Source organism: Nostoc sp. ChiVER01 (assembly GCF_034531155.1).
GTDB lineage: Bacteria > Cyanobacteriota > Cyanobacteriia > Cyanobacteriales > Nostocaceae > Nostoc.
Genome location: NZ_JAVRBS010000043.1, coordinates 1 through 57,671 on the forward strand (window position 1 = coordinate 1; position 57,671 = coordinate 57,671).

General features: G+C 40.5%; 62 protein-coding genes. 31 read left to right on the forward strand and 31 right to left on the reverse strand.

What is annotated here, in order from left to right:
- From RMY00_RS33355 to RMY00_RS33375, 5 genes are all read left to right on the forward strand, one after another.
- Positions 1–457, forward strand: a 457-nt coding sequence (locus tag RMY00_RS33355) for a hypothetical protein (protein ID WP_322651646.1), incomplete at its 5' end; no start/stop codon positions are given.
- A 106-nt stretch (positions 458–563) separates the two neighbouring features.
- Positions 564–1,958 (forward strand): hypothetical protein, encoded by a 1,395-nt coding sequence (locus tag RMY00_RS33360; protein ID WP_322651647.1) that lies wholly within the window; start codon positions 564–566, stop codon positions 1,956–1,958.
- Between the two features lie 240 nt (positions 1,959–2,198).
- A complete protein-coding gene (locus tag RMY00_RS33365) occupies positions 2,199–2,408 on the forward strand; it encodes a hypothetical protein (protein ID WP_322651648.1) in 210 nt (69 codons plus the stop codon).
- A 170-nt stretch (positions 2,409–2,578) separates the two neighbouring features.
- Complete coding sequence (locus RMY00_RS33370) at positions 2,579–2,932, forward strand: hypothetical protein (protein ID WP_322651649.1); 354 nt, start codon at positions 2,579–2,581, stop codon at positions 2,930–2,932.
- A 282-nt stretch (positions 2,933–3,214) separates the two neighbouring features.
- Positions 3,215–3,859: a hypothetical protein gene (locus tag RMY00_RS33375; protein WP_322651650.1), complete on the forward strand. Its 645-nt coding sequence runs from the start codon at positions 3,215–3,217 to the stop codon at positions 3,857–3,859.
- Positions 3,860–4,061: 202 nt separating this feature from the next.
- On the opposite strand, the gene RMY00_RS33380 is transcribed toward RMY00_RS33375, so the two are convergent.
- The gene (locus RMY00_RS33380; protein ID WP_322648959.1) at positions 4,062–4,406 is read right to left on the reverse strand and encodes a hypothetical protein; all 345 of its coding nucleotides are present in this window, start codon (positions 4,404–4,406) and stop codon (positions 4,062–4,064) included.
- A gap of 658 nt (positions 4,407–5,064) precedes the next feature.
- On the opposite strand from RMY00_RS33380, the gene RMY00_RS33385 reads away from it, so the two are divergent.
- The 6 genes from RMY00_RS33385 (at position 5,065) to RMY00_RS33410 (ending at position 9,272) form a co-directional block, all read left to right on the forward strand.
- Complete coding sequence (locus tag RMY00_RS33385) at positions 5,065–5,580, forward strand: AbfB domain-containing protein (protein WP_322651651.1); 516 nt, start codon at positions 5,065–5,067, stop codon at positions 5,578–5,580.
- Positions 5,581–6,005: 425 nt separating this feature from the next.
- A complete protein-coding gene (locus tag RMY00_RS33390; RefSeq protein ID WP_322651652.1) occupies positions 6,006–6,182 on the forward strand; it encodes a hypothetical protein in 177 nt (58 codons plus the stop codon).
- A 154-nt stretch (positions 6,183–6,336) separates the two neighbouring features.
- A complete protein-coding gene (locus RMY00_RS33395) occupies positions 6,337–6,969 on the forward strand; it encodes a DNA-directed RNA polymerase subunit alpha C-terminal domain-containing protein (protein WP_322651653.1) in 633 nt (210 codons plus the stop codon).
- Between the two features lie 33 nt (positions 6,970–7,002).
- Positions 7,003–7,182: a hypothetical protein gene (locus RMY00_RS33400; RefSeq protein WP_322651654.1), complete on the forward strand. Its 180-nt coding sequence runs from the start codon at positions 7,003–7,005 to the stop codon at positions 7,180–7,182.
- A 591-nt stretch (positions 7,183–7,773) separates the two neighbouring features.
- The gene (locus tag RMY00_RS33405; RefSeq protein WP_322651655.1) at positions 7,774–7,998 is read left to right on the forward strand and encodes a tyrosine-type recombinase/integrase; all 225 of its coding nucleotides are present in this window, start codon (positions 7,774–7,776) and stop codon (positions 7,996–7,998) included.
- Positions 7,999–8,159: 161 nt separating this feature from the next.
- Positions 8,160–9,272, forward strand: a complete 1,113-nt coding sequence (locus RMY00_RS33410; RefSeq protein ID WP_322651656.1) for a WG repeat-containing protein — start codon at positions 8,160–8,162, stop codon at positions 9,270–9,272.
- 449 nt (positions 9,273–9,721) lie between these two features.
- Here RMY00_RS33410 and RMY00_RS33415 read toward each other — a convergent pair whose 3' ends face one another.
- From RMY00_RS33415 to RMY00_RS33445, 7 genes are all read right to left on the reverse strand, one after another.
- Positions 9,722–10,042 (reverse strand): hypothetical protein, encoded by a 321-nt coding sequence (locus RMY00_RS33415; RefSeq protein ID WP_322651657.1) that lies wholly within the window; start codon positions 10,040–10,042, stop codon positions 9,722–9,724.
- A 942-nt stretch (positions 10,043–10,984) separates the two neighbouring features.
- Positions 10,985–12,187, reverse strand: a complete 1,203-nt coding sequence (locus RMY00_RS33420) for a choice-of-anchor tandem repeat NxxGxxAF-containing protein (RefSeq protein WP_322651658.1) — start codon at positions 12,185–12,187, stop codon at positions 10,985–10,987.
- A gap of 1,148 nt (positions 12,188–13,335) precedes the next feature.
- Positions 13,336–13,983, reverse strand: a complete 648-nt coding sequence (locus RMY00_RS33425; protein WP_322651659.1) for a hypothetical protein — start codon at positions 13,981–13,983, stop codon at positions 13,336–13,338.
- Between the two features lie 372 nt (positions 13,984–14,355).
- Positions 14,356–14,577 (reverse strand): hypothetical protein, encoded by a 222-nt coding sequence (locus RMY00_RS33430; protein WP_322651660.1) that lies wholly within the window; start codon positions 14,575–14,577, stop codon positions 14,356–14,358.
- A 30-nt stretch (positions 14,578–14,607) separates the two neighbouring features.
- Positions 14,608–14,886 carry a hypothetical protein gene (locus RMY00_RS33435; RefSeq protein WP_322651661.1) on the reverse strand — a complete coding sequence of 93 codons (279 nt, stop codon included), beginning with the start codon at positions 14,884–14,886 and terminating at the stop codon, positions 14,608–14,610.
- An 18-nt stretch (positions 14,887–14,904) separates the two neighbouring features.
- The gene (locus RMY00_RS33440) at positions 14,905–15,375 is read right to left on the reverse strand and encodes a hypothetical protein (protein ID WP_322651662.1); all 471 of its coding nucleotides are present in this window, start codon (positions 15,373–15,375) and stop codon (positions 14,905–14,907) included.
- A 2-nt stretch (positions 15,376–15,377) separates the two neighbouring features.
- A complete protein-coding gene (locus RMY00_RS33445) occupies positions 15,378–15,950 on the reverse strand; it encodes a ParA family protein (RefSeq protein ID WP_322651709.1) in 573 nt (190 codons plus the stop codon).
- A gap of 131 nt (positions 15,951–16,081) precedes the next feature.
- Between RMY00_RS33445 and RMY00_RS33450 the strand changes: the two genes are divergently transcribed.
- The 3 genes from RMY00_RS33450 (at position 16,082) to RMY00_RS33460 (ending at position 17,651) form a co-directional block, all read left to right on the forward strand.
- Complete coding sequence (locus RMY00_RS33450) at positions 16,082–16,240, forward strand: hypothetical protein (RefSeq protein WP_322651663.1); 159 nt, start codon at positions 16,082–16,084, stop codon at positions 16,238–16,240.
- Between the two features lie 212 nt (positions 16,241–16,452).
- Positions 16,453–17,382, forward strand: coding sequence for a tyrosine-type recombinase/integrase (locus RMY00_RS33455; RefSeq protein WP_322651664.1), 930 nt, complete (start codon positions 16,453–16,455; stop codon positions 17,380–17,382).
- A gap of 74 nt (positions 17,383–17,456) precedes the next feature.
- Positions 17,457–17,651: a hypothetical protein gene (locus RMY00_RS33460; protein ID WP_322651665.1), complete on the forward strand. Its 195-nt coding sequence runs from the start codon at positions 17,457–17,459 to the stop codon at positions 17,649–17,651.
- 138 nt (positions 17,652–17,789) lie between these two features.
- Here RMY00_RS33460 and RMY00_RS33465 read toward each other — a convergent pair whose 3' ends face one another.
- The 7 genes from RMY00_RS33465 to RMY00_RS33495 form a co-directional block, all read right to left on the reverse strand.
- Positions 17,790–18,305: a hypothetical protein gene (locus tag RMY00_RS33465; protein ID WP_322651666.1), complete on the reverse strand. Its 516-nt coding sequence runs from the start codon at positions 18,303–18,305 to the stop codon at positions 17,790–17,792.
- Positions 18,306–18,815: 510 nt separating this feature from the next.
- Positions 18,816–19,082 (reverse strand): hypothetical protein, encoded by a 267-nt coding sequence (locus tag RMY00_RS33470; protein WP_322651667.1) that lies wholly within the window; start codon positions 19,080–19,082, stop codon positions 18,816–18,818.
- A gap of 287 nt (positions 19,083–19,369) precedes the next feature.
- Positions 19,370–19,735, reverse strand: a complete 366-nt coding sequence (locus tag RMY00_RS33475) for a hypothetical protein (RefSeq protein WP_322651668.1) — start codon at positions 19,733–19,735, stop codon at positions 19,370–19,372.
- Positions 19,736–19,994: 259 nt separating this feature from the next.
- Entirely contained in the window at positions 19,995–20,117 is a 123-nt protein-coding gene (locus RMY00_RS33480) for a hypothetical protein (protein ID WP_322651669.1), read from the reverse strand.
- Positions 20,118–20,166: 49 nt separating this feature from the next.
- A complete protein-coding gene (locus RMY00_RS33485; protein WP_322651670.1) occupies positions 20,167–20,532 on the reverse strand; it encodes a clan AA aspartic protease in 366 nt (121 codons plus the stop codon).
- Positions 20,529–20,801 (reverse strand): hypothetical protein, encoded by a 273-nt coding sequence (locus tag RMY00_RS33490; RefSeq protein ID WP_322651671.1) that lies wholly within the window; start codon positions 20,799–20,801, stop codon positions 20,529–20,531. Before RMY00_RS33490 ends, RMY00_RS33485 begins: the two co-directional genes overlap by 4 nt.
- 455 nt (positions 20,802–21,256) lie before the next feature.
- Complete coding sequence (locus RMY00_RS33495) at positions 21,257–22,129, reverse strand: hypothetical protein (protein WP_322651672.1); 873 nt, start codon at positions 22,127–22,129, stop codon at positions 21,257–21,259.
- Between the two features lie 212 nt (positions 22,130–22,341).
- Here RMY00_RS33495 and RMY00_RS33500 point away from each other — a divergent pair, with 212 nt between their 5' ends.
- From RMY00_RS33500 to RMY00_RS33540, 9 genes are all read left to right on the forward strand, one after another.
- Entirely contained in the window at positions 22,342–23,688 is a 1,347-nt protein-coding gene (locus tag RMY00_RS33500; protein WP_322651673.1) for a class I SAM-dependent DNA methyltransferase, read from the forward strand.
- A complete protein-coding gene (locus RMY00_RS33505) occupies positions 23,679–24,677 on the forward strand; it encodes a hypothetical protein (protein WP_322651674.1) in 999 nt (332 codons plus the stop codon). The genes RMY00_RS33500 and RMY00_RS33505 overlap by 10 nt, the downstream gene beginning before the upstream one ends.
- Positions 24,677–25,972, forward strand: coding sequence for a restriction endonuclease subunit S (locus tag RMY00_RS33510; RefSeq protein ID WP_322651675.1), 1,296 nt, complete (start codon positions 24,677–24,679; stop codon positions 25,970–25,972). The genes RMY00_RS33505 and RMY00_RS33510 overlap by 1 nt, the downstream gene beginning before the upstream one ends.
- Positions 25,973–26,068: 96 nt before the next feature.
- Positions 26,069–26,485 carry a XisH family protein gene (locus RMY00_RS33515; RefSeq protein WP_322651676.1) on the forward strand — a complete coding sequence of 139 codons (417 nt, stop codon included), beginning with the start codon at positions 26,069–26,071 and terminating at the stop codon, positions 26,483–26,485.
- Positions 26,473–26,850 (forward strand): XisI protein, encoded by a 378-nt coding sequence (locus tag RMY00_RS33520; protein WP_322651677.1) that lies wholly within the window; start codon positions 26,473–26,475, stop codon positions 26,848–26,850. Before RMY00_RS33515 ends, RMY00_RS33520 begins: the two co-directional genes overlap by 13 nt.
- Before the next feature lie 70 nt (positions 26,851–26,920).
- Entirely contained in the window at positions 26,921–29,893 is a 2,973-nt protein-coding gene (locus tag RMY00_RS33525; RefSeq protein WP_322651678.1) for a type I restriction endonuclease subunit R, read from the forward strand.
- Positions 29,894–30,085: 192 nt separating this feature from the next.
- Positions 30,086–30,721, forward strand: coding sequence for an AAA family ATPase (locus tag RMY00_RS33530; RefSeq protein WP_322651679.1), 636 nt, complete (start codon positions 30,086–30,088; stop codon positions 30,719–30,721).
- Positions 30,718–31,014: a hypothetical protein gene (locus tag RMY00_RS33535; protein WP_322651680.1), complete on the forward strand. Its 297-nt coding sequence runs from the start codon at positions 30,718–30,720 to the stop codon at positions 31,012–31,014. Before RMY00_RS33530 ends, RMY00_RS33535 begins: the two co-directional genes overlap by 4 nt.
- Before the next feature lie 33 nt (positions 31,015–31,047).
- Positions 31,048–31,473: a hypothetical protein gene (locus RMY00_RS33540; protein ID WP_322651681.1), complete on the forward strand. Its 426-nt coding sequence runs from the start codon at positions 31,048–31,050 to the stop codon at positions 31,471–31,473.
- Between the two features lie 100 nt (positions 31,474–31,573).
- Here the strand turns inward: RMY00_RS33540 and RMY00_RS33545 are convergent, their stop codons facing one another.
- Together RMY00_RS33545 and RMY00_RS33550 are read right to left on the reverse strand one after the other, a co-directional pair.
- A complete protein-coding gene (locus tag RMY00_RS33545) occupies positions 31,574–32,047 on the reverse strand; it encodes a hypothetical protein (protein ID WP_322651682.1) in 474 nt (157 codons plus the stop codon).
- A gap of 132 nt (positions 32,048–32,179) precedes the next feature.
- Positions 32,180–33,613, reverse strand: a complete 1,434-nt coding sequence (locus RMY00_RS33550) for a cytochrome P450 (RefSeq protein ID WP_322651683.1) — start codon at positions 33,611–33,613, stop codon at positions 32,180–32,182.
- A 173-nt stretch (positions 33,614–33,786) separates the two neighbouring features.
- Between RMY00_RS33550 and RMY00_RS33555 the strand changes: the two genes are divergently transcribed.
- Positions 33,787–33,915: a hypothetical protein gene (locus tag RMY00_RS33555; protein WP_322651684.1), complete on the forward strand. Its 129-nt coding sequence runs from the start codon at positions 33,787–33,789 to the stop codon at positions 33,913–33,915.
- A gap of 80 nt (positions 33,916–33,995) precedes the next feature.
- Here the strand turns inward: RMY00_RS33555 and RMY00_RS33560 are convergent, their stop codons facing one another.
- The 6 genes from RMY00_RS33560 to RMY00_RS33585 all read right to left on the reverse strand — a co-directional run bounded on the left by RMY00_RS33560 (position 33,996) and on the right by RMY00_RS33585 (position 39,091).
- On the reverse strand, positions 33,996–34,238 hold the full coding sequence (locus RMY00_RS33560) for a hypothetical protein (protein ID WP_322651685.1): 243 nt from the start codon (positions 34,236–34,238) through the stop codon (positions 33,996–33,998).
- Between the two features lie 129 nt (positions 34,239–34,367).
- Positions 34,368–34,613 (reverse strand): winged helix-turn-helix transcriptional regulator, encoded by a 246-nt coding sequence (locus RMY00_RS33565; protein WP_322651686.1) that lies wholly within the window; start codon positions 34,611–34,613, stop codon positions 34,368–34,370.
- Between the two features lie 175 nt (positions 34,614–34,788).
- Entirely contained in the window at positions 34,789–36,783 is a 1,995-nt protein-coding gene (locus RMY00_RS33570) for an NACHT domain-containing protein (RefSeq protein ID WP_322651687.1), read from the reverse strand.
- Between the two features lie 9 nt (positions 36,784–36,792).
- Entirely contained in the window at positions 36,793–37,269 is a 477-nt protein-coding gene (locus RMY00_RS33575) for a hypothetical protein (RefSeq protein ID WP_322651688.1), read from the reverse strand.
- Positions 37,270–37,821: 552 nt separating this feature from the next.
- Positions 37,822–38,091 carry a hypothetical protein gene (locus RMY00_RS33580; RefSeq protein WP_322651689.1) on the reverse strand — a complete coding sequence of 90 codons (270 nt, stop codon included), beginning with the start codon at positions 38,089–38,091 and terminating at the stop codon, positions 37,822–37,824.
- Positions 38,092–38,599: 508 nt separating this feature from the next.
- Positions 38,600–39,091, reverse strand: a complete 492-nt coding sequence (locus RMY00_RS33585) for a hypothetical protein (protein WP_322651690.1) — start codon at positions 39,089–39,091, stop codon at positions 38,600–38,602.
- A gap of 88 nt (positions 39,092–39,179) precedes the next feature.
- Here RMY00_RS33585 and RMY00_RS33590 point away from each other — a divergent pair, with 88 nt between their 5' ends.
- The 4 genes from RMY00_RS33590 (at position 39,180) to RMY00_RS33605 (ending at position 46,376) form a co-directional block, all read left to right on the forward strand.
- On the forward strand, positions 39,180–39,914 hold the full coding sequence (locus RMY00_RS33590; RefSeq protein ID WP_322651691.1) for a hypothetical protein: 735 nt from the start codon (positions 39,180–39,182) through the stop codon (positions 39,912–39,914).
- Positions 39,915–39,958: 44 nt separating this feature from the next.
- Positions 39,959–40,705 carry a hypothetical protein gene (locus RMY00_RS33595; RefSeq protein ID WP_322651692.1) on the forward strand — a complete coding sequence of 249 codons (747 nt, stop codon included), beginning with the start codon at positions 39,959–39,961 and terminating at the stop codon, positions 40,703–40,705.
- Between the two features lie 644 nt (positions 40,706–41,349).
- Entirely contained in the window at positions 41,350–45,321 is a 3,972-nt protein-coding gene (locus tag RMY00_RS33600) for a DUF3466 family protein (protein ID WP_322651693.1), read from the forward strand.
- A gap of 224 nt (positions 45,322–45,545) precedes the next feature.
- Positions 45,546–46,376, forward strand: coding sequence for a hypothetical protein (locus RMY00_RS33605; RefSeq protein ID WP_322651694.1), 831 nt, complete (start codon positions 45,546–45,548; stop codon positions 46,374–46,376).
- A 56-nt stretch (positions 46,377–46,432) separates the two neighbouring features.
- On the opposite strand, the gene RMY00_RS33610 is transcribed toward RMY00_RS33605, so the two are convergent.
- From RMY00_RS33610 to RMY00_RS33645, 8 genes are all read right to left on the reverse strand, one after another.
- Positions 46,433–46,831, reverse strand: a complete 399-nt coding sequence (locus RMY00_RS33610) for a hypothetical protein (RefSeq protein WP_322651695.1) — start codon at positions 46,829–46,831, stop codon at positions 46,433–46,435.
- Between the two features lie 192 nt (positions 46,832–47,023).
- Positions 47,024–48,796: a tetratricopeptide repeat protein gene (locus RMY00_RS33615; protein WP_322651696.1), complete on the reverse strand. Its 1,773-nt coding sequence runs from the start codon at positions 48,794–48,796 to the stop codon at positions 47,024–47,026.
- Between the two features lie 90 nt (positions 48,797–48,886).
- Complete coding sequence (locus tag RMY00_RS33620) at positions 48,887–50,170, reverse strand: hypothetical protein (RefSeq protein ID WP_322651697.1); 1,284 nt, start codon at positions 50,168–50,170, stop codon at positions 48,887–48,889.
- Positions 50,171–50,287: 117 nt separating this feature from the next.
- Positions 50,288–51,721: a hypothetical protein gene (locus RMY00_RS33625; protein WP_322651698.1), complete on the reverse strand. Its 1,434-nt coding sequence runs from the start codon at positions 51,719–51,721 to the stop codon at positions 50,288–50,290.
- A 228-nt stretch (positions 51,722–51,949) separates the two neighbouring features.
- Complete coding sequence (locus RMY00_RS33630) at positions 51,950–52,528, reverse strand: hypothetical protein (protein WP_322651699.1); 579 nt, start codon at positions 52,526–52,528, stop codon at positions 51,950–51,952.
- A 68-nt stretch (positions 52,529–52,596) separates the two neighbouring features.
- Entirely contained in the window at positions 52,597–53,277 is a 681-nt protein-coding gene (locus tag RMY00_RS33635) for a hypothetical protein (RefSeq protein ID WP_322651700.1), read from the reverse strand.
- Between the two features lie 183 nt (positions 53,278–53,460).
- Complete coding sequence (locus RMY00_RS33640) at positions 53,461–54,210, reverse strand: hypothetical protein (RefSeq protein WP_322651701.1); 750 nt, start codon at positions 54,208–54,210, stop codon at positions 53,461–53,463.
- A 10-nt stretch (positions 54,211–54,220) separates the two neighbouring features.
- Complete coding sequence (locus tag RMY00_RS33645; RefSeq protein ID WP_322651702.1) at positions 54,221–54,727, reverse strand: hypothetical protein; 507 nt, start codon at positions 54,725–54,727, stop codon at positions 54,221–54,223.
- A gap of 167 nt (positions 54,728–54,894) precedes the next feature.
- On the opposite strand from RMY00_RS33645, the gene RMY00_RS33650 reads away from it, so the two are divergent.
- The 3 genes from RMY00_RS33650 (at position 54,895) to RMY00_RS33660 (ending at position 57,040) form a co-directional block, all read left to right on the forward strand.
- Positions 54,895–55,059 carry a ribbon-helix-helix domain-containing protein gene (locus tag RMY00_RS33650; protein ID WP_322651703.1) on the forward strand — a complete coding sequence of 55 codons (165 nt, stop codon included), beginning with the start codon at positions 54,895–54,897 and terminating at the stop codon, positions 55,057–55,059.
- A gap of 583 nt (positions 55,060–55,642) precedes the next feature.
- Positions 55,643–56,713, forward strand: a complete 1,071-nt coding sequence (locus tag RMY00_RS33655; protein ID WP_322651704.1) for a hypothetical protein — start codon at positions 55,643–55,645, stop codon at positions 56,711–56,713.
- Between the two features lie 3 nt (positions 56,714–56,716).
- Positions 56,717–57,040 (forward strand): hypothetical protein, encoded by a 324-nt coding sequence (locus RMY00_RS33660; RefSeq protein WP_322651705.1) that lies wholly within the window; start codon positions 56,717–56,719, stop codon positions 57,038–57,040.
- Positions 57,041–57,671 lie beyond the last annotated feature (631 nt).

The following is a 57,671-nucleotide window of genomic DNA, read 5'->3' on the forward strand; positions in this document are numbered from 1 at the left end:
AGTCAATTCTACTGCGATCGCTATTTCATCAATACCAACTAAGCTTTCCTCTAATCCTGCCTCCACTCCCGCTTCCACGATCGCTCCATCAGTTAACCCATCCCCTAATTCATCTATATCTCTCTTACTTGCCATCGCTACTGATAATCAAATACTCTACATTGATCGTGGTATCCCCCAAAACTGGAATCCTCCCTACCACCTTCGCAATGCTTATGCTAATGCTGATTATCGCCTCGAATTCCTCACTGCCTCCGATTCCTCCATCCTCTCACCTGTTGAAAACGCATTAGTTAAAACTTTTAAACCTCCTTTTAACTTTAAAACCAAAACTAATCTAGACGCGCATATAGATGTAGATGAACCGTTCCAGTCCACTGCTCCTCATTCTGCTTCTATTCCTTTACATCTCTTTGATCGCATCCGTATATTTTATTTTCTGGAAGTCCCTTGGTGACAAATAATTTTTCGTTATAGTCAAATAATTCGTCGCTCTACAGCATAATAGCTTCCATTAACTCTACCAACTGACCATACTAATCTGAATTTAGAGGATTTTAATTATGCCTAGATTTACGGTTCCACCCAATTTCACAGGCACTGCTAGTAACGACACAATAGTAGGGGAAGATTTAAATAAATTTCCAGGAATTGGGATTGATATTTTAACTGGAGGTTTCATTTTTACAGGCTCAGGAAAGAACACCATTAAAGGCAACGGCACTGGCGGTAAAGGGGCTGATGGTGCTATCGGTAAGAATGGCAGCGAAGGCGGTGCTGGAATCGGCATCAGCAATAATGGCAATCTGAATGCTGGGTCGGGCGACGACGCTATCATTAGCAACGGTATTGGGGGTCTTGGAGGCAACGGCACGGGTGAGCCTACTGTTTATTCTGGCACTAATGGCGGCGGTGGCGGTGCAGGGACTGGCATCAGTAACAGTGGCAAACTGAATACTGGGTTGGGAAACGATACTATCATCAGCAATGGCACTGGCGGCAACGGCGGCAACGGCGGCGGTTACTTTCCCTTTGGCGGCGGCGGTGGATTTGGGACTGGCATCAGCAACACTGGCAAACTGAATACTGGGTTGGGCAATGACACGATCACTAGCACTGGTCAGGGCAGCACTGGTGGTGGCAGTCGCTATGGCAGCAGCGGTGGATATGGGACTGGCATCAGCAACACTGGGCAACTGGATACCGGAGACGGAAAAGACACGATCGCAGGCATCGGTATTGCCGGCATTCCCGCTGATGGGGTTGTACCCGGCACTGGCGGTGTAGGGACTGGCATCATTAACAGTAAGAAACTGGATACCGGAGACGGAGAAGACACGATCATAGGCACTGGCACAGGTACTGGCGGCCCCAGCAGTAATGGAACTGGCGATGGAATTGGCATCCAGAACATGAAAGGTGCCATCATCACCACAGGGCAGGGTAACGACACTATTACTGGTTCTGGCAAAGGTTTAGCCTCCAACCTCATCGTCATAGGCATCTCCAACGATGGAGTAATTGATGCTGGGAATGGTTGTGACATCCTTACCGGACAGGCTACAGCAACAATTGGTGGTGTTGCTTATGGCATTTATGGAAAAGGAATGATTAAAACTGGTGATGGCAATGACAAAATCAGAGCCACCAGTACCATCAATAAAGTTCAGCAAAAAGTTACTATTGGTGGCGGTATCGGTATTGATCTAGGCACTGGAAATGACTACTTCAAAGGGTTTGGTACTGGAACTGTGGATGGTGGAAAAGGTTTTGATACCTTAGACCTCAGTGCTTTCAATCGCTCTGAACTCACTTTTTCTGGTGTAATTTCAGGCAATGCCCTAAACCCAGCTAACATCAGCTTCAATAACAATAAAAATGTTATTACACTCTCCACAACAGGTTTTGAGAATTTTATCTTTGCAGATGGCTCTTTGGACTACAGCACTTTGATCTAAACTAAGGGCTATACTTCAAACTCCTGGAATTGCTTTGCAATATACATTTTGGCAGTTTTTGACCCCTATTTCTTCAAGCTTTGTGAGAAATCCGGGTTCACAACCTTAACTTGTGACCAATGAATACCATCTGATCTACCAGTTGTAAATTCCTTGATTGGAATTGTCCAAACCCGAAGTGTAGTTAGATCATACCGGAGCAAAGCAATTTACTTTACTTTAAATCAAGAGTGAAGGCTCATGAACAACCAACCAAATCAAAAAAGTTACACATCACAAGAAACGCTATGTCCGATCTGCGATTCACAGAATTTTACTTGGGGTCGTACTGTTGGAGAATCAGCAAATCTCTGGGTATATTTTCGTGCTGATCAGGCTGGATGGGGAGGAGGTGAAAAGCTACGGGCACGTAAATGCCTTAATTGTAATAATGTTCAGTTATTTACATAGGATTAACTGGTAAGTAGCTACCAGTATCCATTAGTGAACAAATACTTGGCATTACTTACCACCGCCAGCAGTTGCCAACTTGCTATAATTTTGGCGAACGAGCCAATCAGTTGCACCTACATGAACTGCTGTGGGCAAGGTTATCGTATACGGGGAGATATAGCATAACGATGAAAAAGACCTCTGAACTTCCCTTAACCTTCAGAGATATAATTCCCCACATTCACATTGGCCAATGCTATTACAATGCCCTGCTCGTGGCTGACATTTACCCTGAAATTGAATATGTGGAAGGCTGGGTATTTAACGGCGAGGAGTGGATACAACACGCCTGGAATCAGCTCAATAGTGAAGAGTTTGATTTAACTTACCAAATCCATCTACCCCATTTATTGTACTGTGATCGCCGCATTGAATTAGCTGGAAAGCTCGAAGATTTAGAATCGAATGGCTATTCATTTGAAACAGGGTTTGCACCTTTGATTCAGCAGCGCTATCGAGTGGTTGCACAAAATCTCTTGTGAATTTTTTCCCAGTACTGAGAATGGTAATTTTACCCACTGCGAATATATTTCATCTCATATCTCCTAGAATCGGTTTGCATTAGTTCCGCTACAAATTCCTATATCTATTGAATGCTTTCTCGTCACACCTGGGACGACAGACGTGAACATCTCTGAAGGCTTTGTAAACTTTGAAATTCTGAATGATTTTTTATCTAAATTAAAATTTTATACATAGCTATAATATAAGCCTCCAACAAGAGCTAATCACTATCAACAAAATATCTACAGGAAGTAAAATCGATGAAAATCACAAATACTTTGAAAGGAAAAAGCAAGGAAATTTGCAGCTTGTTAGTGTATGTGATAGCTGCTACTCTGATCACGTCGCCGTTGGCGTTCGCCGCCTCCCCCTTCCAGGCGGGTCAGGGGACAGTTAACACGAAATTCAAGAGTACTGCCGATTATGCCAGTGGATGCACAAATCATAATAATACGCCTACGTCGTGTCTCAATGCGAATTCTTACGATGACTTGAACGGCGTGTCGCAGGGTTACATTAATGTTTCTATCTACTCTTCTGATTATAGTTATAGTTCTATCTCTTGCTCTGGAACCGCATACGCGGGCATTGTTTCCATTAATCCGATCAACGGGAACACGACTGTCAAAGCCACGCTCAATCCTTCAGATCCTTCATGTTCTAACGAAAACTGGAACGCCGGGCCAGTCACGGTGGATCTTTCCGGCACGTATACAAATGACGGCAACCGCTACTCGAGTAGTGGCAAAGTAACGCAATACTTCAGCGGGGGGACAACATACAAGTCCGACTCTAAAGAGGACTCCTTTCAAGAGACATTTACTGGCTCCATTACAGGCTTTACCACTCCTTTTACAGGTGAAGTCTCTGCGTACCGCAATACCAGACGTGAGCAGGTGAAGTAAACTGCTTGTGGGTACTCCTCTGGGCAAAAAGAAACCCATCGAACTGATTCATCCACAAATGCGATCGCACTATCAAAGACAAAACAAAGGGCGATCGCACTCCTAACCTAAAAGCTCTGCTAAATCACTTCTATAGAACCCATTTGATATCTATACAGGAGGGCAATCGAATTTGGCTGAACTACGAGCTAAGTTACAAATTTTATAGATTGATCGTCAGGATTTTTTTCTTGCTTTTTTTGTCGCTCAACACGACTGTATTGTAGGGTAATGTATCCGTTAAGAGCGGAATTGGCAGCCTAAAACTGGGGCTTTTATGATCGAGTTCGCCTAAATCAATGCTTTTCTTTATATTGCCATCTGTTGCAAGATTTGCGGTAAGTTCGCCTTTATAATCTTCAATTAAAAAGTCTCTAAAGAAAACGACTGCCCCACCCTCAGGATCTATACCAAGGATGACCGTACCGCTGAAAGTTGCGCCTTTTCGTTCTTCATCAACCGTTGCCACTGGGATTTCCGAGGGGTCTTGACCGGACATATCTGCCATAAACTTTTTTCTCTTGCGAATTCTCAACAATTGAAAATGATTTTACAAGAGCGCTATGGGCGATCGCAAAACTCTCAGGACGTATTTCTGCATCGGTCTTGCAAATGTATAGCTAAGTTACTTCTGGTTATACGCCTAATTGGAAGATTGAGTAGGGATGAGTAGGGGCTCAAAGCGATCACGAAGCGTTGCTGCAAAGCAGATCGCATCGCAGAAACCTGATAGAGGGGAGACGTTGAGAAGTTTCCGGATAACTTGATCCGACCTTGCCTCGGCAGTAGAGTAGGGCGGTAAATATGCAGGGTAAATCACACCAGTTACACCCATTCTTGAGTTGATAGAAGATACCTTCTCGTGAGTGCGATGACGTTACAGCCTGATAAATCTCTCAAAGCTTGGTTAGTCACAGCCAAGCGATCGCTTCTGCGGCTTGGTGCTAAATGCTTTACTGTACGAGCTTTTGCCTCGATGCCGTCATAAATATTGAGGTAGCTACGCAAAATACCTGTAGCAGCTACCTTGTCACAGTGTTATAAATTGTGACGAATAAGAAGTGTGTGGGGATATGTTTCTACTAAGTGCATAAGTCAGAAAATGCATCGTACTAAATAATATGGATGAATAAACCATTGCAAAAAGCATCCAAAGGATTGTAACCATGAAAAAAGCTTTTTCTGCACTAGCAATGATCCTATCAGCGCTCCCTATATCTATTTATGCGTCAATCACTCCTGCAATTGCACAGCGAATTTCTATAAAATCATACAATTACCCTAACCAATACATTCGTCATAAAAATGGAATTGGCGAGATAAGCGACATTTCAAGTGTTCTAGACAGAGCAGACGCAACATTTATACAAAAGCCTGGATTAGCATCTGCTAACTGTGCTTCATTTGAATCATCAAATTTTCCAGGTTTGTTCTTAAGGCATTCATTTGGTCAAATTGTATTAAATATTAATGACAGCAGTGACTTGTTTAGAAATGATGCGACATTTTGCTTTAAACCAGGACTAGCAAATTCAAGCAATTCACTTTCCTTTGAATCATATAATTTTCCCACTTACTATATACGACACAAATACGGCAAGCTATATATTGACCGCTTCGACAGTGATCCTTTATTTCTAAAAGACGCCACTTTTAACATAGTGGCTCCGTTGAATCCATAGCTGTGACCAATACACCCCTACCGGGTGGCTAAGAGGTTTTTTTAATAACGAATTAGGAGAAATTATTGAGAAGACCAAAGTCCCAAACGGTAGGGTAAAAACTGTTAGATACTATTATCCTGAATTTAGTGTAATAACCATAACAGGAAGTTTTGAATAAATATTTATGACACCAGAAAACAAAGAGGTATTAAAAGTTTAATTGTATTAAAACGATAATGTAAACCCATCAATCCAGTTCTTACCACAATCATTACAGAGCAACGCCACTGCTTGTAAGTAGTCCTCTGGTTTTAGGGAATAGGCAATGAAGAGAGGGGCGATGCCTTCGGCGGCAAGCTACGCACTTCCAAAGATGCCACAGTTTTTACCACTGAAATGAAGAGGAATATGGGGGAAAGGGCGATCGCTATCTCATGTAATAAGTGTTATGGGTATTAGTAGTATCGATACCCCATGACCATTACACCGTTGCTAATTCCTTGGCTCGTATTGCCTCAGTCAGTTGGTTTTTTGTCACAGTGATGTCACCTGTGGCTAATAATGGTGTAGAGATAGCAATTGATAAAAACCTAGAAATTGATGCTAATAGTCTTCGTTAGTGAAAATGATTTAAGTTCTGGGCAGTTATTGGATGAATATTACTCTTTCGTAGGAGAGAGATTTATCTATTTCGTGAGCAGGATGAATAAGTCAGGTAATGTAGATATTAATTTAAAAAATTAAGTTTCAATTTTCGCGTTAGAAGATTTTTATATGGATGACTACGATCAGGAGCCTATTGTAAGCTTCCGTGTGCCACATTCTGTTGTCGAAAAGTTAATTACAGAAGGCAGATTGAAGCCTAACCATATAAAGTCAGAGTTATCCAACCTAATCAAAAATGACTGGTTAGCCTCTGTTGATGCTGGTATAGAACTGAATGTGAGTGTAAATACTGTTTATGAGCAATTAGCAAAAATAGATAGAGTTCTAGAAATACTTGAGGACAATAAGCCGAATGGCGTTGTTGATGCCAATGTAGACAGTGTTGATAAAATTAGCTTCCCTGAAAGCTCCGACACAATCTCGCCGGATAATCAGCTTGTAGAAGTTGCTAACAGTAATGTACATCCCGTAGAGGAAATAAATGGGGATAATACACCTGTAAGTGTTGTTGATGAAAATAGTATTGAGTCATTGAATCTGAAAAGAAATACTTATACGGCACTTCTCGATGCACAAGTTAATACAATAGAAGATTTAAAGAAATATAGTGTCACAGGCTTGCGAACGCTGAAAAATCTGGGAAATAAATCTGTATCTCAGATAGTTGAAGCATTGCTCTTCCGAGGGATTGAATTACCAGAGTTACCAGACCCAGAACCGGAACACACACCTTCTCTCTGAGCAGTGATTCTGAAAGCTACACGCTAGGACTTGATGAGCCGTTTTCAATATCGCAGTGTCAAAAACGTTGTTGGTTGTGGGCGGGAATCTCGGGAAATGGATTTATCTCGACATCACACCAAAAACTTTTACTGTAAAGCATTCGACCCCAGATTAGCCCAAAAGTGCGATCCCACTATCAGAGACAAAACAAAGGGCGATCGCACTGACTAACCTAAAAGCTCTGCTAAATCACTTCTATAAGCTAAATAATAGGGCTTGCGGTTGTAAAAAGTTGTAACGGATTTGGGAGGGTTGTAACGAGTTGGGAAGGGTTAACTAGGCATAGTTGGGGGCTGTTTATTTAATTCCTTTATAAGACTATCTGCGAGATTTACAGCATCTTCTGCTATATCATTTGACCTTCCGTTTGGGTTGCTTAATAATCCAGCGACTATCTGGGATGCGAAATACTCTCTTTTTGTTAACCCACCTTGATTTATTGAGGTTTCTGAGTGTAAGGGAAAAGCGAAATCATTGCCTTGTGTAGTTGCGAGAATCATTTTTTTTTCAAAATACTGCTTACTTCATTGTTCCTTATTTCGGATTGGTATAGAGATAAATCACTTCTTACGCTTTCTGTAGATGGTGCTAATGGTGTAGCAAGGCTGATCGCACCTTGTTCGCCGTATGCCTGTTTAGTGCTTGTAGAATCCGTGAATGCTGTACGCTACAAACTCAAGACATTTACACACCCAAGGGTAACGTTAGACCGCAGTTTGTCATCAGAAAGTCAAACACTAAAGCGCAACCAGAGCTATACCAGTGATTGAAAATTTACGGCGGCTATTGGTTGAATACTACCCACTGGCAGGAAATGATTATCTGTTTCCCGGTCGCAGTGATGGACACATCAGCGAAGACTCAGCCGCTAGGATTTTGAGAGGAGCTTGTCAGCAAGTAGATATTTTTGGGGTGAATAGTCATAGCTTTAGAAGGACTGCTTTAACTCAGATGAGTAATGCTGGTATACCACTGAAAGTTATTTAGGAAATCTCAGGGCATCGGAACTTGTGTCACCAGTTAGGGAAGATACCGATAAATATGAACTTCAAAACAAGCTGCTGCTTTCAAGCAAAACCAAGGGTAAGAAGTAGAATTAAGTCATTACCTTTGCTTTACAATACACGCAGAAATTTAAAAACAAAGAAATGAACGTGAAAAAAGGCAAAATCGCAACTTTGTTTGCGATCACTTATCTCATCTTCATATCTGGATGTGGTGTCAGTGGATATATTCCTGAGATTTCTGATGAGACTGTGAAGTTTTCCATTATTAAAACCAATGATGGTGTCGGCTTTATTAATGAAGCAGGTCAAGTAGTTATTAAACAACAGTTTCTAGAAGCAAAGCCTTTTTCTGATGGCTTGGCAGCTGTAAGGGTTGGAGAACGTTGGGGTTTTATCAATCATAAAGGTGAGTTTGTAATTGTTCCTAAATATACTAATGTTCGTCCGTTTTCAGAAAAACTAGCATTAGTTTATTTAGAAGGAAACTCATTTTTCTTTATTGATCAACGAGGGAATGTGGTAATTGAATCCAAACCTAATTGGAGCTTTGATGGGGATTTTAAGGAAGGGTTAGCTCCTATAGTAGTTAAAGGCAAATCGGGTTTTATTAATACTAAAGGAGAGATCGCAATTGAGCCTAAGTTTGATAGTGTTAGAAGTTTTTCTAATGGCTTGGCATTTGTAAAAGTTGGAGAAGGTCTTCAAGCATTGGTAGGGTATATCGATCACTCAGGAAAATTAAAAATTCCCTTTGAATCCTCATATTGGGCTGGAACTGACTTTGTGATGAACAGAGCTATAGTTATTAAATATAACTCGAACACTAGCGAGGAAATTATATTAATCGATCAAACCAACAAGGTGCTAACAAATCAACTCAAATTGACTTGTGGTACTGATTTTAACAGTCTTGACAAGGGTGTTGCAGAAGGATTAATACCAGTACGCTTAAAGTTAGCTAATCAAACAAAAAGTTTATCACAATGTAGCTATATTGATATGGAAGGAAAGATTGCTATTCCCTCTGATCCTAAGATCCAAGAAGCAAAACTCTTTTCTGAGGGGTTAGCATCTGTAAAAGTTAAAGGCAAATGGGGCTACATCAATAGAAGTGGTTTGATAGTTATTCAACCAAAATTTAACAGCGTGTCACCTTTCAGAAATGGACTAGCTTATGTAAAGGTTAATGCAGCTAGTGAAGGTTTTATTAATCATTCTGGACAGTTTGTCTGGCAACCTGTAACTTTTAAATGAGAGCGATCGCTCTTAAGCTAATGTCTGAGTTTTGTCCGAAACAGTTGTAGAGCGACGAATTATTTGACCGCAGCGACAAATTATAAGTCAAGTTCTTCATGCCTGTAAGCTTTACTGTTAGGGCAGGGTGGCCGCATCATATCAACAAAAGAATTATATTCTCAACAAGCTCAAAATTAGTCGCATTAATCGCTACTTATTGACACAAAATTAGCGATCGCTTTAAGCCTTGGAAACTAAACCAAACGAGAAATGCTGATTTTGTTGTTGGTTCTTAACCTTGGTTGTGATCAAGAGTAATTTAGATGCGTTTGCCCTGACTCTTAGGGCATCTAATTTTTAGGATTTCTAATATGAAGTTGTGAAATCGCCTGGATTAGCGATGCAGAAGGATTTAGATTGGTGACAAATAATTTTTCGTTATGGTCAAATAATTCGTCGTTCTACAATTATCTTGATAGTATTGACACTGATGTTGTTGTTGTTGTTGTTTCCCCATCAGATACAGATACAGTTACTGGGACTACGACTTGCTCCCGGCGGGATAGACCGTTAATGAAGTCTTCCGCAACAGACCCTACAGCACCTCCAACTAATCCTCCTGCAATAATACCAGCTAGTCCTGCTTTAGAGCCGATATAACTACCAGCAACAGCGCCAACAATACTTCCAAATAAATTACCTCCAACTACAAGTTGAGATTCTGACTCAGAGAGTTCTTGGAATCCGAGTTCTTTAAAATTAGATAAATCAGACAATATGTTACTCATATCTATGCTCCTTAATTTTTGAGAAGCGATTTACAATTGCTGTAGTTTGCAATTGTTAAAGCAGTGTCAGCAATGCTTTTAAACTTATTAATACTGTACTAAGTGCTGTTAATTGCTGTACTATAACATTATTTAATACATTTACAATCATTAACGATGCAATGAAGCACTTTTCAAGACATCGGGGTTAAGCTGTCTCAGAGTATGGCTTGGGAGCGTACTACACAGGCTTGCTTGCTACGGTTTTCTAAACTCCAATTGGGCGAAGTGGTCTTGCACTAATTTATTGTAGAGCGACGAATTATTTGACCGCAGCGACTTTCTTATAAGTTAAGTTCTTCATGCCTGTAAGCTTTACTGTCAGGACATCCAATTTTTAGGATTTCTGACATGAAGTTGTAGAAATCGCTTGGATTAGCGATGCAGAAGGATTTAGATTGGTGACAAATAATTTTTCGTTATTAGTCAAATAATTCATCGCTCTACAAATTCCCAACGTTGGGAATTTTAGCGCTCTTACATTTCCATAGTTGGTTATGGCTTCTGCAATAATGCAAAATTTTGCACCCCATCCCGATCGGGAACTTTAGCCATTGCATTATAAAGGCGATCGCCGCGCTCCTGGTTGTCCCCAAGTGCTGGATAATGTCTGACAATACTTTAAACATAGTGCAAGTTTTTTACACTATTAAAACAGCAACGCATCATGAGCAATGAGTCATTTTTCCAGTCGACTGGAAATTTTCACCAGGAGGCAAGCAATTATATAGCTTCTCATGCAGGGTTTTTTAGCCGAGTCAGGAGGGTGACTTCCTGGCTTAGGCATCCAGCTATTCAGCCTCTAAGTTCAGCAAGCTTTTACTTGAAATCACAGTAAAGTTAAATTGCTCCGAATCAAAGCAACGGACGAGTGCTTTTATTTTTTGGAGAGCCAAAAGCTGTTTATTTTGTTGTTATTTTTTGTTTGAGATTCCTTTTAAGGGCTAGACCTGTACCTAGAGTGCCTAGAGCTAGTAAACCTAATTTAGAAGTCGATTCAGGAATTGATGTCGAGACTGGATCGGCACGTAAAACAACATTTCTCGAATTATTATTACTATCCCTAATCGTAGCAAAGAATGAAATTTGTCCGAAATTATTGAGACCTCCATCAAAAAAAAGATTGGTTACAGTACCATCCAAAACAGAGTCACCTATGCCAATTACTTTATCTGCAATCGGGTCTGAACCTGTAAAAATACCATCAACAGAAGCATTTGCCGCCCCATTTCGTAATGTTCCATTGAAAGCTACTTGATTATTGTCATTAATTGTGGGTCTAGTAAATCTACTAAAAGAGCCACTGGTGTTAGCAACAGTAGTCGTTGTTTCACCATTGCCTATAAAAACTCCTTCTTCCCCACTGTCTAGAGAGGCTTTAAATGCAACAGCATTTTTGTTATTAATGGAAATATCGGAAAATCCACCAGAGAAAAGACTAGTATCATCAGCAATAGTAGTAATTAACCCATTTTGAATTGTGAACAGACCTTGCGTTCCATCTTTTAACGAAGCTGTAAAAGCCACTACATTATTGTCGTTAATTGCCGGATCTTGGTTGAAAAACCTAAATTGCCCACTAGTGTCTACAACAGTGGTTAAAGAACCACCGCTACCAGTAACAATTACAGTGCTATCGAAGCTCCTAAAAAGCCTGAAAACTAATATATTATTGTTATTAAATGCATTGGGTGATAAATTTAGAGTAAACAAACCATCGCTTGATGTAGCAACAGTTCTAACTGTCTCACCGTTACTTATAAAAAGACCTTCTTGAGCTTCAATAGCAGCATTTCCGAAGCCTACCGTACCACTGTTGTTAATTGCTACACCGTTAAAAGAGTTTCGTGGATCGGGGGCGACAACCGGGCTAATTGCTCCACTGTTACCAGTGAAGATACCTGTACCTGAAGGTGTGTTGGCAGCAAAAGCTACTGTACCATTATCATTTATAGGGCCACCTCCAACATCAAAAAAGTTTTTGTTGTCAACTTCGGCGATTTTTGTAAAAGTAAATGTGCCTGCATATACCGATTTCACTTCTATCGCTATTAGACTGACAAAGATACTAGCTATAGCAGTAAAAAACTTTGGGTAAGTATTCATGACAATCTCACGTTATTAGATAAAGTTTTTGACTGAATAATCATCTCATTTTACGTCAATCCATAAGATTATTTTTTGGAGTATCGCTTATGTCAACAACAGCCATCAGCAGATAACTCCAAGCTCGGCGATCGCTTTCCCGTTGCTAACTAAATAATTACTCTTGAGGGGGGGATAAAAACAGACTAAATTCCTGCTTAAAATCAAGAGAATTCTTCTCTTCACGATATACCGTGATATTAAATCCGATCCTCGTAAGAGCGATCGCTTTTCCGGAATGTGGGAAAAATCGTGCCTCCACTACTCTCGATAATTAGGGTTTTTTAATTGGGGTGATCGCCCTTCCCTGATCGGTAAACAACGATGTCACAATTGATCTCAATCATCTACCTTGATAACCAATTGCTGCGGTTTAAGGGGAGCGCTTTTTTGTACCCCCTCAGCTTGTAGTGCTAAAATCCGCCTCAAGTTATCACTACAAGGAGTAACCTCCAAGCCTTGTACAGACTGGTGTATAGAGATATAGATATTTGCCAAACTTATCAATGGGTGTGAGATTGGGATTTTTAGGGGTGTGAATGATAAGCCCTGCTTAATTGAGGTGTGTGGTTCACGAAGTAGCAGGTGTTTGGGAGAATGGTTATTGTCGGATTTCCAGTCTAAAAATCAGCCAAGGAAATTGAACGAGGAGCGATCGCAGAAGCAACCAGCACCAATATTTAACAAACCTCCATCAAGCTATTGCCTATTGTAGCTTCTGAGGCTTTTGAGGGTTTATAAATCCTTTCTAAATTCCCAAAATGGGAAAAATAATTAGCATAGGTTTGGAGTTTAGGTTTTTGATGTGCTTTCTATTGTAGTGAGAAAATTTTGCTTATTTTCTCACTACATTTGTCCCAAATCTCCTCACAAAAGGCAATCACCACACCCTAGAAATTCAACACTACTGGATATAAATCCTGAACAAAACATTTTTCCAAAATTGGGAATATTCACCAAAAATCCCTCAACCAATCTGGAAGAGGGATTATCTATAGCGACCTGCAATACTACTGAATCTCAGGACTTCAGTGGGTAAGTCCTACTTAAATTCAGCAACGCTGCTAATAGTTGAAGTTTTTAGTGATAGTCTGTTTTTGAGCTAAAATTTACTGCTTAATAAATTTCCAAGTTCCGCTACCACTATCTCTATCTGCGCCAGCAGCCGTTGAGACACACAACAAATTTTCATTACAACCTCTGCCTCTGGTATCTAAATAACCTCCTTGACCATTACCATAACCATTCACAAGTTGAACAGGCTGACCTTCACGTAAGTCATCTGAAGATTTGTGTTTAGAAATTATCTTCCAGGTTCCGCTACCACTATCTCTGTTGGGGTTGTTGGCTGTAGAGACACACAGAAGATTGTCAGAACAGTTTCTTCCCCGCGTGTCTAAGTAACCACCAGCACCTTGATCATATTGATTTTGCAAGTAAACGTCATCAAGCGACTCAACAACTCCTGTTTTGCCAGTTTTTGATAGAATCTTCCAAGACCCACTACCGTTATCTCTGTTGGGGTTGTTGGCTGTAGAAACACACAGCAGATTGTCAGAACAATTTCTTCCCCGCGTGTCTAAATAACCTCCTTGCCAATTGTCGTAACCATTAACGAGCTTGTATGTTTGTCCATACCTGAGTTTTTGGTTTGCTGAATGTGCCTGACTCGAATTAACGTTGGTAACACTGAATATACCTGTTGTTAACAATAAGATAGTACCCATTGTTGCTTTGACAAGAGTAGATTTTTTCATAATAAATTGCTCCTTGTTTTCACTAATAATTGTTTCAAGATTTTCTGAAAGGTCTGCTTGTTTTGGCTTTGACAAGAGTCGGTTTTTCTTGAACACTTTCACTCTATTAGTAAAATTTCTAGGAGTCGATGAGGATAAGTTAGGGAAAGTTAAGGAGTTGATTTTTGCATTTCGCCAAAGTATAGCCGAAATGGAGTAGCAACTTGCCGCACAGTGCATACCACTTAGTATCATCCGCACTGCCTACTATATGAGCAATTGGGACTTCTCTCTACAATCAGCTAAACAAGATGGCGTAATCCATACCTTGGTTTTATCCCTGATAAATGCACCCGGCTTGCTTTTGCCTCTGTCAGGGTCACTAATAATCTTTTAGTCTAGGTTTATTATCCACAATCCATGATCCCACTTCCAACCCCAAGAATTCATATTATGACGTTCAAGTTCTGACATATTGGTATAAGTTTTCAAAGACTTATCCTCTACATAAATGATACCCGGCTCGTTCATATCTGAGCCAATACCAACATTGGCTAATTCATCGTACTTAACAATTAGGTTTAATCCGTTTGATAAGCGTTGAATTGTTGACATAATTGACTATTGTTTATCTAACTCAACCATTTATTCGATTTTCAAATAATAGGAAAGTTCTAGCGGTTTGAACTCCCTTAAAAAGCCAGCTAATGCAAATGGGCATTTACAATTTAGTTCTTTTTCTATCAACTCAGGATTCAGGTGGTATTCTTGACACACAATCTCAAAAATTTCTTCAGTGGTTAATTCTAGATTTTGATCTAATTCCCAAACTCGCCCTTCTATTAAGTGGATGTCATCTCCTTCTGGGGAAAAAATTTCTGTTTGATAAGCGATTATTAGGTCAGTTATTTTAGAGACTGTCATTTTTAAATCTCCTCTTTTTTACTGGGACGATACGTTATCCTTTTTGGAAGAGTTGCTTAACATTGTAATTAACCTTTTAATTTGCCCAACTCGCTTACGTTGGTCATAACGGTGCTTGGCTTCTGTAGTAATTTTTTCAACAAGCGTGTTATCGGCACTAGCAATAGCCCATGCTGCTTCTAGAAATAGCTCAACTGTAATTCCCCTTTCTTTACAAAATCGTGTTAATTCTTGGTCGAGGTCTTTTTCTAAGACGATCGCTGAATGCCTTCGAGTTTCGGGATATTTTTCAAGTTCGGCTTGGAGTGAGGCGATTGTGTCTGCTGGTGCAGGAGTTGGGTTGGTTGGTTCGGTAACTGTGCTGGGTTCTTGTGGTGAGTTTTTTTTCTCTGTTTGGGATTGTACTTTAGAAACGAGTGCATCCTGGCGTGGTTCAACTATCGGGCGATTACGTCTATTGCGTAGTTGGTTGAGTACGTTATCTGACATTTTTATTTAGCCCCAAGTGAAGTACGAATTTTCTCAACTAAAATTTCAAATGGATATTCCAAATCGTTATATCCCAACTGCGAGAGGGTTGTACGTTTGTTGATAGCTTGTTTATAGCGTTCTGACTCGCGGATTGAAGGTAAAACCAACTCAGCGCCCACTTCGTCGCGCATACCATCTACAGCCGCCCGACTTTCTTGCGCTTGCGTTTTACCAAACCAGCGATCGCGGAACGGTAAAACACCTAATACTTGGGCATCCGTTGCACCGACATCTTGCAAGCCGTTCAATAAGTCGAGCGTCCGCACGAGTGAACCGTAACCTTTAACTGATGCCTCTGCGGGAATAATCAAATAATCTGCTGCGCCGATCACTGTTAAACAAATTTGCGATCGCTGAGGTGGGGCATCAATTATGCACACTTTGAATATTTTGCTGATGCCTTCCAATCGCCGCTTGAGTAAGGTTGCACCTACTCCACTGTTAGATAAATAATCCTGCACGGTATCGAGTTGGTCATCGGACGGGATTAAAAATAAATTATCGCGCCCAAATGTGTGTATATCTGGAAACAGTTAAGCGCACTTATTAATCAACGGCAGAATAAGCATTACAGGACTCGTGCCAGCCCCTGTCATCAGTTCGCACTGTTTACCAGAAATAAAGGTTTGGGGTGGTTAGGTGATCTTATAGGCAAAAACTATCTGTGTGCGATCGCCATTTTCTAGACTTGCTCAAAAGCCGAGTGATTCGGGCAGATCACCGCATACAAGCAATTCTTGGCATTCCCGTTTTGGGAATCTGGAAGTTTCCTTGTACATTCCACTTCGGTCTGCTCGGCGATCGCAGTCTGAGGTGGATTTAGGCTAAGGCTTGGGAGGGATGCTTAGGACACCCAAGATCAGCAATAAAAATACTTAAATATGGGTTCTGGTTGTAGAAAAAGCAGTTTTGGGGGAATTGATATCAGGGATTAGTAAAGAATTTAGTAGAAAGGATTCTGGTTGTCACCAAAGGAGTATATGTGTATGAAGGAGACAAAATTAGCGTTTTGTCTTTTTGATATCGCCGAGAATTATGACACCAGTAGTCGTAGTCAAATCCAGAGGTAAACAACTAGCTCATTTAGCACCGGTTGATGCCCAGCAGCGCTTAGTTCAACTGTGGCTACACGATAAACCGCAAAGTACCCAAAAATGTTATCTGCGCTATGCGGTGCAGTTCACAGGATTTTTGGCAGGGGTAGGAAAGGCGATCGCTCACACAACTTTGGAAGATTTAGTGGAGTTTTCTGAGTATTTGCATAACCGGGGATTGGCAGCGCCTACTATCAAAACCTATATGGCTGCGGTCAAAAGTTTACTGTCGTTTGCTTACAAAACTGGTTACATCAAGGTAAACCCCGGTGCTGCTATCAAGTTAAAGAAGCTTGACCAGCGATTGCATGAAAAGGTGCTGACTTTAACTGACATCGCTCTCATGATTCGCCTCACCGAACGAGCCAAGTATCGTTATAAAGCTCAACAACTTAGGGATTTATTGATATTAAAGCTTTTATATGTGGCTGGGTTGCGGGTGTCGGAGTTAGTCGGTTTGAGATGGAAGGACTTTACACCACGCGATCTCACGGGGCAGATTACCGTTGTGGGTAAAGGTAACAAGTCCCGTCACATTTTACTGCCGGAATATCTGTGGCAGGAATTAATAAATTACAGAGGAGACGCGCCCAAGGATGCTTATGTTTTCAAGAGTCGTAACGGGAAGAACAAGCCGCTTCATCGTCAAAATGTTGATCCTATTATTAAAGATGCAGCAGAACGGGCGGGGCTGATGGAGAAAGTTAGCTGTCACTGGTTTAGGCATAGCCATGCGACGCACAATGCTGAGATGCGTACTCCAGTTCCGTTAATCCAGCAAACAATGGGACACGCCGATATTTCCACAACGGCAGGTTATATTCATATACGCCCCGGTGACAGTAGTGCTTTACATTTGCCACGGGTTTAAATACAGATTATTATTCTGTTATTTATGAAGAGAATTGAAACAGACTACTAAATGTAAAACCACCATTTTTTACAATGCTTAACGACTTAAGTTTTCAGGCAGCTAACAATAACAAGCTGTTTGTGGAGCTATTGCTTAATTTTTACCTCGACGCTGATACTGCCGAGCGGCAGAAGATTGAGCAGATATTGCTGGAGAACAAGAATCAAAATTCAGGGTATCTCGTAGTAGAAAGCCTGCGAAAGATAGCAGCTTCTAAGGGACTGTAAGATATTCGGGCGCTCTGCCAATTGTGTCTGCGCGATTGTCCAAGGGATAGTGCTAAAGGCAATGGCAACCACCTACATATTAGCGATCGCTAATTACTATCGGGGCTTAAATGAACCCTATTGCGGAAACAGTTGAAATTATTTCACTGGATGGTAAAGTCCGTCTTTTACATTCCATTCCCACCCCACGCTCATGGGGTCACGGTTACGCGACCAACTGATAAATTCTTTGACGCTCTTGTTTTCCCTTTCTGCAATGAGACTTTGATGGGTTACAGCAAGCCTTTGGGCTAAACTTTCATTATTTCTGGGAAGGAGTTCAACTTGGGGTTGTTGGTACGGGTGCGCTTGTTTTCGAGGTCTGGTGTTGCTGTATCTACCATCCGCCATTGCCTTCTCTATGAGTTCCAACTTCTTGGTAATTGTTTCTAGTTTAGTGTCGAGATGGGATTCCAGATTTTCTAGCTTCTGATCCAATCTGCCGGAATTATTGATATCAATCTTGCTATCAAATTTAGATATTAATTCCTCTAAGCCTTGCAGCAAGGAAATTGTATGCCCCTCTCTGTGCAGTTTAGATAGTTGGCGTACTGCTCCAATTAAGGCAGTAGGGACGCGAATCATTTCGCTCGGTGGGGTTTTGTCGTCAGCCATTTGATATCAGTTTTGATAGCAATCAACTGATGATAGATGAAAAGCGATCCGTTTTTTCAAAGCCCAGATGCTATGGAGCGATCGCAGCCCAGACATGGCATCAAACCTCACGCTGCCCAATCCCTACACAACAATTCTGCCTGTTGCATTTAAACCCAAAGCATCATAAAAATCTAATTCATCCTCAGTTGAGTGTAAATATTAACTAAGGATGAACTAGCTTTACAGAATTATTTTTAAATAATTGTAGTTTGACTAAATGGGAATGCAATTTAGCATTTAAATTCCTAAACGTTTGCATTCGCTATCCATTAGTTGGTCGTACATTGCCAGTTTTGAGTGAATCGATTCGTACAATTTGCCTAAATGTTCGGGATCGCACTTGCACTTGTTGACCATTTGCTTAAACCATTTAAAACCCTCTTTGTCACTACGTCCAGCTTTGAAATCTACAAGAACACCCCAAAGGCATTCACTTCCTGTAATGGGTAGAAAGTTACTCGAACCTCCCTATTTTCTTCTTTCCGGCGAATTATCGAAACCGTCTTTGTTGATACTCACCAAGGATTCAGATTCTGTCAGATAGCGATCGCTCTGTAAAAAAGCGGTAATAGCTCTAGCTAGCAGTTCCAGATCAAGTTTTTCCTGAGCCTGACTGATGTTTGTCCCTTTGCTTGCTATAACAATACGGGAGCTAGCAGGCGGCATAGCATTAACTTTACCTCCCAGTATGGCAATGACACTAAAAAATGCGATCGCTTTTTGTGTATGTTTCATGGGTAATTATTCACAACTAAAACCCTCGTTCTCGCGCTCATAGCAGCGCTGCACGTTGCAGTAACTTCCGACTTCAACTTACAACTTCACTTACTAGTTGGTGGAAGTCGGAAGTTAGAAGTTGCGATTGCTGAACCCACCCCTTGAACCGCCCAACCATTCAACTAACGGGAAGCATAGCGATTTTGGCAACGGTTCAGAACCGTTGTTCTGAACCAAATCGGAATGCAGGTTTTTACAAACATCCTAGCTCAATGCCCAATAGCCTCTACTTCTAAAACATCCTCTTAGGGTCTACAACTAGTGGATTGAACACCATTGGGTGCAATTGAAACATTTACTTTATATCCTGCTGGACATGTTTCAATTGAGTTACCTTTTCTAAGTTGGATTTCCTGTGAAAGCTGGCAACTTTGAAACTGTGCTTTCTCATCAAAAGAGATAGATTGTTGAGCTTGGCACTCAAAATTAGATGACCCGGAACTGGGGCTGGAAACCTGCACGGTCGTATCTTGTCCAAGAATACAACTTGCCAACGAACCATTTGGATAATTACTAATTGTCCCACCAACACATGTAACTGACGCAATTGCAGGCAGAGAAACAGCAAAATTGATTGAAAATAAACCAAAAGTTGAAGTTAAAATTACCAAAACTTTAGACGAAAATTTCATAAAAGAAATACTGATTAGTAGAATAAAATTTGTTACTTCATTTCTACTTGAGTCGTGCTAAAGACTGATACAGCAAAGGCACTGATCTTGCTTTAAAGTTTCTGTGAGCTTGGGCTGCAATCATCGGCTGTCTTTGTTCCCACGTCAGCCAACAAAAAAAGCGTTCAAAGCCGCTCTGAAAGGTAGTTTTCAGCCTTTTTACCTCGAAAAATGCCCAAAAAACATTTTCGCTGCATGGTCACGCCAGTTTACAAACCACCAAATATCCTTTGCCCATGCCAAGAGAGAGCGATCGCAGTTGGTACTTGCCGGAGTAAGTTTGTATATAGGCTTTGTCTATATTAATTTCTATATAGGACAATTGAACTTCTTCTAATAATTCAGAACCTTAGCAAACAACAACTAATCGATTAGAGTTTCTTTAAGGAAACTAAACCATTGTCTTGAAAATCTATTTCTAGATGATATCCGGCCATCAGAGAAGTCCCAAGCAAAGGTTTATAACCAGCAGCTAAAACTGGAATCAATCTTTCTATACCGTCCCATACAATTGTTGCCAAATGTATAGATAATAAAGCTTGACTACCGTCGGCTAACCTTGCTTCGGTACTAGAATATAAGGGAAGATTCATCGCACTGACTGCCTGTGATGGTAAAGTAAGATGGTCATTAAATCCAGTATCAATGACAAAATCCAAGTTAAAATCTGGCTGCTCAGGTAAACGAAAAACCACTGGAACTATTGCTCTACCATCGATTACTTTTCCATAAATCATTCAGCAGTACGCTCCACTGCGCCACCAAAACTTACAGCGACATCATAACCAATCCGTATAGTAAACAATCTAGCGTTAGGGTTTTTCTGTTTTAACTTTAACGCTGTTTCTACACCAGTTGCATCTATCCCATATTCACCAGTTTCTGCATCAATCACAATCATCTTGCCGATATTGTCACCAGACTCGACATTTTGACGAATACCGTTTTCGTAAAACTGTTTAGCTCTTAGGGCTACTTCTTCTACACTCCAGAAAATTGATTGCATCACAACTTCACCAAATAATTGCTTCTGAAATCATTGTAGTTTCAGAACTATATAAAGGCGTTTATTATTCTTAACAGGTAGCCAAAAATCTATGGTCATGCCGCAAACCTGAATTTTAATCCTTTTTACTAAAATAAGTTAAGTAATTAAGTAAATCATTAACTCTAAACTCACTACCAGTAGCTAATCGCACTGGTAGGAAAAAAGCCGAAATTCTCCCAGTCCTTCTAGAGCAAGCGTTTTAGCAAATTGAGTTAGAGGAATAAGTTACTCAATTACTTAACTCAATTACTTATTAGTAGAGATTTGGGAATTAGAATTTAGAAACGGGAGAGAACTGCGAGCTTGCTCTTACATACACCAAAGGGGTTGCCGCAAGCATTGCTCCAATTATGTACCAGAGCGATCGCAGAAATGTTTAACGCCACAAGAGATATATAAGATGATTAAGTAATCTAATACTCAAACTCATAAAGGGACATTGATTCTGGCAAATAGCGAGTGACAATTGATTCTCGGCGAGTGACATCATCAAATAATCCGGGTTGAAAGAATTCTACTTGACTTTCAATTATTCTGACATCATCAAATAATCCGGGTTGAAAGAATTCCTCTTGATTTTCAATTCTTAAGGCTTCAGATGTACGATTAATCAACGATATTGTTTGCTCACCACTTAACGGGGATAGTTGATTCTCAAGTTCTAAATGCTCTTCAAAAGACAATGCAGAGCCTGGAACTGGGTCGCTGCACCACATTATTTTTCGGCTGTTTGGATTTTGAAAAACAATGTGATGTGATTCATTTGTGAGCCAACCTTTTGGTGCTGTTGTCACATCCACAAGCCGTAATAAATTTAGATTTGGATCTTCCCACAATATATCCTGGTCAAAAATCATGGGACAGGCATAGTAAACTTTTGCACCTTTTATCTGACTCAATCGACATAAAGTTTCATGTTGAGATTTATTAGTCGATTTATTCGGCTTTAGTGACAAGGCTGAACGATAGTATGGTGTTGTAAACCCGTGAGGAAGATTTTGACTCCTTCGAGTTATTACTTCTACAACTTTGAATTGTAAAAACTCTCCAAAATAGAATTTAGATAATTTTGAGCTACCGTCTGAGATAGCAGAACGGAGTTGCATAAATAAATCCTGCTGGGACAAATCAGATTTTGTCCAACCTTGGTCAAAACCAACCCATACCTCTTTTTGAGGAGAAGGTTTTAAGAGTCTGATACATTTTGCACCAAATCGTTTTTCATACTCTTTAACAATCGCCCGATGAAAGTGCATTTCAAGCAGACTCTCTGGCAACCAATCCATTGCGTGTATCTATACCTTATTTAAGTATTGTGTTTATCTCACTCTTAAGTCAGTATTCCCATTCCTCCCAAATTAGTTACAACTGGCACCGAGCAACCAGCACGAGATTAGCGATCTAGCTCAACGACAGGGGAAAGATGCTTTAGCCAAAAGGGGTAGAAAGTAATACCATGAATGATGGTCACAAGCTATACGCCCCGGTTACTTTTTAGATGGATTTATCACTGCAAAACAAAAACGTTTCTTTTATTTGGTCAATCGCTGATGATTGTCTGCGGGATGTATATGTGCGGGGTAAGTACCGGGATGTGATTCTGCCGATGTTTGTCCTGCGGCGGCTGGATTGTTTGTTAGAAGAGACGAAAGATGCAGTGCTGGAAGAAGTGCGGTTTCAGCGCGAGGAAGCGGGTTTTACGGTGCTTGACTCCATCGGCTTGCGAGAAGCATCAGGCTATGTGTTTTACAATACTTCCGATTGGACATTAAAGAAATTGGTCAAGACTGCTTCTAATAATCGCCAAATTTTAGAAGCGAATTTCAAAGCTTACCTAGATGGCTTTAGCGATAACGTTAAAGAAATTATCGAGAAATTTGAGCTACGCAACCAAATCCGGCGCTTGGTGCAGGCGGATGTGTTGTTGGATGTGCTGGAGAAATTTACCTCACCTTATATCAACCTCAGTCCCCACGATACCCTAGACCCGGATGGGCGAAAACTACCAGGACTGAGTAACCTGGGAATGGGTTATGTATTTGAAGAATTAATCCGCAAGTTTAACGAAGAAAATAACGAAGAAGCCGGTGAACATTTCACCCCCCGCGAAGTTATTAAATTGATGACTCACCTCTTGTTTATCCCAGTCAAGGATAAACTACCACCAGTAATTACGGTGTATGACGGGGCTTGCGGTTCGGGAGGAATGCTGACGGAATCCCAGGATTTTATTACCGTTTCAGAAGGGGAAATTAAATCGCAGGCGGCGGTTTATCTCTATGGTAAGGAAGTGAACGGCGAAACCTACGCGATTTGCAAGTCGGACATGATGATTAAGGGCAACGACCCAGAGAACATCAAGTTTGGTTCGACACTAGCAACGGATGAATTTAGCAGTCTGCGGTTTGACTTTATGTTGTCAAATCCGCCCTATGGGAAGTCGTATAAGTCAGACCAAAAATACATTCTCGATGGGAAGGATGTTTTAGACGGTCGCTTCGAGGTGTTACTAAAAAATTTTAAAGGTGAATTAGAAGTAGTTCCGGCGATTCCCCGTTCTTCCGATGGGCAATTACTGTTTTTGATGGATATGGTCAGCAAAATGAAGCGGCTAGATGAGAGTCCTTTGGGCAGCCGCATTGCTTCAGTTCACAATGGTTCTTCGCTGTTTACTGGGGATGCAGGAAGCGGGGAAAGTAATATTCGCCGCTACATTATTGAAAATGACTGGTTGGAAGCAATTATCCAGTTGCCGAATAATTTGTTCTACAACACGGGGATTACACATATATTTGGGTTCTGTCTAACAACAAAGTACCTCAGCGAAAGGGCAAGGTGCAATTGATTGATGCGTCAGAACTTTATCAAAAATTACGCAAGAATTTGGGAGCGAAGAATTGCGAGTTTGCAACTGAGCATATTGAAAAAATCACCCAGCTTTATTTAGAAATGCCCAATCAAGGTATTTCTAAAGTGTTTGATAACAAAGACTTTGGTTTTTACAAAATTACAGTGGAACGCCCTTTACGACTGGCGGCGCAATTTACACCGGAACGGGTGGCTACGTTGCGTTATGTGCCTGCGCTGCGTGAGGTGATGGCATGGGCTTATGAGCAATGGGGTGATGAGACTTATACAAAATTAGAGGTGCATAAAAAGGCGATTGAGGACTATATTGAGAGTGAACAAATTACCCTATCCCCCAAAGCCAGGAAAGATTTATTATCGCCCAAGACTTGGGAAGCACAACGCAATCTCATGATTGTGGGAGAGCGTTTAATGGAAGCGGTGGAGGATGAATTATCACTTGATTTTAATGTATTTGTAACTGCTGTTGATACAGCATTGAAGTTGTTGGACATTAAGTTGAGCAACAGTGAGAAAAATCAGATTTTAAATGCTGTCAGTTGGCGGGATGAGAACGCCGAAAGGGTGGTGAAGAAGGTACACAAGTTAAAAGGTAATCAACTGAGTGATTTTTTGACGGAGTTGAGAACCACTGAGGATAATTTACCTGACTATGGTTATTGGACTGGGAAGAAAGCGGGGGAATGGGTAGAGTACGAGTCGGATAGTGAGTTGCGGGATACAGAAAATGTGCCGTTAAAAGAACAAATACATGATTACTTTGTACGGGAAGTGCGTCCTCATGTGGCTGATGCGTGGATAGCTTTAGATAAAACGCAGATTGGCTATGAGATTAGTTTTAATAAGTATTTTTATCAGCACAAGCCGTTGAGAACACTGGAGGAAGTAACAGCAGAGATTTTGCAATTGGAACGTGAGACAGAAGGGTTGTTAAAACGGTTAGTAAGTTTTGGGGAGGTGGAGTAATGGCTTTCCCGAAGTATGAGACTTATAAATATAGTGGGGTTGAGTGGTTGGGCGAAATTCCAAGTCATTGGGATTTACAAAATATCCGTGCGGTGACTGAATTAAAATGTGAAAGGAATCGACCTGATTTGCCAGTCCTCTCGGTTTACCGAGAATATGGTGTTTTGCTCAAAGATTCTCGTGATGATAACCACAATGCAACTGGATTAGATATTTCTAGCTACAAAGTTGTTGAAATCGGCGACCTTGTTATCAACAAAATGAAGGCATGGCAAGGCTCAATGGGGATTAGTGATTATCAAGGAATCGTGAGTCCTGCCTACATTATATGCCGAGTAAAATCAGAAAAAATTGAACCTAAGTTTTTGCATTATTTAGTGCGTTCAAAGCCCTACATAGGTGTTTATAATGCTTTGTCCTATGGTGTCCGAGTAGGACAATGGGATATGCACTATGAGGATTTAAAAAAAATTGGTATTCCACTTCCTACTTCTGAAGAACAGCAACGAATAGTTGCTTTTCTAGAGCGCACTACTGCCGAAATTGATGAAGCGATCGCCAAAAAACAGCGTCTCATCAAACTACTGCAAGAGCAAAAAGCCATTCTCATCAATCAAGCTGTCACCAAAGGGCTAAACCCTAAAGCATCCATGCGGGATAGTGGAGTTGAGTGGTTTGGGGAGATTCCTGAGCATTGGGCTACAGCAAAAATTAAACATATTGCAAAATTTTATAGTGGTGGTACACCAAGTAAAGAAAAATCTGAATTTTGGGATGGTGATATTCCTTGGGTTTCTCCCAAAGATATGAAATTTCGTTATATAAAAGATACAGAAGATAAAATTACACAAAAAGCACTTAAAAAAACTACAATTAAACTTTTAGATACTAATGCTGTCCTTATTGTAGTTAGAGGCATGATACTTGCTCGAAAGATCCCTGTAGCTTTAACTTGTTTTTCTGTCACAATTAATCAGGATATGAAGGCATTAGTGCTTAATGTGCATTGTCTACCAGAATATCTAGTTTTTTTAATAGAAGGTGTCAATAAAAACTTGTCAACCTTGCTAGAAGAATCAGGACATGGCACTAAAACATTACCAACGGAGAAGTTGGGTGCTTTCGTTGTCCCAATCCCCCCAAAAGATGAACAAGTAAACATCATAAATTTTATTAAAGAGAATGATGCTCAGACCGACTCATCTATTGCAACTATCAATAAGCAAATTTTGCTATTAGAAGAATTTAGATGCAACATAATAGCGTCAGCCGTCACTGGAAAAATGAAAATGTAAAGCTACTAAGTTACATTAGCCCTAGCGTGACGTACTATCTTATTTATATATGTTGTAAGACCCAAAACCCGAACCTCACGTCTAAGAAATCACCCCATGCCAGCCAAAGACCTCTATCACGATGCTGTAAAAAATGCTCTGATTAAAGATGGGTGGCTGATAATCGCTGACCCTTACATAATTAAATATGAAGACGCTGAACTATACGCTGACTTAGCCGCAGAAAAACCTATTGCCGCAGAACGCCAGGGGCAGAAAATTGTTGTTGAAATTAAAAGCTTTGTGGGTAAATCTCAGATGTACGACTTCCACAACGCCCTTGGACAGTACATCGTCTATCGCAACCTCATCCAAGTTAGCGAACCTGAATATAATTTGTACTTAGCAATTGACGACATTGTTTATTTCAACTTTTTTCAACGTCCATCAGTCCAACTCATTACCCGCCAAAACAACCTGCAATTAATTGCCGTAGATACTCAACAGGAGCAAATCGTGCAATGGATACATTAATCCGCTATCGCCATGCTATCCAAGAAACCATTAAAAAATACTATGAGATGGCCAATTCTCAAACCGCTAACACCACAGAAACTACAATTAGCAATGGCGTTTTGCCCAGTGTAGCTGATCGGCTGATTTTAGACGAACAGCACGACCAATACCTGTGGTTACGGTGCGGTTGGGATGCTAAAAAACGAGTGCAGCACATTATTCTATACCTTCAGATTCAAAACGGTAAAATTTGGGTGGAAGAAGACAGCACCGACTTGGGGATTGTTGATGACTTGTTGGCAGCAGGTATCCCCAAAGCCGATATTATTTTAGGCTTCCATCACCCTAGTAAACGCCCACTCACTGAATTTGCGATCACTTAGACACATAGCACACTCGGCTACAAAGAATTATCATAGGAAAAATACTCGTATAAAATATAACGGATTTCCTATGGTTAGCAAAACCAACGAGCAAGCACTGGAAAACTGTATCAAAACTGCACTCGTTGAACGCGCTGGCTACGAAGAAGGAAACCCCGCAGATTTTGATCGAGAGTTTGCTATCGACCGGGAGAAATTCTGGCGCTTTTTAGAAACTACCCAGCCCGAAGAACTGGCCAAACTCAAAGACCGTCCCAACTGGCAACGCCTAATTCTGGAACGTTGCGATCGCAAAATCAAAAAAGATGGCATCCTCTCTGTTCTTAAAAAAGGATTATCCATTGATGATGCTCACCTGACCTTGCTTTACAGCCTCCCCTACAACGAGACAAATCCGGCTGTTTTAGAGAACTTTGAAAAAAATATCTTTTCGATTACCTGCCAGGTACATTACTCTGAAAGCGATGCAGGGTTATCCATTAATATTGTGCTGTTTCTTAACGGTTTAGCGATCGCCACGATGGAATTAAAAAACCCCTGGACGGGTCAAAGTGTTTACCACGCCAAAAAACAATACCGCGAAGACCGCAATCCCCAAGAACCACTGCTGCAATTTAGTCGTTGTCTAGTCCACTTTGCTGTTGATACCGATGAAGTGTGGATGACCACAAAATTAGACCATGAGAAAACTTACTTTCTACCTTTCAACAAAGGTTTTAATTTTGGCAAGGGCAACCCACCCAACCCAAATGGTCACAAATCTGCATACTTATGGGAATCTATTCTCACCCGCCAAAGTTTTACCAACATTATTGAACACTTCGCCATTCTCATCCCCGGTGATACCAAAACACCCCTTGCTCAAAAAAACCTTTATTTCCCCCGTTATCACCAACTTGATGTCGTTCGTCAACTCCTCACGGATGCCCGAACACGGGGCACAGGACAGACTTATTTAATTCAGCATTCCGCAGGTTCGGGTAAATCTAATTCCATCACCTGGACGGCATATCAGTTAATCGAACTCTACGCTAAAGGTGCAGATAGTCCCCTGTTTGATTCGGTTGTGGTTGTCACAGATAGACGCATTCTTGACAGACAACTCAAAGATAATATTAAAGATTTCTCTCAAGTAAAAAACATCGTTGCCCATGCCACCAATGCCCAAGAATTAAAAATTGCTCTAGAGAACGGTAAAAAAATTATTATTACTACAATTCAAAAATTCCCCTTTATTGTTGACGGCATTGAGGATTTGAGCAGTAGTACTTTTGCTGTAATTATCGATGAGGCTCACTCATCACAAAGCGGGAAGGCTGCTGATAACTTGAATATGACTCTCGCTAAAGAAGAGGATGAGGAAGAACCCGAAGATTTACAAGACAAAATTCTCAAAGCAATGTCAGGGCGCAAAGTTGGTAAAAATGCTTCCTACTTTGCTTTTACTGCCACACCCAAAAACGCAACTTTAGAAAAATTCGGTCGGCGCATGGCAGACGGTAAGTTCGTGCCATTTCATCTCTACTCGATGAAACAAGCAATCGAAGAAGGCTTTATTCTTGACGTACTAGCCAATTACACTACTTACAAAAGCTATTACGAAATTCAAAAATCCATTTTAGATAATCCCATCTTTGACACTGCCAAAGCCCAGAAAAAGCTCCGGGCTTATGTGGAAGGACATAAACAAACCATTGGTACTAAAGCCGATATTATGGTTACTCATTTTATCGAACAGGTATGGGTACCCAAAAAGCTCAAGGGCAAGGCCAAAGCGATGGTCGTTACCCGCAACATTGAAACTACCATTCGCTACTTCTTCGCCATCCGCGAACTGTTAAGACAGGCGAACGCACCTTTTAAAGCAATCATTGCCTTCTCTGGTAAAAAAACAGTAGACGGCATTGAATATACCGAAGACATCATCAACGGCTTCCCCAGCAAAGATATTTCCGACGAATTTAAAAAAGACGATTACAAAATCTTGGTTGTTGCAAATAAATTTCTTATTGGGTTTGACGAACCCCTGCTACACAGTATGTATGTTGATAAAAAATTGCAGTCGGTGCTGGCAGTGCAAACCCTATCTTGCCTCAATCGTTGCAACGATAAAATGGGTAAACAAGATACCTTCGTTCTCGATTTTTACAACACCGTCAGCGACATCAAAATCGCTTTTGACCCATTTTATACTGCCACATCCCTGAGCGAACCCACCGATGTTAATGTCCTCCACGATCTCAAAGAAGTTTTAGATGATGTGGGTGTTTACGAATGGTATGAAGTCGAACAATTCAACGAATTATTTTTCAACAAAGCCGAAGCAGAACAACTCAGTCCTCTCATCGACACCGCCGCATCTCGTTTCAACGCAGAATTAAGACTCGAAGACGAAGCAAAAATCGACTTTAAAATCAAAGCAAAACAGTTCGTTAAAATCTACAGCCAAGTAGCCTGTATCATTCCTTATAACAACATCCAGTGGGAAATGCTGCACTGGTTCCTGAAATTCCTTATTCCCAAACTTGCAGTTAAAAACCCCGACCAAGACCAACTCGATGAACTCCTGGAAAGTGTAGACCTCTCTACCTATGGTATTGAGCGAGTTAAATTAAATCACACCATTGAACTTGATGCTTCGGAATCTGAAATTGACCCGCAAAATTCCAATTTACGCGGCTACCATGACGATGCACCACAAAGAGACCCCCTTGATGAAATCATATCCGCCTTTAATAATCGATTTTTTACAGGCTGGGATGCTACTCCGCAAGAACAACGGGTGAAATTCATTAATATAGCTAGACACGTAATTGACAACCCCTATTACCAAAATCAAGTCGTCAACAACCCAGACGAACAAAATCGCCGTCTTGCTTTAGAAGAATTAATTAAACAAGCGATCAACAGAGAACGCAAACGTGAACTCGACTTGTACAAACGTTACGCATCTGACCCAGAATTTAAACGGGCCTTTGATGCCAGCATCATGCAGTTACTTGCTCAAGGTAATCTAGATGGATTCCAGCAGCTTTTAGGATAGAGAGCTTGTCAATAAGGTTGAGAGTAACTTTCCCAAAATTGGGAATGCCACAAACCTGAATTTTTATCTTTTTTACTCAAACTAGTTAAGTAATTAAGTAATTAAGTAGAAAACCAACTGCATTCCGATCACAGTGACATCCTTCCATTACTGGGATTATACTTATCTCAATTAAGTAATTGAGTTAAGGAAATGCCCATTATTTCGTTTTGCAATCAGAAGGGCGGTTGCGGAAAAACAGTGGGGGCAGTCCATCTAGCCGCTTGGCTGCATCGCAAACGCAAGAAAATACACTTTGTCGATGCAGATCCACAAAGCAGTGGGTCAACTTGGATGTCCCTGTTGTCTAACCAAATACCCACATCAAAAATTACTGACGCTAACGAGCTGATCGAGAGATTGCCAGAGTTTGCTGAACAATTCCAGCTTGTAGTTGTCGATGGTGCGCCAAACACGACCGAATCAACACGAGCGATTTTGTGTTTATCGGATGTTTCGGTAACACCCATTCAACCAACTGGATTGGATCTGCATTCTGCTTCAGAGGCAATAAGGCTGATCAAGTCCGCGCAAAAAATAACTGGGGGGCGGCCAATAGCAGCAGTATTCCTCTCCCGCGCATCAAAAGGAACAAGGCTAAAAGAAGAGGCATTATCATTGCTCAGTCAAATTCCCGACGTGAAGTTACTCAAAACTGTGATCCACAATAAGCAAGCCATTGCCGATTGCTTTACTCAACAATGCACCATTTTTGAAATGAAAAAAGCAGAAGATTCGGCTCAAGAGTTTGAGCAATTGTGCAAAGAGATATTGGGATTACTGAAATGAATACTAGACGAAAAAGGCTAGACGATGATACCGCTAAGTTCATTTTTCCTGAAGACGAACCGAATAAAAAAACGACTGGCGCGGCTAAAAAACAAAAGTTGCAATCTAACGATTTATTAGAGAAATTAACTCAACAATCTACACCAAGAGAAAAACCTATTCGCGTCAGTCTGGATCTATCTCCAGAAATGCACTCTAAACTTACTAACCTGGCTAACCGAACAGGTAGGAAAAAAGCTGAAATTCTCCGGGTTCTTCTAGAGCAAGCGTTTGAGGGGATTGATCTAGAGTAATGAGTTACTCAATTACTTAACTTAATTACTTATTTGTGGAGACTTGGTATTGGATTATTTTTACTGTTAGAGTTATATAATGCGATGTTGTTTTTAGTGACTTGTGTAATCGATGAAGGCGTGTATGACAGTTCGTTTATTGTCGTAGAGGCAGAATCTGATCTAGAGATTGCCGAACACATGCTGTCCAACACATCAAAATGGAAATGGTTTCTAGACCGAGCATATCCGCATGATTGGCAGCATCGTCAACAAAAATTTGCAGGTTCTTTAATGGACTGTATCCGAGAAAATCCTGCGATGAGTCCACAAGAATTACTGGATTTGATTAACATCACTTCTGTGGACGGTGACTCAACATCGCAATTGCGAATTTATCCAATCACCGTGCGATCGCTGCGAGAGGTAGAAACTGATCCTTGGAAACGGGAAGACCTAAAAAGAAGTACTGGCTATTGAATTAGTGAGCTAACGGGTGGCACGAGCCATCCTTTTTTTTACTTATGAGAATTTGGCTTACCAAGTATTGAATATTTTACTAGCCAATCGTTATTAGGTTTCAATCCCAGTGATTGAAAATGATTTGTCCTATTTGATTCGGTGTCCAGTATCGATAATCTTTTAACTCTTCTGCACTCAAATCTGCAACATGTTCTTCTGTTGGATCAGTTTCTAAATACTCTTTAGTCAGCACCTCATACTTCAAGGACTCAAATGCAGGCACCTCATACTCCAAGGACTCAAATGCAGCTTGCAATAGTGGCACATCAAAAAAAACAAATGGTATATCTTCTGTGCTGCTGAAAGCGAGCATATAATAATTTAGCAGGATGGTGACATTCATACTGTTACAGTTATGATATTCCCGCAATTGCATACGGCACAAGCGATAATTTCTGTACTGTCCACCCTCTCTCACTTCTAAAACTTTTGCATGTATGGTACGTGCAACTTCATAGCAGTCAGCACGAAACTGTTTCAAATCCCGAAATCCAATACCTCTACTAATGCCTCTGGGTAATTTTTTTATCATTGTTAAAATTAGATGCCCTGATAGTAAAGCTTACAGGCATAAAGAACTTAACTTATAAGAAAGTCGCTGCGGTCAAATAATTCGTTGCTCTACACTATCAGTCAGAAGAAAAAGCCGTATTTTGCGAGAAAGTCAAACTCGGCGTGTAAACTTCATTTGGTAATCATCCCTGAGCTTTTTGAGAGGAAACTGGACAAACTTGGCTTCGCCTGTTGCTTCCCAGTTAAACATTTGTAGCAAATGAGACGCGAACACTTTTGTAATTGCGATCGCCATCTGCGCTCCCAGGCAAGCATGGACACCGCCACCAAAGGGAATAAATTGATACATCTTGTCTTCGCTACGTGACGGCAGAAAACGCTCTGGTGCAAATATTTCTGGTTCGGGAAAGTACTCTGGTGTAATGTGTGCGATTCGTGGTTCTGCAATAATTACACAGCCTTTATTATAGAGTACGCCATCAAGTACCACAGACTTGGTGAGTAGACGACTGGCTGTAGAACTGGGTGGTAGAGTACGTAGTGTTTCCTTAATTGTTGCCTCTAAATATACCATTTGCTTTAACTGTTCGGGTGAGAACATAGTGACTTGACTGTTTCCACCTGTAAGAGTGGCTTGCTCAAGTCGCAGTCGTGAAATAACTTGCGGATGGCGGGCAATTTGGTACATGAGCGAAGATATCAGCCCGGATACCTCATAATCCGATGCCCATAATTGCAGTAAACACTGATTCTCTATTAACTGATCACTAAATACTCCATCGGGATTTTCTTGCTGGCTGTCTAGCATCATTGAGAGGAAATCAGCCGTGGGCTGGATAACTTTGTCCTCACCTCGCCGCCTTTGCACCACAGCACGCATAAATTCTAAGAGTTTGGTACGTGCCGAAAGCCCACGCCCGTATTTTGTCAAGGGAGACTTCCATTGAGACAAACCATAGAAACCATCAAAGTATGTTTTGTACAGAGCTTTTAACTCTGCTTTTGACGTAATTGGTAGTCCTTTGAAAGAGAGAGGAGCAGAGTCATCTAAACTGATTCCCAATAGCACAGGGGTGAGTATATCAAAGCAAATCTTCTCCACTGCCGGGTATACCGCTATGGTACTGGGGGTAGTCCAGCTATTCATCCCACGCACAATTACGTCATTGATTAGCGGTGTATAGCCATCAAGTACACGACCAGTCATTCCGGGTGCGAGTGCATTTTTACGCTGACGATGCAAATCGGGTCTTTGAAACAGACTGTACTCACCAAACATATCCATTGTGGTTGCTGGCAGTGCAATCTCTGTATATCTCAAATCTCCATTAAATGCCATTTGAATAGCTTTAGCGTCGCCTACAAAGATGGTAGTGCGACCAAAGACTCCTGTGTTAAAAATAGGGCCATACTCTTGCAAATTTTGGCGACAGAATCGATCCGGATTCGCAATGTAGCTAAATGTGTCATACCACTTTGGCTTTCTTGGTGGAGTGGTAGTGCCAGTAGGTGGCGCTTGCCCATCCTCAATTACTTTTACTTCTTCAGCATTGGCAATGTTGTGCATAGCGGCAGCGAAGCTCAAATTTATTCTAGTGTTCTCGGTTTGTTCAAATAGGTGGAGATGCCGGCGCACTTTCGGAAGGTGTATGCAGTGCTATTACTCCACACTTTCATTCCCAGTAATTGTAGCGTTTGATAGGCTATTTTTACGCCTTGTACGTGAAAACCTGTACTGTTTAGTATTGGGAATGGTTGTTGACAATACCACACCCATTATCCAGCACTTGGGGACATCTCAGAAATAGCGATCGCCTTTATAATGCGATGGCTAAAGTTCCCGATCGGGATGAGGTGCGAAATCTTGCATTATTGCAGAAGCCATAACCAATTATGGGAATGTAAGAGCGATAAAATTCCCAACGTTGGGAATTGCTGAAAATCTGAGAGGATAAAATAAGTCTAATTTAGCACTGCAAAAATCTGGCATCTTGCTTAGACTGTCCCATGTACCCATCTCTAAGTTCTAATTTTTCAGGGCAACGGGCAACGAAATCATCAAACTTAAGGGGGTTAGTTCCTAAACCAATTTTATCTAAATCCTTTTTCTTAACCATACTGATAGCACTCCTGATAACAAAATAAATTAGGTGATTGGCGGTTTTATTACCTGGAAATCCCAGCATTGGGAAACTGACTTCATTAACCAATAATTCATCGAAATAGATTAGGGATATACAAGCTTTGTAATTTCCCGTCCCACTCTCTATTTTTTGTGATTAGATACGTTGACCAATAAAAACCAAACGCCCAAGGTATAGTCCGAGGGCGTTTGGTTCCTATCGAAGCGCTTTCAGCCGCGCTAACAATTTAGGATTTTTGGGCTTGGACATTAACTTGTAGAGCCAAGCAGGACGTACATCCTTGTAAACAACCAACCCTTCTTGAATTAAGTAATTCAGGCATCGGTTGACTGTAGGTCTGCTTAAATTGGTAGCCTCAGCCAGATCCTTGGCAGTTATCCAAGAACTAGCCTGAGCTAATTCCCCATAGATATCTATGAGGGAATTAGAAATTACTTTCATGTACGATCGCTCCTTTTGTAGTAATTAGTAGCGTGAGAAGCTTGTTAAGGCTGATGTGCTACTAGGATGCGATGCGTTGCGTTGAGTCGTATGACTCGCTTATTATATCAAGTAAATCGAATAATTTTATTCTCGAAACTTGTGTGCGTTAATATATTTTCGTTAATATATTTTCTTAATCTCGCCTGAACTCCATTTGAGCGAAGTGGTCTTGCAGCAGCTTGTGGATGAAGCGGTAGCGACCACCTACACGCTGGAGCAATACGCGCTCGGTGCTGTAGTCGAGGAAACGGGCGTAGTCCCAGGGGATGTAACCGTTATGGTAGAGAATAAGGCGTAGCGTGAAGTGTTGAATGCAGGTTATACCACCAAAACTCAGCCCAATAGTAAGCCCTACATACAGCCCTGCAAACAGCCCTGCAAACAGCCCTTCAAACAGCCAAACAATAAGCCCTGCAATCAGCCCAAAAAAAACAGTATTGTAGATAGATTTCCAAATACCTTGATTAGGATATTTTTTATTTTCTATAATATCAACCTGCCTTCCAATCAGCCCTCCATTAAACCCATAAATCACCACTCCAATCAGCACTCCAATCAGCACCACATTAGTTAGCCCTCCATTCAGCCCATTAGTTAGCCCTCGTAGAAACAGCAAAATAGTAAGCGTTCCCATTATCCCCAAAGTCATAGAAATTATATTTTCTTGATTTATTTTTTTGATAAAAACTTTTTCATTTATATCTATTGTCACATGATTTGTAACCTGAAGAAAAATCAAACCTGCCGTCATCAGCCCAACAGTAAGCCCTCCACTCAGCCAAAAAGTTAGCCCTTCATACAGCCCAGAAATTAGCCCTGCTATCAGCCAAAAAATCAGCCTATAGCTAAATCTTTTAGATTTTTTAATCCAGTTGGGCTGCATTTCTTCAATCAAAAACTCCGTTTTCGATTCTCGCTGCATTTGTTGAGCTAACCAAACAAGCCACATTCGCGTTTGTCTAGCATTAGGAGTTTTGTTCTTCAAATACGCCCTACTGTTAATGTCCCGTGTCAACATCTGCCCTACATAGGCATCTAGCAAATACTGATGACGTTCTGCTGTAGAGTTCAAATGCTGCCATTGTTCAACATTTATTTCTTGAAATGCTACAACAGTAATGCTGAGTAGTAAGGGAGTTTTAACCAAGTCTAGTAAATCTAAATCGCTACTGATGGTTGACCAAACTCCTATAGAATTTATAGAGGTTAGATAATCACAAATTTGATTGGTGCTTAAATCCTGTAAGTATATAGCACCGTTAATTTGTAATTGAGTAGCGTAGTTCCTATATTCCTCACTCCGACTACCAACAACTAGATAAAGAGGTTTAATTTCGCTTGTTAAAAACTGATTAATTGCATCAACACAAATTTCTTGACGCTGTGGCTCAAGTTCATCCAGACCATCAAGCAATGGTAGTAATTGTTTATTATCTACCCAGTCTTTACCAAGTTTGATTGGGACACAATATTTAGATTTAAGTTCAGCCACTAACCAATCAGTTAGAGGTTGTCGGTCATCTTTCCATGAGGACAGGTTGAATAAAACGGGAACGGGATAATCAGGCTGTTCTTCTGCACGGCTAACTAAAGCTTGAGCCAGTTCTAATTGTGTGGTAGTCTTGCCTGACCCAGGCTCACCTAAAATTAACAATTTACCAGCAATTTCTGTTGAATCAAAAACTTGCAAAATTGTTGTGGTATCTGGGAGAGGTACAGCAGGCTTTAAGCCAATTTTTATTTCAGCATCCCAAGGTCTTTTTACTTGTTGCGGTTGTGATTCCTTCCCCAAATTAATCAGCACGGCATTGTGTAGAGACTGCCTTAATCGTACTGTAACTTCCTGTTTTACGTCTGCAAGTAATAACCGTTGATTGTGTTCTCGTGCGGGATTTCCTACGGGTGCTAGCTGTTGACCAAAGATTAATTCCTTGACGACGAGCATCAAGTTGTTATTACCCTGAACTACTGTGTTGCCATCCCCCAGAACAGATTGGTTATCATTACCCTGAACGGCTCGGTTTTGATTACCTTGAACTACATTTTGAGGTATGGAACTATCAGCCTGCTGCCTTGAGCTTGCATCAGGCTGTTGTGGTTCAGAGTTATCAGGTGGCTGGTGACTCATAATTCAGTTTTATAACCCCAATAGGTGAGAACCAGCAGCCATGCCTAACCAAGTTGCAACTTTCACAATAATCGGTTTAGCTATTGTCCAGACTTTCTGACCAGCTTCCACGCCCTTACTCGTTTTTTCAAGTGTTTCTGCCACAGTTCCCAAACGCTCTAACGCACGTTGTTTATTTGGTTCTTCTTTGTCTGTGGCTTTCTTCGCTGCACTCAAGTCTTCAATTACTTCTTCTTTAGTGTCGGCTGGAAGTTCTGCACCTTTAATTAAAGTTTCCAGTTGCGCCAGTAACTTGACAACATCTTCTTTAGTGAGAGATTCAGAGGTTTCTGCACCCACTTGGTTATGTTGCGTCACCTGATTACCATCACCAAGCACACCTTGGTTATTCTCACCTTGAATTGCGCGGTTGTTATCGCCTTGAACGTTATTAACGTTTCCACCTACAGAACCACCAACTGAAAAGCCACTGGGATTATTAGTCATAGTACCTACCTATTCTACATTTGAATAAAAACTAGGGCTAGTAGCGCATTTCTATTTTGGATACAGATATACCATAAGCAATTCCAGAATTTTAACGGTTTAAGTTAATTTTCTATTTCTTCCGTCAGAATTTAATGTAAATTGCAAGTCATAAATACCATAGTACGAGGTGCAACCTTAACAGGGGGTGTATATCATTATCAAGTGCGTGAATTTTCAACAGAGTGTAAACCTGCTGTTTTTAAACGGTAAAATCATTAACTAGTTTGAAGAAACAATTTTGAGAGAATCTCACCTAAGAAGTATCAAAATTGTTTCTTTACCCAATAATTAGAGAAATATTATGTACTTTGCAGATTTATCTGACCTGGAGAAACATAAAAACAAGTTTGGAATGATTCAACTTAGTTCTAGCGAATCCTTACAGATTCTTAAGAAGTTTGCCTAGACGTAATCGATTTTTTGAACCATTGATCACAAGAAAAAAATGGTGTTAGGAATCAATGGCTCAAAAAATAAATAGAATTGTGCCCCAGACTCTTATTAGACAACTTAGTGTCCATCCGCTTGTTCAGGGCTTGGGGTTGAAACTTTCAAGTTGTCTCCCTGCTTGCTCACTGAAAAGTCCGGCTCATTTTTGCTACTTTGAGCAAGACCAGCAGCACCAGCTATTGCTGTTCCTGCAAGTCCAAGCCCCGCAGAGAATTGGCCTGCATCCTTTCCGTTTGGCGAGACTATAACAGCAACAGCAATGACTGCTCCAATCGTTGCTATAAACATGGGGGTTATAGCTCGAATTACTTCTGGGGTGAGAGATTTCATAGAGGTAAGTTATGGAATTGATTTGTTCATGGAGTAAATACACGGCATCAAATTCAAATTCCAGAATCTTATCGCCAGAATCTTCATCGCCACAGCTTCGGAAACCGTCTACACCCTCTGTGTAGACATGAAAGAGATAGTGAGGCGGTAACGCAGAGATATCAGTTAGAAACGGCGATCGCTTTGTTTCAACAAGGAATGAGCCTATACCAAACTCTCTCAACTTAATCTCCAGAAGAAAAGGGAGCAAGCAAAGGACTAGATAAATTTTCATAAATGCCGGAACCTGATTGAGCATTCCCAAATTGGGAATGGGCATTAATTCTTTAAACTGGATATGAATTATTTAATGCACAATATGAGATTTTTGGCTCTGTGCGGCGGTTATTGGCTTATTCGTTAATTCTCAGAATTGTTAATCAAATTGCTCCTATCAGCGTATGTTTCCAGATGCGATAAATTCAGCTTCAGGAATCGCACACTTGTAAATCTTTAATCAATTAAATTACTATATCGATGAAACAGGTATTGGGCTGGCATACTCAAGCAATCGCTCCCATCCCCAGAGCCATGCAGTTTTTACAAGGATCTCTTTACCATTGCTGAATTTTATAAATTCTCCACCTCCCTCAAAAAATACATCAACAACCAACTGATTCCGCACATCGCGTCCCCACATTTTTTCTGCCGCATTCCACCAGCGTTGCCCAGGTGAAGAGAACATCTCCCTTTCTAAATATTCATCGCGCCATGCTTTCGGCTTCCAATTATCCTGTAGCGCACGGATTAATAAAGCATTGGGGAAAATCTCTTTCTCATGTTCGCTCAACCACAGGGCATATTCAATTGCACTTCGCAAGGCATCCTCTAAGTCATACGAACAACCTTCAAGTGCATCTTGGACTTCGGCATCTGCAAAATTCACATCGATAGTTACCAGCGCTGGTTCGTATTTTTTAAATACCTCGTACTCAACCGATTCAAAATCCCAAAACCACATAGTACACCCTTAACTATGTTGAACTCCATTTCTAGTAGATTACTATCATAATTATCTTGCAACAAGAGATTTAGTTAAAAAGAAGATTATGGTCTTAAATTTATCTCACCCGGAAAAAAACAGTAACAAGTTTGGTGTAATTCAATTTGATTTCAGCCGCAAGGTGGACTTTCTGATCTCTCTACTAGCTAAAACGGATATCAGATTTTCTCCCTTTGATTATCATGTCCCCCAGGTAACGAGTTATCTGATTACACTTGATGAGTGGCGCTCTTGGCTCAATCAAACCCTTGCTAAGGACGATCCTCGATGGTATTGGCGAGTTGACGATATCGTATCTGAAGCTCAAAAGGAGGTTGACGATTGTCGTCAAATGTTCTCTCCTGAGCTAATTGAAAATGACGATTGTCGTCAAATGTTCTCTCCTGAGCTAATTGAAAATTTAGATTGGTCAGCTATTCGTGAAATTTATGTTAAACGGATAACTTGGTTTGATCAGCAGTATCGGCAAGTAGCCCAGGAATACTCAACTCCCCTTCAGGATGGAATAGAAGAAGAATGGATGCAAGATACCAGAATAATTGAGGCGTGGGAGGTTTACCAAAGTACCCTTAAGCGTAATCCCAATATACATGAATTGCTTCATACACCTACTAACTATCCAAGTGGCGAGATTGATTCAATATACAAAGTTTACTTTGTAAATTATCCAGAAGTTGTTAAATGTAGTATTGGCATCAACACAATTATCGGTATACCTAAAGAAGCAGGGTTTAACATTCAATCGGTAATTGATGAAATTGAACGACTTGTTAGGGAGTAGTAAGCGAAGGCTAGTATATTGTTTTTAAGCTTTAATTTAAACAGATGATAACAAGCGATGACTCGACTATTGGAGATATAATTACTGGCTCATCCAGCTGTATTGACTTTGCCTTCTGGGTACTCGTACAAGACGGACTGCAAGTGCCCCCGTTCGATAAACACACTGGCGGTAATCGAATTCTTCAGTCTCTTGGGATGACACAAAAATCTTGGCACGAGTGGCTAAGACGCATACTAATTGGGCATGATACCCGACTACTTGGGCACGTACCAGATATCGATGCTGAAATTGAACGATATATAAACGCAGAGAAGGAAGCATTTGATGGTGGTCGTGAGCATGATCCAGATAACATCATTTGTGATGAACTTTGGTGTGAGCAAAAATCTCTTGTTTATCGAGCAATGTTAAATCGCAAACAAGAGGTTTATATTGAAGCGCTTGCCGATTATCCCGGCATGGATCTAAAGTTTATTCAAGAGAATAAAGCGCCGCAGTTATGGCAGGATAATCCAGAAATACAGGGAATACTAAACCAACTGTGGAGTGATTATGAACCACTAAAATACTCAAATAAATTCATCGAGTCAGTTTTGATTACTCCGAGAATGTGGGACATAGAAGAAAAGCCTCCGACATTGAAGCATCGAGAAATGTATCTTGTAGATTATCCGTATGAAGTAGAACTATTTGTAGAGCCGATATTTGCTATTGTCGCAATCCCTAACCGTCCAGTTCATCGGACAGATTTAGACCGAAGAATGTTCAATATTCTTCAAAACTCATAAACTTGGAAGCGTTAGGGGAACGGGCATTAATTCTTTCAACTGGATATTAATTTTTTAACGCACAATATGCGATTTTTGGCTCTGTGCGGCGGTTATTGGCTTATTCGTCATTCTCAGAATTGTTAATCAAATTGCTCCCATCAGTAAAAATACTATTGTGTCTATTGACAATTAGGATTAAAAAATCTGACCATAATCAAGCTAATGTGTCTGGAAATAATACCCTAGTATTTAAAGAAGTTAGGTTAAAAAAAACAGTCTAGTCAAAAACTTCATACAAGATTACCGCTAACTTGTATGTTTAAAAGCCTATTAAACTTTTATAGCATCAGAAGTCTATTTACCGCGTTACTCTAATTACTTCACAATATAAATATGTTTTTTTTCTAAAGGTTACTTTTAAATCTTGTCAATTGTTGTACACAGTATGCCAAGCTATGGTTGTAAATAAATCTTTGCATACCTGTTTACTAATAGTCGGTTTGTGTTAATAACTAAGTCCCGGCTTGAATTGCACATGTTTTACTAAGGAAGTTGTGTCCTCAAAAGAGGCGATGATTAATTACTAAACTAGCACTTTAGTTGAGCAAAGTATTTTATCAAATTTTATTACTAAATAATTCAGTACTTACAAGAGGTTTGTAATGGAAAGCCCTGATGCATTCTTGATTAATAACGTGTCTTCGTACAGTCTGGATGGAGGACTCACAAAGTCTTTATTAGACAGTGCATCTTTGAGTTCGGCTTTAGATAATAATTCTAGCAAAACAGCCTCTGTTTCTTTTGGATTCGACCATCTCTCAATATCAGATACAGCAGTAGCTTCTCCTCAGCCCGATTTCCTTGATAACGATAACTCACTGTTGTTCCAGCAATCAACTTTGACTGCTTCTGTACCATCCAAACCACTTACTGGCAGTAATATCACCAATTACAGCACAACAAACTTTGATCCACTTACAGGAAGGAGGCAAAATGCCTCCCTAGTTAACATTCCCAGTAATGACTCGCTTAGTGATTCCCTGATTTCAGTCGGAAAGTTTGGTGACTTCGATGGTCACCAAGATTTTCAGTTAGCCATCACAGATGCGTTGGGTAATCCAGAAACCTTTTCTCTATCGGGCGATGGCATAGGTGAAGTATTTAGAAACTCTAGTTTTGAGCAAATTATTTTCACAGGTACTAATGCATCAACAATAGTCCAAATATCTGCATTCAATAATATTAAATTTGGCAACTATACTGGTTCTTCACTTCAGGTTCAAACGAAAGGTAGTATCAGTGCTGGGAATATTACACTGAAAAATACTGCTTCTTCTAGCAACCCTGGACTTAATTTGCAGTCAGGATTAAGTGGTATACAAAATTCCATTGGTAGTTACACGGTCACTGATCTGGGTACCTTGCCTGGACGGAGCTATAGCTCCGTCTCGGACATTAACGACTTTGGTCAAGTCGTTGGTAGCTCTTATGGCATTGGTAACTTTAGTCATGCTTTTCTCTATAATGATGGACAGATGACTGACTTGGGTACCCTACCTGGGCAGAACTTTAGCGATGCCACGGCCATTAATAACTCTGGTCAAATTGTTGGTAGCTCCGGCTACTATGGACATGCTTTTCTCTACAGTGATAGTCATCTGACTGACCTCGGTACTATTAATGGTTTCAGCAGTGCCAAAGCCATTAATAACTCTGGTCAGATTGTTGGAAGTTCTTATGGAAATGATGGCTTTCTACATACCTTCCTATACAGCGATGGCAAAATGACTGACTTAGGCACTTTCGGTGGCAGGTACAGCAATGTCAATGCCATTAATGACTCCGTACAAATCGTTGGTCAGTTCCAAACTAATGAATACAAAAGACATGCCTTTCTCTACAGTGATGGCAAGACGATTGACTTAGGCACTCTTGGTGGCAGCTTCAGCAATGCCAATGCCATTAATAACTCTGGTCAAATTGTCGGATCTTCCGATCGGAATGATTACTCGACACATGCCTTTCTCTACAGTGATGGCAAGATGGTTGACTTAGGTACTCCCTTTGGAGACAGCCAAAGCTATGGCTATGATATTAACGATTCTGGTCAAGTCGTTGGTTTCTCTGAAAATGATAATGGTTTAGAACACGCTTTCCTATATAGTGATGGTCACATGACTGACCTCAACGGTTTGATTCCGAAAGAATCAGGCTGGACTTTAGAGGGGGCAATAGCTATTAATAACAAAGCGCAAATTGTAGGATATGGCAGCATTGGAGAACAAGATCACGCTTTCCTTCTTAACCCCATTTCTACAACAGCAACACCCAAGGATGGCATTACTGTAGGCAATATTTCTACTCAAGGTGGCTCTGTCTTCTTGCAGGGACTTAAGATTAATCTCACTGGCTCCAATGTTGTCACCAAAGGCGGCAATATTACTTTTGATGGCCCGACAATCCTCAATAGCAGTACTGGTGCTTACACTTTTAACTCTGCTAAATCTACTGTCACTTCTAAGGGCGGCGATATTACCTTCAAAAATACTCTCGATAGTAACAGTGCAGGTGCTTCATCCCTCAGTCTGACAGGAGGTTTGGGCAATATTACTTTCAATAATGCAGTTGGTGGTCATGCTAGCCTTAAGGACTTGACGGTTAATAGTACTAAAACTTTCACGGCTAATGGTGATATCACTAGTCAAGGCAATATTACTCTAAATGCTATTGATGACATTACCACAGCTTCTTTGTCTACTGCTGACTCAGGTAATGTAAATATTTCTTTAGGTAAAATTGGTGATAAAAAGTACGATTCTAAAGGCGATGTCACTACTGGTAATATCACTGCTAAACAAGTAGATATTTTGAGTGATGGAGCTTTTAGAACACAGGGTGATATTCAAACCAAAGATGGTGATGTAAATATTACTGCTCTTAAAGATGTTGTTGTTCACAACATTACTTCCACAAACGCTGGAATTAGTCTGATTAGTGCTACTAAGGCTATTACTGCCACTGGGGAAATTATTGGTGATTATGGTGTAACTGCTCTAGCCAAACAGAACATCACCACCGAGAAAATTAAGTCTGCCAATGATGTAGTTCTTCTTAACTCCAGTCAGGGTGCAGTTACTGTCAATGGTGCAATTACCAGTAATAGTGATGTTTCTCTTGGGGCTTTTAAAGATGTAGTTACTCAAGATATTACATCACTTGATGGTGCAGTTGCTTTGATTAGCAGTAGTGGTAATGTTAAAGCCCAAGGTGCGATCGCTAGCGTTGATAATGTGACTCTTGGTGCTACTCAAGATGTACTTGCTCAAAACATTGTATCAGCATTCGGTACAGTTGCTTTAGTTAGCAGTAAAGGCAGTGTCACTACCACTGACATTAATAGTGGTAGTCAAGTAGCTATACAAGCTGACCAGAACGTGACTACAGATAAAATCAGTTCGCAGTGGGGTAAAGTTGCCCTAATTGCCAAGCAAGGTACTGTTACTACACAAGGCGATATTACAACCAATAACGGTGATATATATCTCTCTTCTGTTGGCAATGTTATTAGCCAAAACATCATCTCAAACGGTGGAGTAATTGCGATCGCCAGTTCTCAGGGAGCAGTTACAACTGGGTATCTCCGCTCTGACGGAAATAACACTGGTGGCAAAATTTACGTACAAGCTGATGGCTCGGTTAGAGTTACTGGTTCTGTCCAGATTAACAATGCTAACTACAGCATCTACACTGGTGTCAAGAAAAAAGGATTGATTAGTATTGCTTACGACAGCGGCGTTCTTAAATCTAATAAGTCCAAGTTCCTTATTGGGGATGCAAGTATTAATGGTACCGCAGCAGGCATTTACGGCCCTTATGCATTCGATGATGAAGGTATAATACCTAAACTTATTAAATCTACTGGTGTTCTATTATATCAAGTAATAGAGGAAATCTTCAAAGGAAATGATAATCAACCTACAAAAGATCCATCAAATGCAGCTGATACAAATCCGATTACAGGAAAAGCTTACGGCAGTAACAAAAAAGAACGTGAGCTAGTTGAGCAATTAAACACAGCACAGCAGAGAAGGTTGAATGTGCTTATCCATAACAAAAACAATCCAGAGAGGATAACAGAACAAGAGGTTTTCACTAAAGGTAAAGTAGATTCTGATCATGGATGCTTTAATCTTGAATTAGATCGGCACTTAGGTGGTTATGAAGATCATGATGACTACGCTACTTGGGTTACGGGGTCTAAAGGTGACTTCCTTGTAATAGCGCGGAATTCATTTGCAAATTTTGCTTTTTATGACGGCATAGTTAAAAATCAAGGAAAAGCATTCCTATTGAACGAGCAACCCCTTGGCTCCGTGGCGGAAGTAAAGACAGCTCAGTACTTTTTAATCAAAGCCGAAAATCGTCAACAACTAACTCCTGAAGAGCGGTATAAACAAGTAGAACTAGAAAAAGAAATTTATTACAGGCATTTGGTAGCCAAGTTGTGTGAACTTAAATTCTTCATTTCTTTTGACAATCAAAAGGTTGCTATAGCAGCTTCTAGGTTGTATGAAACCACATATCCAGATGTCGATATTATGTATATACTACCTCGTAGACCTGCGGATGTGTAGCGTTCTTAGTATGTGAATATCATCATTGCACTGTAAGTCTGGTTTCCCAAACAGAACACTAGCCTTACAGAAGATTACTTCCCATCAAAGGTTGCTCACTATCTCCTTTGACTACTACCGCATCGCTTCCCTAGCTATTCCAGCACCGACAAAGCCAAGTTTGAAATTAAGCATAAGCTAGTGATGCGTGAGACTTTAATAATTTTAACTATAGGAGGTTGGAAGTGTTTATTGAGTTCCGAAATTACACTACCTGTATCCAGTCAAATAATTTAGATTCAATCGAACTCGCTATAACTCGGATCTTGGAGCTTGAAGGTTGCCGTCGCATTTCCCAACCACCTCAACGGTTATCAAATGAGGAACTAAGCTATACTCCCTGGCTGCTGTTGCCCGAACTATGGATTGTTGCACTGTTCGTTGGCGCTTCGGGATGGACTATAGTGAAAACTCAACCGAATGAACTACTATGCCGTCGTGCGAGGGGTGCTTCTCGCCCTCGCCTATCAGAACTAGCTATGCAAATTGATTGCAATGCTTTTCACTTCGGCGCATACGGTCACAATGGTATCCTTCTGGAAGCAGATGCTATGGGTCAGACGTTTATTTCTGGTACAGTTGACCGTATAGAAGAAGAAGAAAACCAGTTTTATGAGGAAGAGATTAATAGACGTGAACGCTCACAGTTCTTCTTACTAGATATGCCAGAGGAAATACAGGCAGTTGTGAAACCTCCTTCTCCCGAACAGCAACAGGAGAAAGACAGAAGGCTGTCAGAATTAGATATGTTGATAGGAACCGAGGAGGAGCCATTTGATGCCCAATTTGAAATTGCAGAATTACTCAAGGGACATTATCGGCGAATAGATGAAGCTTTAGAGCCTCTGCTGGGGGGTTCCCCCTCTTATTGGCATCTCTGGAAGAATAATTTGTTTTATCTAGCTTACACCCAGCAACAGCAACTTGCTGCGGACGGGGCACGGTTGCTGTATTTCCAACCTGCCGAACATTATCGGCAACTTGACCCTCTGTACGAAATTCAAGGATACTATTAAGATTTCTGTGCTTGTTAGTTTGCAAATAGCCGAGGGCGCTCTGCTGACAGCCATGTTCAGTAAATTAGGTCGGCGATTAATAAACCATAGACTCTGCGATCGCCAGCCATTGTTGTATCTCCTTCAACTACTGAGTTGCCGTCACCTTGGACATTATTGGCATTACCGCTTACTGAACCACCAACTGAAAATCCGCCGGGGTTGCTAGTCATAGTACCAACCTCTTCTACTTGGATGTTTGAATAAAAGCTAGGACGCTCCAGCGCCGTCATTACCATATTCTCTAATCTGCGAATCTGATTATCTTTTTCTGCTAACAGTAATTTAATTTCTCCTTCTGGTAAACCCTTAAGCTGATTATAAGTGTCAAAATATTCTGCACTCAGTTCAGACTTATCAGCCGTAGATGCGGTTTTGGCACGAAGTAAAAACTTATCTTCACCTCGCACTTCCATGCCAACAATTCGTAAATCCGCCTCTGGGTGATTCTCTGCTAACTGCTTGAACGAGATGGCGATCGCTCTTGGGTCAACACCTTGATTATGGTAAGTGGCTGTGGTTCCAAACCAATTTTTTCTAAATCTTTTTTCTTAACCATAGTTTGTACGTGTCTATGAACTTGCGCTAGCCTCAGATATAGCAGCAGCTTAACTATCCTCTTTAGAAATATACTGCGCTTTAAATCTTTCGTCAAAAACATTATCAACTAAACCTTTAAAAAGCGGATGCTCCCGAATTCCATCAAAGTCTGGGTCAGTTTTAGCAAGTTCCCAGAATCTATCTGGTTCACATTTTATTGATTTTTGTAAATTTTTAGTTGCCAAAGCTACATTACTTTGCAGCGCATAACAACAAGCTTTGTTGTACCAGTAATCAGGATAGTCCGACTTGATTTCAATTGCTTTGTTGTAGACAACTAACGCTTCTTCATATCTTTGTAATTCCATTAAAGCGACACCTTTATAATTCCAAGCGTCGGTATTATCTGATTTGAGTTGAATAACTTTGTCATAAGAAGCGATCGCATCTTCATACCGATGTAAGTAATAAAGTGCATTACCACGATCTAGCCAAAAACCATAAAAGTCAGAATAGATAGCGATTGCTCGTTCATAAGAGTCTACAGCTGCTTGATAATCTTGCTGTATTCCTAAGGCTTTTCCTCGTAACCACCAAGTATTGCTGTCATCTGGTCTAATTGCAATCACTTTGTCATAAACAGCGATCGCTCTATCATAACGCTGTAATAAAGCCAGAATTTCGGCTTGATTAGACCAAGCTTGGTAGAAATCTGACTGGATGGCGATCGCTTGGTCGTATGCTGCTAAAGCTTCTTCGTATTTTTCTAAATCTTTAAGAACAATCCCTTGGTAATACCAAATTTCTGAATCGTCAGATTTAATTAAGAGTGCTTTTTCGTAGGCAGTAATTGCCTCTGCATATCTTTGTAAGCAATAAAGCGAATAACCACGCCGAAACCAAGCCTTAGCGTAGTCTGGTTGAATTTGAATAGCTTGGTCAAAGGAGGCGATCGCTTCCTCATGCTTATTTAAAAAATAAAGCGCATAGCCTCGCCAATACCAAGCATCAGCATTTTTAGGTTGCTTTTTAACAATTTTGTTGTAGCAGGTGATAGCCTGCTCGTATTTTTGCGAAGAAAATAACTGATCGCCTTGACGCTGTAAATCTTGGTTTTTATCTCTAAATATCCATAACAGCAAAATTATTCCTATAACTAAATACTGTGAAGACTGGCTAAATATCCGACCAGCTATAAAGGCTAAGTCCAGAGGAACACCCAAAAATTGATTAATTTCGTTAGTAAAATTCCATAAAAATCTATTGAAAGGTCTAGCAAACCATAACAGACCAATCAGCACCAAAATTCCATATTTCCTAAACTTGTTAAATTGCTGTTGAATTGGTTTTGGTAACCACGGCTCAATAATTCCATAGCCATCAAGGCCAGGAATAGGTAATAAATTAATTAAAACTATATATGTATTCAGAGAAATTATATAAGCTAGTGAAATAATAAAAAGAAACAAAACCGAATTTTGACTTTGTAGCCTCAAGGAATACCAACCCAATTGAAAAGGCAGGGCCAGTAAGCAAGCTAAAATCACATTCGCAATCGGGCCAGCAGCAGAAACAGCACTTTTCCATTTGCGATCGCGTAATCGATTTTGATTAATATAAACTGCTCCTCCAGGTAGAGCAATACTACCAATGAGGAGAAAAAATAGTGGGATCACCAAACTCAAACTCGGCTCGGTATATTTGAGTGGGTTTAAGGTTAAATATCCCTTATCTTTAACGGAAGTATCGCCACCCCAATATGCTAGTAGTGCATGACCAAATTCATGCAAACATAAAGACAATATCCAACCAAGACAGATAAAAACAGCTATTAACCACATGATTTTAATTCGTCATTCATAATTAATATAAATTGTATATTGACAAATTAAATGGTGTCCTGGTTATTTTCACCCACTTGGGAATTAAAATTATCTCTGCGGATTACTGCTAATGGACTCAGAAATTGAATTCAGCGCATTCCGAATTTCAGTTCTCATAGCCCTAGCTTTTGCTCGAATATCTGATGAATGCTCTTGCAACTTAGTCAACGAGCTATTTATTTGAGTAAGATAATTTAGCGATAATTTTATTTGCTGTACCTGCGCTTCTATAACAGCACAGTCTATCTGTAAGTTATAGGTTGGCTGAGACGCTAATTGCTGCTGGACAATAAGGAATTGGATAGCAAGACTGAGACTTTCGTAAGTAGTTGCTACCCACTGCCCCTGCTCACAAGTTCCTATTCCCCAACCACCAATTTCTTGCGCTAAACCTTCACGGCTACGACTTAAAAAAATAGCCGCATTTGCTTCTCGTTTCATCATTGCCTTGGTTAATTGCTCAGAAATTCTTTTACGCCCCCAGCTTGCAGAGTCCCTATTCCTAACCTCAATTACTAATGATAAATCCACGCTTGCTATTGAGTTGGCATTGAATTTAAGAAGAATATCACCTGGTTGCTTGTCCTTTCCAATATGAGTAATTTCAGCCCCGTATAATTTCGCCCACGGCTCTAATTCTGCAACAACAGCTTCTTCAAAACTCGCCCCCTTTGCGATCGTTTGCTCCAGCGTCAACTCAATCAGTTCTTTTTCTCGAACTTGTTGTGCAAGCTTCTCCACCTCATCGGCCAATGGTTTTACTGCTTCTGTAACAACTGCCCTAACGGACTTAGCCAAAACGCTATTCTCTGCGGTTATATTTGTGATTGCTGCCGAAAATACACCCTGCAAGGAATCGGTTCGGTTCTCATCCAGCAAGTTTTGGATTTTCTGTACAGCACTGCCAAACACTGAGGTTTCTTGTGAGGGATTAAATTCCTGATTGAGAAAATCACTCACGGCTTTTATTTGTGCATCCATTACTGCTGTAGTAAGGTTGATTTGACCCTGTAAAGGAGCTAAGAGTTGACCTTCGCTTGTACCAATTTTATTAGCCAATTGTGCTGAAATAGTGTTTGGTATTTCATTTACAGCTTGATATAATTCATTTAATAAAGCATTAAATTGTTGTTTGACAAATTGGGTATCATTAAGATTTTCAGTTCTTTGGAGACAGAAAAAGCCCATTTCAAATGCTTTAACACAAGCAGCTTCATGCTCATAATCTGGCACTTGATGCAGATAATCACTCGCTTCAAACAGGCGAATTTGTAAATTTCTGATAACAATGCAGTCGTCTCTTAGTTCTATTTGGGGCGGAATTCTCGACATTGTTGCTCCAGATTAATATTTTGACAGTTGTTGCTAAACAGGGAACATCCCGATTGTTATATTTGGTGGCTAAGGGGGATTTTATTATCAATAAACAGCCATGCTATCGAGAATCGATTAATCCTCAAAATTTATTGGTCTATCTTTGAAATGCTGGTGAATTTTGAAAGCCTCAAACCAAGGTGGTAGGGTATGCTCAACATCTTCTAGTTTGTTTCCTCTGGCATCTACTAAACCATGCTTGATGACTACCCTAGACAATGGTTTTTCACCATCGGCTGTAAATTTCTCAATTAAAATGCTGCCAGCTTTTCTCATAGCGGCTGTACCCTCTCCAAAAGCCTCATTTGTTCCCAGGTGAGTAACCCCAATAAATTTTTCCTTGGCCTTCCTAGTATCCGAAAAGGTTGATTTTATAAAGCGCTTAACAGTGTCTTCATCCATATCTTTTAAATGGGTGAATTCATCAAGTAAGAATTGTTCAGCTTGCTGATCATCTAAATTTTGCCCAATCCGCTCTAATCTGCGCTCGTAGGTGTTTTGAAGAACTTCAATAATTGCTGAATCGTTGTCAGCCTTTAATTGGGATTCTAGCAATGCCCAAACTTTGCTGTTAGCTCCATTGAGATGTCGATCAGCAATTCTAAAAACTGGGATACCTAAGCAGTATTTGCGAATTAGCCCAATGGCTACAGAAGTGTTAGTTTTGCCCGTGCCTTGCTCTCCAATAATCCATAAGGGTTTGGATGCTTTGAGAACAGCCCATAACCAACCATCTTCGTGAGATTTGAGCGCATCGACCAAGCTGGTTTTTAATGCCTCATCTGTAGTTATTTGAGTAGTTTTAGAGTCCTGCTTGCTGTTTTGAATCTTATTTAATTCCTTTGTCACTTTCGCAATGGTCAGCCGATTATCTATGATTTGTTTATCTAACTCGGATAAATTTAAATCGTGATTTTTAAGCGCAAGTTCACCCTGCAACCGACCGTTAATCTCATCCAACGCTAATTCATTGGGTGACTTCATAGCCTCTATCGTCTCTGTCCTATTACGGGCGATCGCTTCTTTAGTTATCCTGCTTTGCTGCTCTTTTGAGAATTTAGTTAAATCTAAATGGTTATCGACTATCAAATCGTTCTCAAATGCTTTAATTTTTAGCAATGAAAATTGGCTATGAATAGCTGATTCTTGGCTACCTGTAAGTGTCTTAGAGACACCATAAGCAGTTAAGAGCGCGATTGTACCAGCTAAACCATATAAAGGTGCATTAGGGGATTCAGCAGGTAATATACGTAATGTTTTTACATGCTCATCAAAAGTTAAGTTCCTGCGCTCCTGTTCTATCATCCAGGAAATACCACGCTTAATTTGCTCACCCTTGCAAGGTTGGTTATTAGCTGAGAAACAGAACAATGTTTCACTGTACTTGCTGGCATCATTCCAGAGTGGCAAAGTTAAACTCAGTCCTCCAATCAGCAAAAAACCAATACCAACTGTGGCAATCTTGCGCTCTGTTTTGAATCGCTCATTAAAAGCTTCTATCTCTTGCATAGAATTATAAGTAGGAATCCCAAAAAAATAATCACTGGGAAGTAAACATTAAGCAGGAGTAGCACGTATTGGATGAATGAGAGTATTTGAATATCCAACCCAGCCCGTTTACCCCAAGAGGTAATGTGCTTAAGGTTTTCAGCAGTGTTTACAGCATCCGTAAACAGGTTATTTACAGCAAATATTCCCAGGATAATTCCGCCTATAACTGTTAAAAAGTTTCTTTCTCTATACATTTGGTTTTTTTCTTAAAGGAATTGTTATCACCCAGATCGCAATTAATCCCAATCCGAATATCACTGGTGTTAGTACCCCCGATGGAATTGTGAAAGTATTTGTATTCTGTGCTGATTTAATTTCTGAATAAGTCTGTTGGATCTGAATTTCAGTTGACTTAACTTCTTGAAGTATCTTCTGTGTAGAGTTCCACCCAATTACTCCACCGATTGCCAGTTTACCCAGTGCTACCAATGGTTTGCTATGACTCAATGACCAACGTTCACTCGATAACTCAAAGTGAAAACTTTCACCACAATCAATCAATCCTGGCAGTAGTGCCAATATCATAGACACTGCAAGGATAATGCTGATTGATATTTGCATTGAAAATAGAAGCCAAGCCAGCGATGCTGATCCAACTTGGCAGGATAGAAACAGCAAGCCACTATCTATACGCTTTCTAGCTTCGATATCAGCGTATAGTTTGGATTCAATATGCTGTAAATACCGCGCTGTATCTTGGCTAATGCCCATACTGTTCTCGTCATTGAGTGCATTATCTAGTTCATCATTATTAGGTGGTAGCATGAGAATACTAAACTTGATTGTGAGGAATATCTGAGCAATACGTAGTTACTCAAATATTTGTTTTTGAATTAGAATCCTAATGCTGATTTAATTGCCGCGAACTTCTCAGCTAACACCCCACGGACTGTATTAGGTTGATAATCCTTTTGTTGAATTAAATCAAATCGGGCATCATCACCACGGTTTAAAGCTTCATTGATAACCTTAGTTTGATATGCTTCATTAGCAGATAGTTGCTTCACTTCTGGCCTATTAGATTGGTCAATTAAAGCTGTGCGGTTGTCAACTCCCACTAAGTAAGCATCGATATACCCTTTAATCTGAGTGTAGTTCATTTGGTAGTTATGACGCTGATTTTCAGTGTTCCGAGCATTTACGAATTCAGCCGCAAGCTCACTCCGTTTGTGTCCATATTGAGTATTTGCAAGAGTCGCGTTCATTACTGCTTTATCAATCTCAATCGCACTCTTGCCAGCATGCACCAATACTTCAGAGATGGCTTTGTTATAAGCCATACTGCCATTGATTATTTCTTGATATGCTTGGGCAAGCTTAGGGGCAAACTCTGCTGATAGCCTACTTTGCCGCCCTAGTTCCCCAATCTTCTGAGCGATGGTAACGTCGCCCATCATTGCATTTGTAAAATCATCTAGACTTACACCAAATTTAGTTTTGAGAACTCGGTTAATCCTCCGTGCTTTGGGTGTTACGTGATTTTTCAGTTTCAGTTGGGAATTGTCTTTTACCATCTTGGTAACTCCTTCGGTATTTCTAAATATTTATTTGGGTCTACAAAATCCCTGTACTCTATCCGCTTAACTCGGAATTGTGATAGCCTCCAGTCATCGTAGGTTTGTAGGATGAATAGTAAACTGGCAATAGCCAAAATGATTATTCCTGCTCTATAAGGATTAAAGCTGATTGTGTAGCCTTCACCCTGTCTTACTGGGTAATGCGAATCTTGATAAGATATTGGCTTTTGAACTTTTGATATGTTGGCGGATACCTCCTATATCTGCCTTGACATTAGTTGAGAAATTTTCTACTTTTTGATTTAACCGAGTTGTTCTATCAGCTATGTGCGATCGCACTGCATGGGCATTGCTATCTAACGCGCTCTCTACCTCATCAAAACGGTGATCAACATAGCCTCTAATTGCGGTGGTTACACTGGTTAAAAAGCTCGAATAATCATTAAAAACATCGTCAACTCCATCGGCAATTACTAAACACTCCTGCTCACTCAACTCGAAACCTAATGCTAGGGATTGAGTAGATACTAATGCCTGTTTATCAGTATTGGTCACAGCCAAGGATTGGCCAGCTTGATTAATTTCCAAAGACGCGTAGTTTAACGTCTGCGATATAGTACTTACTTCTTCGGACTCTGTTTCCTGCTGTGCAAAGGTTTCAGCTTCTTTGGAGTGAACTAAAGGTTGTTGGATGAGAGGTGTGTTCACGCTTATCTCTTCAGAGGAGTAGACATTTGTATTTACAACTTCTATTTGATTAGCACGATGAGATTCTAAAAATTCTACCCCAGCTATGATTTGTTCTGTAGTCACATTGTCTAAATCAATAACCCCTAAATGTTCTGCCGCTTTTAAATAATCAGGTTTTGTAAATCCTCTTAGACCCTTTTTGTTTAGGCGTGATTTCACATTGTTGTAGAATTTTGTCACAGTTTTACTCCTACTTTTCTACAAGTACATCAATAGTTTGAATTGCTTTATCTAGTCGTTTCATTTCACGAGAATTTAAGCACTTAGCAGCCTGAAAAGCTACTAACGCTAAATCGGATGTGGGGTATTTTTTTTCATGCCTATAAGGAATACCCGCGTTTGTAAACCAGTTATATCGAGATGTACGGGATACTTGAGATAAATCTAATCGTTGTGCTAAATCAGCCAGAAATTCTGCACAAGTAAGGTGTTTATTTTGTTGGTAGTAGTGCTGAAATAAAGTCCAGCATTCAGAAAAAGACTCGTTGTTTATTCTGAAATTTCTGTGAGATTTTTTTAGATTAGCTATTGACTTAACAATTAATTCAGCATTGCTATTTTCTACAGAAAATTTTAGATACTCTTTTAACTGTGCAGTTAGTCGATACCAAAAAATATCACTCACAGGCTTTTGATATGTTGACTCAAAAATTTGTTTTAGCTTGCGATACTTTTTGCAATAAGCTTTTGTTGCCATATCAATAATTTGGATGCCTCCATTCCCTTGAAAAGCTTTGCCTACAATGTTAGCATATTAGAACCATGTAGAACCGCTTTGAACATAACAGAACCATTAATTTTTCTAACCGAACGTTGTGACCGATTAGACTGGTTCTAATATGTTCATCTAGGTTCTTCGCAAACATGACTGCTGATCAATACAAGGGCAAGAGAATCACAATCACCTTTCCACCTGATCTATATGAGAAGGTTGATGCAGCTGCGAAAGAAGAGAATCGAAGCTTTAGCCAACAGACGGTCTGGTTGGTTTTGCAGGCTTTTAAATTGATGGAGGAGAAACAATCTTAAGTATGAGGTGATGAAAACTACCTATCATAAAAATCTAGGTTCTGAACTATGCTGTTTGACTTGATTCCAGCTTTTGGGATATGCCAGCAAGATTGAAAAGATTGTTCTGCCTTCTGGCAAAATGGCTTATCACTCCGTAGCGACGGCTAAAACCCCTACTAAGCAAGGAAAGTACCAATTAAGAGGTGTATGGACAATGATTTACATCAATTATATATTCGACTTGCTTGGCAATGGTTCCCCAATAGTGATCGCAGTCGGATGACCCCGCAAGCGATCAGCGTAATGAAAAAATATTTAAGCAGTAGCAAAAATTACAGTAGAATTTGAACGCAAAAAAAAACTTGCTTGAGCCTGGAGCAAGATTCAAATCAGGAAGGAAATTGTACGACAACACCTTTAATCTGAGCTATCAATTATCAGCTTCAGCACCTCTGGAGCAATCATCCCATCCGTCATCGAGCCTAAAGCAGGTTCAAACAAGATAAAAATTACTGTTTTCAGAATAGCTCATATTCAAACTGTCGTACACTTCCATTTGATTTAAATCGCTTCAAAGCTCGGCATCACAAAAGGAGCCGAGATGTCAAATACAACAACAAACACCACTTTTTTCTATATTTGTTACCAGCCCCTAGCGGAGTTTCTAGGCGATGGGGATACAGCTGGGCTACTTCAAAGAATTAACTACTGGCTCCAAAATGATAAAACTGGGTACATTTTGGGCGATGGAAGCAAATGGATTTATTTTGGTTATAAGAAAATCCAGAAACAGCTATCCTGGCTTTCGGAACATCAGATAGGCAGAATGATTCGCCATCTGGAAAGTATAGGCTGGCTCATTTCCGATAAATTCTACAGTCTAAAGCGGAACATCGGTTTTGCAAATGACCCCCCTGATTTCCATGAGGATAACCAGAGGAAGTGGTACAAGCTGGATTACCAACAGATTTATATGGATACGGGCTTTAGCTTCGATAATGTTGTAACTCCTCCTAAAGAGCCGAAACGCTCAAGAAAAGCCAAGGTGCAAAATTGCACAGTGCAATCTACAAATCTGCATGATGCAATCTGCGAAACTGCACAATCTTCTATAAAAGAAGATCCAAACTCTCACTACCAAAAAGAGGCAGTTATAGAAGAGAAAGAAAAAATTAATTTTGACCAAGAAGAGTTTGACCCGTGGTCAGAAGAATTAATTCCAGATGCACCCGAAATACCATCACCTAATGAGTCAGCACAAGAAGAGCCTCCCTTAAACCACTCAGAGCCTCATGAAGGGCAATATTCCGCCGCGCCGGGGCAAGGCTTTGAAAAAAGATTTAAACCCGAATCTAAGCGAAATTCTGGGGCAGTAGAAAAAGAAATTTGGGAGATTGTCCCCAGTCGGCCTTTCCCAGTTTTTCTCAATTGGTGGGCAGATAAAAAATATAAGCCCCAAGGTGGAAGATGGGAAGCAGATGCGATCGGGAACGCTTACTCTGAGTTTTACAACAAACGCGATCGCACTACGATAGCGATATTTCCTCAATTTCTGGAATACATGCAGCAGGTAGCCGAAAACTGCAATCAGCAATTGGCCGCAGGGATTAAAGCAATTCTGCCTAGTTGCTTCGTTGCCAAGCCCGATGCGACACATGAAAATGTAGAGTAGCTAATGAAAAATATCTCTGAACTTGTAGACCGTGGGGTGCAAGTTGCGCTCCCGACTAATAGCGTGACTCCAGCTTGCACTAAATCAATGAATTTTGCGATCGCAGCTGGTTCGGATATTTCTGCATTAAGTAAATTACAAACTGTAACCCCGGAGCAGATTATGCCCGTGGCTTCAAAAAGCTTGGCATACGAATTAGCTAAACAGCAATCAATTTGGAATAACATTCCTGCACTCCGGAGTAAGGTCAGAAAGTGGGCAGAGGAAACAGCAGGAATTCAGTTAACTGTGGATGGCCCTGCATTAATTGAGGTACAAGAAGGATAAGGCTTTAATCCTTGTATAGCAATGGTTTAAGCCAAGTCTTGCTATCGATGGAAAATAAAATAATTCCCAACGTTGGGAATAAATATTCCCGCACTTCGGAGCAAAGTCAGAAAGTGGGACGAGTGTACACCAGGAGTGGAAGTTACCGAGGCTGGGGTTGTGCTAGCTGCTGTACCGCAAGAAGAAGGATAAGGTCTTAATGCTTTTACAGCAATGGTTTAAGGCAGGTCTTGTTTTGTGGAAGGTACTGCTTCTTTTTCTAGTCGACTGGAAATTTTTTACTGAACAATAGCGATCGCTTAATGCCTAAAGAGCGATCGCAAGTAACTAAAAGTTCCGTCGTCGAGACTGGTAATAGTTAGCACAAAACCTTGTAGTAACTCCTTGTTGGGATAAGATCCTTATGTACTTTTCGTTTGCGGCGAGAGATACATCCTGCGGTGGGGCTTGCGCTCTACCCTTTATTGATTTTCATCCTGAGCAGCTAAGAGTTAAATAGCCACACTCCTCAATCATAAAATTTCCAGCCGACTAGAAAAGTTGCTTCTGTCCTGCAATGCTGAATAGTCCGCCGTAAGGGTATCACAATTCCACCAAAAACTGCTGATAGTTTCGCACTAATCCATGCCAA

Excerpts from the sequence above, each read along its gene's own strand:
- RMY00_RS33360 (WP_322651647.1), top strand. The coding sequence starts at position 564 with ATGCCTAGATTTACGGTTCCACCCAATTTCACAGGCACTGCTAGTAAC.
- RMY00_RS33365 (WP_322651648.1), top strand. The coding sequence starts at position 2,199 with ATGAACAACCAACCAAATCAAAAAAGTTACACATCACAAGAAACGCTA.
- RMY00_RS33370 (WP_322651649.1), top strand. The coding sequence starts at position 2,579 with ATGAAAAAGACCTCTGAACTTCCCTTAACCTTCAGAGATATAATTCCC.
- RMY00_RS33375 (WP_322651650.1), top strand. The coding sequence starts at position 3,215 with ATGAAAATCACAAATACTTTGAAAGGAAAAAGCAAGGAAATTTGCAGC.
- RMY00_RS33380 (WP_322648959.1), bottom strand. The coding sequence starts at position 4,406 with ATGGCAGATATGTCCGGTCAAGACCCCTCGGAAATCCCAGTGGCAACG.
- RMY00_RS33385 (WP_322651651.1), top strand. The coding sequence starts at position 5,065 with ATGAAAAAAGCTTTTTCTGCACTAGCAATGATCCTATCAGCGCTCCCT.
- RMY00_RS33395 (WP_322651653.1), top strand. The coding sequence starts at position 6,337 with ATGGATGACTACGATCAGGAGCCTATTGTAAGCTTCCGTGTGCCACAT.
- RMY00_RS33400 (WP_322651654.1), top strand. The coding sequence starts at position 7,003 with ATGAGCCGTTTTCAATATCGCAGTGTCAAAAACGTTGTTGGTTGTGGG.
- RMY00_RS33410 (WP_322651656.1), top strand. The coding sequence starts at position 8,160 with ATGAACGTGAAAAAAGGCAAAATCGCAACTTTGTTTGCGATCACTTAT.
- RMY00_RS33415 (WP_322651657.1), bottom strand. The coding sequence starts at position 10,042 with ATGAGTAACATATTGTCTGATTTATCTAATTTTAAAGAACTCGGATTC.
- RMY00_RS33420 (WP_322651658.1), bottom strand. The coding sequence starts at position 12,187 with ATGAATACTTACCCAAAGTTTTTTACTGCTATAGCTAGTATCTTTGTC.
- RMY00_RS33425 (WP_322651659.1), bottom strand. The coding sequence starts at position 13,983 with ATGAAAAAATCTACTCTTGTCAAAGCAACAATGGGTACTATCTTATTG.
- RMY00_RS33430 (WP_322651660.1), bottom strand. The coding sequence starts at position 14,577 with ATGTCAACAATTCAACGCTTATCAAACGGATTAAACCTAATTGTTAAG.
- RMY00_RS33435 (WP_322651661.1), bottom strand. The coding sequence starts at position 14,886 with ATGACAGTCTCTAAAATAACTGACCTAATAATCGCTTATCAAACAGAA.
- RMY00_RS33440 (WP_322651662.1), bottom strand. The coding sequence starts at position 15,375 with ATGTCAGATAACGTACTCAACCAACTACGCAATAGACGTAATCGCCCG.
- RMY00_RS33455 (WP_322651664.1), top strand. The coding sequence starts at position 16,453 with ATGACACCAGTAGTCGTAGTCAAATCCAGAGGTAAACAACTAGCTCAT.
- RMY00_RS33460 (WP_322651665.1), top strand. The coding sequence starts at position 17,457 with ATGCTTAACGACTTAAGTTTTCAGGCAGCTAACAATAACAAGCTGTTT.
- RMY00_RS33465 (WP_322651666.1), bottom strand. The coding sequence starts at position 18,305 with ATGGCTGACGACAAAACCCCACCGAGCGAAATGATTCGCGTCCCTACT.
- RMY00_RS33470 (WP_322651667.1), bottom strand. The coding sequence starts at position 19,082 with ATGAAACATACACAAAAAGCGATCGCATTTTTTAGTGTCATTGCCATA.
- RMY00_RS33485 (WP_322651670.1), bottom strand. The coding sequence starts at position 20,532 with ATGATTTATGGAAAAGTAATCGATGGTAGAGCAATAGTTCCAGTGGTT.
- RMY00_RS33490 (WP_322651671.1), bottom strand. The coding sequence starts at position 20,801 with ATGCAATCAATTTTCTGGAGTGTAGAAGAAGTAGCCCTAAGAGCTAAA.
- RMY00_RS33495 (WP_322651672.1), bottom strand. The coding sequence starts at position 22,129 with ATGGATTGGTTGCCAGAGAGTCTGCTTGAAATGCACTTTCATCGGGCG.
- RMY00_RS33500 (WP_322651673.1), top strand. The coding sequence starts at position 22,342 with ATGGATTTATCACTGCAAAACAAAAACGTTTCTTTTATTTGGTCAATC.
- RMY00_RS33510 (WP_322651675.1), top strand. The coding sequence starts at position 24,677 with ATGGCTTTCCCGAAGTATGAGACTTATAAATATAGTGGGGTTGAGTGG.
- RMY00_RS33515 (WP_322651676.1), top strand. The coding sequence starts at position 26,069 with ATGCCAGCCAAAGACCTCTATCACGATGCTGTAAAAAATGCTCTGATT.
- RMY00_RS33520 (WP_322651677.1), top strand. The coding sequence starts at position 26,473 with ATGGATACATTAATCCGCTATCGCCATGCTATCCAAGAAACCATTAAA.
- RMY00_RS33525 (WP_322651678.1), top strand. The coding sequence starts at position 26,921 with ATGGTTAGCAAAACCAACGAGCAAGCACTGGAAAACTGTATCAAAACT.
- RMY00_RS33530 (WP_322651679.1), top strand. The coding sequence starts at position 30,086 with ATGCCCATTATTTCGTTTTGCAATCAGAAGGGCGGTTGCGGAAAAACA.
- RMY00_RS33535 (WP_322651680.1), top strand. The coding sequence starts at position 30,718 with ATGAATACTAGACGAAAAAGGCTAGACGATGATACCGCTAAGTTCATT.
- RMY00_RS33545 (WP_322651682.1), bottom strand. The coding sequence starts at position 32,047 with ATGATAAAAAAATTACCCAGAGGCATTAGTAGAGGTATTGGATTTCGG.
- RMY00_RS33565 (WP_322651686.1), bottom strand. The coding sequence starts at position 34,613 with ATGAAAGTAATTTCTAATTCCCTCATAGATATCTATGGGGAATTAGCT.
- RMY00_RS33570 (WP_322651687.1), bottom strand. The coding sequence starts at position 36,783 with ATGAGTCACCAGCCACCTGATAACTCTGAACCACAACAGCCTGATGCA.
- RMY00_RS33575 (WP_322651688.1), bottom strand. The coding sequence starts at position 37,269 with ATGACTAATAATCCCAGTGGCTTTTCAGTTGGTGGTTCTGTAGGTGGA.
- RMY00_RS33580 (WP_322651689.1), bottom strand. The coding sequence starts at position 38,091 with ATGAAATCTCTCACCCCAGAAGTAATTCGAGCTATAACCCCCATGTTT.
- RMY00_RS33585 (WP_322651690.1), bottom strand. The coding sequence starts at position 39,091 with ATGTGGTTTTGGGATTTTGAATCGGTTGAGTACGAGGTATTTAAAAAA.
- RMY00_RS33590 (WP_322651691.1), top strand. The coding sequence starts at position 39,180 with ATGGTCTTAAATTTATCTCACCCGGAAAAAAACAGTAACAAGTTTGGT.
- RMY00_RS33595 (WP_322651692.1), top strand. The coding sequence starts at position 39,959 with ATGATAACAAGCGATGACTCGACTATTGGAGATATAATTACTGGCTCA.
- RMY00_RS33600 (WP_322651693.1), top strand. The coding sequence starts at position 41,350 with ATGGAAAGCCCTGATGCATTCTTGATTAATAACGTGTCTTCGTACAGT.
- RMY00_RS33610 (WP_322651695.1), bottom strand. The coding sequence starts at position 46,831 with ATGGAAGTGCGAGGTGAAGATAAGTTTTTACTTCGTGCCAAAACCGCA.
- RMY00_RS33615 (WP_322651696.1), bottom strand. The coding sequence starts at position 48,796 with ATGTGGTTAATAGCTGTTTTTATCTGTCTTGGTTGGATATTGTCTTTA.
- RMY00_RS33620 (WP_322651697.1), bottom strand. The coding sequence starts at position 50,170 with ATGTCGAGAATTCCGCCCCAAATAGAACTAAGAGACGACTGCATTGTT.
- RMY00_RS33625 (WP_322651698.1), bottom strand. The coding sequence starts at position 51,721 with ATGCAAGAGATAGAAGCTTTTAATGAGCGATTCAAAACAGAGCGCAAG.
- RMY00_RS33630 (WP_322651699.1), bottom strand. The coding sequence starts at position 52,528 with ATGCTACCACCTAATAATGATGAACTAGATAATGCACTCAATGACGAG.
- RMY00_RS33635 (WP_322651700.1), bottom strand. The coding sequence starts at position 53,277 with ATGGTAAAAGACAATTCCCAACTGAAACTGAAAAATCACGTAACACCC.
- RMY00_RS33645 (WP_322651702.1), bottom strand. The coding sequence starts at position 54,727 with ATGGCAACAAAAGCTTATTGCAAAAAGTATCGCAAGCTAAAACAAATT.
- RMY00_RS33650 (WP_322651703.1), top strand. The coding sequence starts at position 54,895 with ATGACTGCTGATCAATACAAGGGCAAGAGAATCACAATCACCTTTCCA.
- RMY00_RS33655 (WP_322651704.1), top strand. The coding sequence starts at position 55,643 with ATGTCAAATACAACAACAAACACCACTTTTTTCTATATTTGTTACCAG.
- RMY00_RS33660 (WP_322651705.1), top strand. The coding sequence starts at position 56,717 with ATGAAAAATATCTCTGAACTTGTAGACCGTGGGGTGCAAGTTGCGCTC.